We start from the raw sequence: 54,872 nt of genomic DNA on the forward strand, positions 1-54,872 counted from the left end.
GTGCGCGTCTCGGCCGAAGCCCGCGTCAGCCAGCCCAAGGAGGGCCTTTTCCGGCTGGCGTCAGGGCAGACGGTGCGCGACTTCACCGAGGAGGACAAGGCGATCGAAGCGGCGCAAGCCGATGTGCGGGCGCTCGCCGCCGATCGCGCCAAGGACGCGGGCACCGACAGCGCCGAGATCCACGTTTCCACCGAGTTCAAGGTCTCGACCATCGAGGGCCAGCGCATGTTCATCGAGGCGCATGTGGTGGCCGTGGCGTCGGGGCGGCCGCGGATTGCGGTGTGAGCGCCTTTTCCTTCTCTCCTTGTGGGAGAAGGTGGATCGGCGCGATAGCGCCGAGACGGATGAGGGGTGTTCCAGCGGAGTGAGACGCTGGTTTTCCCTGGAGCACCCCTCATCCGTCGCCTTCGGCGACACCTTCTCCCACAAGGGGAGAAGGGAAAGGCTGCGCCCCTACACCCTAAGCTGAATTGACCCCGCAACCCCAAACATGCCAAACGCCCGGCAAGCCACCTATCTGGAGACGAGCAGATGACCGACCGCATCGAGATCGCCGGGTTGCAGATTGCCCGGGAGCTCCATGATTTCGTCGCCGAGGAGGCGGTAGTCGGCACCGGCATCGACCCGGAAAAATTCTGGACCGGCTTTTCAGCGATCGTCCACGACCTCGCGCCGAAGAACCGCGCGCTGCTCGCCAAGCGCGACGCCATGCAGGAAAAGCTCGACTTCTGGTATCGCGCCAATGGCGCGCCGATCGACATGGAGGCCTACAAGCATTTCCTCAAGGAGATCGGCTATCTGGTGCCGGAAGGGCCGGACTTCAGCGTCAGCACGGAACATGTCGATCCCGAGATCGCGGTCGTTGCCGGGCCGCAGTTGGTCGTGCCGGTGATGAATGCACGCTATGCGCTCAACGCCGCCAATGCACGCTGGGGCTCGCTCTATGACGCGCTCTACGGCACCGACGCCATTGCCGAAACCGGCGGCGCCGAGAAGGGCAAGGGCTTCAATCCCACGCGCGGCGCCAAGGTGATCGCCTGGGCGAAAGATTTTCTCGACCAGTCGGTGCCGCTGACCACCGGCAAATGGGCCGGCGTCAACGGGCTCTCGGTCGCCAATGGCGCGCTGAAAGCAGGCGAGGGCGCCGGCGCCACGACGCTCGCCGATCCAAGGCAGTTCGTCGGCTATCGCGGCGATGCCGCCACGCCGGAAGCGGTGCTTCTGGTCAAGAACGGACTGCATATCGAAATCGTGATCGACCGCGCCAACCAGATCGGCCGGACCGATCCGGCCGGCATCGCCGACGTCCTCCTCGAAGCCGCGTTGACCACCATCCAGGATTGCGAGGATTCGGTCGCCGCCGTCGATGCCGAGGACAAGGTCGTCGTCTATCGCAACTGGCTCGGCCTGATGAAGGGCGACCTCGCGGAAGAGATCGCCAAGGGCGGCAAGACTTTCGTCCGCAAGCTCAACCCGGACCGCACCTACACCTCGCGCGGCGGCGGCACGCTTACGCTGCCCGGCCGCTCGCTGATGCTGGTGCGCAATGTCGGCCACCTGATGACCAATCCGGCGATTCTGGATCGCGACGGCCACGAGGTGCCGGAGGGCATCATGGATGCGGCGCTCACCGCGCTGATCGCTCTGCATGACGTCGGCCCGAGCGGGCGGCGGATGAATTCCCGCGCCGGCTCGATGTATGTGGTGAAGCCGAAGATGCACGGGCCGGAAGAGGTCGCCTTCGCCGTCGAGATTTTCGACCGTGTCGAGGCGCTGCTCGGCATGGCGAAGAACACCATCAAGATGGGCATCATGGACGAGGAGCGGCGCACCACCGTCAACCTCAAGGAAGCGATCCGCGCCGCAAGAGAGCGCGTGGTGTTCATCAACACCGGCTTCCTCGACCGCACCGGCGACGAGATCCACACCTCGATGGAAGCCGGCCCGATGATCCGCAAGGGCGACATGAAGCAGGCCGCCTGGATTTCCGCCTATGAGGCCTGGAATGTCGACACCGGCCTGGAATGCGGGCTCGCCGGCCGCGCCCAGATCGGCAAAGGCATGTGGGCGATGCCGGATCTGATGGCGGCGATGCTGGTTGAGAAGATCGCCCATCCCAAGGCCGGCGCCAACACCGCCTGGGTGCCGTCGCCCACGGCCGCGACCCTGCATGCCACGCACTACCACAAGGTCGACGTGCACGCCGTGCAGGCGGCGCTGAAGAACCGGCCGAAGGCGAAGCTCGACGATATCCTGTCGGTGCCGGTCGCAAGCCGGCCGAACTGGACGCCGGACGAGATCCAGCGCGAGCTCGACAACAATGCGCAGGGCATTTTGGGCTATGTCGTGCGCTGGATCGACCAGGGCGTCGGCTGCTCGAAAGTGCCCGATATCAACGATGTCGGTCTGATGGAGGACCGCGCCACGCTGCGCATCTCCTCGCAGCACATCGCCAACTGGCTGCGCCACAAGGTGTGCTCGGAAATCCAGGTGAGAGACTCGCTGCAGCGCATGGCGGCGATCGTCGACCGCCAGAATGTTGGCGACCCGCTCTACCGCCCGATGGCGCCGGATTTCGACAATTCCATCGCCTTCCAGGCCGCCTGCGACTTGGTGTTCAAGGGGGCGGTGCAGCCGAACGGCTATACCGAGCCGGTGCTGCATAAGCGGCGGCTGGAGCTGAAGGCGCGCGAGCAGTAGCGCGGCGCAAGCGGACGCCGATCACGTAAACGAGATATCGAGGTGATCGGCGACCGGCCTGCAAGGCATTGACGATTTTCAGTCTACCTACTAGTTGGTAGGCAATTGAGTGAAAGGAACCGTCATGCCTGCACGAATGAACCATGCCCAGTCCTCAAACGGCTGGCTCAAAAGCTACTATTTTCTGCGGTTTGCCGTGTCGGCGGCCTGGGTCGCGGTAGCCTTCACCGTCGCGAAGTCGGTTCCGCCGCTCGCCGCCGTAATGCTGGTGGCCTACCCCGCCTGGGACGCGCTCGCGAACTATGTCGACGCGCAGCGCAGTGGCGGCTTGGGCCGCAACAAGTCGCAGCTCCTCAATTTCGCCGTCAGCATCGTCACCGCAATCGCGGTCGCTATCGCGCTTGGCCGCAGCATGAACGCGGTGCTCGCGGTCTATGGGGTCTGGGCGGTCGTCTCCGGCGCGTTTCAGCTTCTCACCGCGGCGCGTCGCTGGAAGAGTAACGGCGCCCAATGGGCGATGATCCTGAGTGGCGCGCAATCAGCGCTGGCCGGCCTCTTTTTTGTCAAGATGGCGGGCGGCGCCGAGGCCATCGGCATCGCCAATGTCGCGCCCTATGCAGCTTTCGGTGCCTTCTACTTCCTCGTGTCCGCCGTGTGGCTGTCGGTCAGCGATATCCTTCGCAAGTCGCCGCAGGCCGTGCGTTGAGATTTCCTCCGCCGGAGGTTAGGCATGTCCATGGACAAGCCCTCGAACACCGCCGATGACATACTGGCCGCCGCGCGAAGCTTCATCGTCGCCGGCGGCTATAACGGGTTCAGCTACGCCGATATCGCCGACGTGGTCGGTATCCGCAAAGCCAGCATCCATCATCATTTCCCGAGCAAGGTCGACCTGGTGCAAAGCCTGGTCAGGCGCTACCTCGAGGATGCCGTGACGGGCATGACGGAGCTAGAGCGCAGTGTGCCTGCGCCGCCTCAGTTGCTGCGCACCTATGCCGACTTCTGGGCGCAGTGCATCGAGGATGCGAGCAGGCCGATCTGCGTCTGCGCGCTGCTTGCCAGCGAGCTTCCGGCCCTTCCGCCTGAGGTGGCCGCGGAGGTCCGGGCCTATTTCCGGTTTCTCTCGGGGTGGCTGACCGGCGTTATCGAGCGCGGCGCCGCGCAAGGCACATTGACGATCGCCGCCGCGCCAAGCGTCGAAGCCGAGACCTTCATGGCGACCGTGCACGGGGCGATGATTTCCGCGCGGGCCTATGGCGATGGATCGAGCTTCGCCATGATTCTGGCACCGACGCTGCAGAAGCTGATCCCGGCGCAAGATTGAAGAGGGATGAAAGCCCGATACGCCCGCTTCACGCCGCCTGCGCCATGCGCTCCGCGCTCATGCGATAGGAGATCGCCTCGGCGAGATGGATGCGGCCGACGGTTTCGCTGGCGTCGAGGTCGGCCAGCGTGCGCGCCACCTTCAGCACGCGGTGATAGGCCCGCGCCGAGAAGCCGAGCTTTTCGCTGGCGTCCTTGAGCAGCGTCAGCCCGGCGCTATCGGGCTTGGCGATCTCCTCGATGATCGAGGGCGGGCAGTGCGCGTTGGTGGTGGCGCCCGCGCCCAGTCTTTCCAGCCTTTCGCGCTGCATGGCGCGCGCACGCGCGACGCGCTGCGCCACCGAAGCACTCGTCTCGGCCTTGTCCGGCCGGATGAGGTCGCTTGCCGAGACCGCCGGCACCTCGATCCTGAGGTCGATGCGGTCGAGCAGGGGGCCGGAAATGCGCGCCTGGTACTCGGTGCGGCAGCGGTCGCCGCGCAGGCAGCGATAGCCGGGCTCGCCCGACATGCCGCAGCGGCACGGATTCATCGCCGCCACCAGCTGGATGCGCGCCGGATAGGTGACGCGGTGGTTGGCGCGCGCGATCATGCAGTCGCCGGTTTCCAGCGGCTGGCGCAGCGCATCCAAGGTCTGCGGCGTGAATTCCGGCAACTCGTCGAGGAACAACACGCCGTGATGGGCGAGCGAGACCTCGCCCGGACGTGCGCGCAGCCCGCCGCCCACCATCGCCGCCATCGAGGCCGAATGATGCGGGGCGCGGAACGGCCGCCGATCGGTCAGCTTGCCTTCGCCGAGCTCGCCGGCGACGGAAGCGATCATCGACACTTCGAGCAGCTCCTTCGGCGCCAGCGGCGGCAGGATCGAGGGCAGGCGCTGCGCCAGCATCGACTTGCCCGAGCCCGGCGGCCCGACCATGAGAAGGTTGTGGCCGCCGGCGGCAGCCACTTCGACCGCTCGCTTGGCGCTCTCCTGGCCCTTGATGTCGGCGAGATCCGGCAGGTCGCGGGCCGCAAGCTGGATGCCGGCCTCGGGCCGCGACAGCACCTGCGTGCCGCGAAAATGGTTGGCAACGGCAATCAGGCTGCGCGGCGCAAGGATGTCGAAATCCTTGCCTGCCCAGGCCGCCTCCGGGCCGCAGGCGAAGGGACAGATCAGGCCCTTGCCTTCGGCATTGGCGCCGATCGCCGCCGGCAGCGCGCCGGCAACGCCCGTGATCGTGCCGTCGAGCGACAATTCGCCAAGCACCACATAGCCGGCCAGCATATCGCCCGGGATGGCGCCCAGCGCCGCCATCAGGCCGAGCGCGATCGGCAGGTCGTAATGGCTGCCTTCCTTGGGAAGATCGGCCGGCGCGAGGTTCACCGTCACCTTCTTCGACGGCATCGACAGGCCCGAGGCATGCAGCGCCGCCTGCACGCGCTCGCGGCTTTCGGCCACCGCCTTGTCCGGCAGGCCGACGATCTGCATGCCGACCTTACCCGGCCCGACCATCACCTGGACATCGACCGGCAAAGCCTCGATGCCCTGGAAAGCCACCGTGCGAACCCGCGCCACCATTTATCCAAAACCCCCGGCCTCAACGCGCCCGTATCCACCATCGGGCCGTGAGCGCCTACAATGCAGACAACCATAGATTTTCGAAACAAGCAAGAACATTACAGGAACATCTATCCGTGAAGATGATGGATTTCGGCCAAGCTTCTTCTGGACTAAAAGGCCGAGGCGCGCCCGAGCAGCCGCTATCGCCGCGTGCTCTCGACCTGTTGAACAAGGCGAGCAGTCCCTCCGGCAATCGGGCTGTTGCCGTCTAGGCGGTGATGAAGGCATCGACCGTGCCTGAAAGCGATCGATCGATTGCGATGTGGGGTGGAAGCCACTCCATGACAGGATATCGGAAAGGCCAAGGCATGGCGAGCCGGCGCAAAGAGCCGCTTTGCAGAAAAATCTCATTTATAAGGTCTATGAACCGCCGGCGGTCTCGCTCAACTCGTTTCAAAGTTTGCGAACGAATATAAGCCCGGGGGATTCGTCGCTCCTTCAGCGCTAAGACAGCCTCCGCGATGGATCGAGGGTCGGATGGAACTGTAAGCGAATATTCGTCATCGAGATAAAGGTCTCGACCACCATGGCTCGGGGTCGTGACAACGGGTAGCCCCGCGAGAAGATACTCTGTGCTGGCGAACATTGGTCCCTCTATTGCAGAGAGACAAATTCCCACGGCTGCACGATTTAGATGCATGTTCACATGAGCCGGCGCCAATCGAACAGGTTTGCCGGTGCTGTCAAACTCATTGATAAACACGTGACCCGGCGCGAGCTCCCTGTGCCGATTTATCCGCGCCCTTTCCGACTCCGTCGTGGATGACCCCACTGAATCACGATAAAAGACAAATGCACAACGCTCGATGCCAAGCGACAAGTCGTGGCGTTTCCACGAAGCCAGTTGCGCATTGTATATTGCATCAAATTCTACAGGGATGTCCTCGAGCGGCCTGAATATGTATTCGGAGGTTGTTGAAGTCTTGTTGTGCAGGACGGCGGCCTCACCGGACTGATTCAAGAGATCAGCCTCGGCTTGTGTGTTGGGTAGGAAGATTAGCGAGTGACGGGGGTTCCCAAGTCTATGCAGAACGGCATAGGTCCGGATCATTTTGACGCTGGAATTGTTTTCGATGGACCAGGTTGGCGAGATGAGAAACCAGGCACGGTGACTGCGTGGAAGGAGAGGCATGTGACTTGCCAATCCAAGGGGCGTACCGGACATTCCCGAATAGGATATGAACGGATCGTCCGACAGCAAACTTGCCTGAAGAGCAGGTTGCGACTTCGCGGAAGAGTACCACCCTTTCCGGAGATAGCGGCGATGACGCAACATTGCTCCGACAATCTCGGATACGGTAGGAGGCCGATATCCGTGCTGCAGAGTCAACATGCGGCAATTACGCGGCCGACTTCAGCCGCTTCCCCTCAACGCAATCCCAGAACAGGCTGGCGATATCCGCCCCGCCAAAGCGCTGCACTTCGCGCACGCCGGTCGGCGAGGTCACGTTGATCTCGGTCATGTAGTCGCCGATCACGTCGATGCCGACCAGGATGAAGCCGCGCTCCCTGAGCGCCGGTCCGATGCGGGCGCAGATCTCGCGCTCGCGCTCCGTCAGCTCGGTCTTCTCGGCGCGGCCGCCGACATGCATGTTGGAGCGCGAATCGTGCTCGGCCGGCACGCGGTTGATAGCGCCCACCGGCTCGCCGTCGATTAGGATGATGCGCTTGTCGCCCTTGCGCACGTCCTTGAGATAACGCTGCACGATATAGGGCTCGCGGAACAGTTGGCCGAACATTTCGAGCAGCGAGGCGAGATTGCGGTCGGCCTCGTGCAGATGAAAGATGCCGGCGCCGCCATTGCCGTAGAGCGGCTTGACGATGATGTCGCCGAACTCCTTGCGGAAGGCCGCCACTTCCTGGGGGTCCTTGGTGATCAGCGTTTCCGGCATCAGGTCCGGGAACTCGGTGACGAAGATCTTCTCCGGGCTGTTGCGCACCCAGGCTGGGTCGTTGACCACCAGCGTCTTCGGATGGATGCGCTCCAATATGTGCGTGGTGGTGATGTAATTCATGTCGAAGGGCGGGTCTTGCCTGAGCAGCACGACGTCCATCTCGGAGAGGTCGGTGCGCACCTTCTCGCCCAGCGCGTAGTGGTTGCCCTTCTCGTCGCGCACCTGCATCTCCTCGATGCGCGCGAACACCTTGCCGCCCACCATCGACAGCCGGTCGGGCGTGTAGTGGAAAAGCTTGTGGCCGCGCCGCTGCGCCTCCAGCGACAGCGCGAAGGTCGTGTCGCCGGCGATCGACACGGTGGAGACATGGTCCATCTGGACGGCGATCTTCAGCGGCATTTGCGGTCTCCGGGGAACTCAGACGCCCGATATAAGGAAATCGGCGGCGCCTGCCAATCGTGCTCGCTTGGTGCAGAGGCTCAGCGGTCGAAGACCAGCCTGGAGTAGCCGAGGAAGGACAGCGCCATCGCGACAATCGAGGCAAAGGCCAGCGCCGCCAGCGGCGGCAGGGCGGGCAGCGCGAAGAGCAGAGCGCAGTAGACCAGGTAATTGACGATGCTGGTGGCGATGCCGACGCTGCCATAACGCACGCCTTCCTGCGCGATGCCCCGGCTCGACGGCGCGAAGGTCAGATGGCGGTTGATCTGCCAGGTGACGCAGAGCGCGAAGCCTATCGACAGCACGCGCGCCGCCATCGGGCCGAGCGGCGTGGCGGCAAGCAGCAGCCAGAGCGCCGCGGCGTCGGCGACGAAGCCGATGCCGCCGGCAAGGGCGAAGCGGACGAGGCGATCCACTATGCCGCCCGCGAGGCCTTGCCCGGTTCGCCCTTGGGCGAGGCCTGCCCGGATGTCCCACGCTCGGCGCGGCCGGAGGAAATCGACAGATAGAAGATGCGCTTCTGCTCGGCCCGGCCGCGCGAGACGGAATCGAGGATCAGCCCGGTCATCATCGACAGCATGGCCAGAAGCAGCATGCCGATCGACAGCACCCAGGTCGGCATGCGCGGCACCAGCCCCGTCTGCGCGAACTCGACCAGCACCGGGATCATCAGGCCGATGCTGGCCGCCAGGAAGAACAGCGCGAACGTGCCGAAGAAGCGCAGCGGCTGCGTCTCCTTCACCAGCATGGCGAACATCCACAGTATCCTGGCGCCGTCGCGGAAGGTCGACAGCTTCGACGACGAGCCTTCCGGGCGGCGGCCGTAATCGAGCGCCATCTCGCTCACCGGCAGCTTGAGCTGCGAGGCATGCACCGACATCTCGGTCTCGATCTCGAAGCCGCCGGAAACGGCCGGAAAGCTTTTGACGAAGCGGCGCGAAAAGACCCGGTAGCCGGAGAAGATATCGGTGAAGTCGGTCCCGAACAGGCCCTTGTAGAGGCGGTTGAAGAGGCGGTTGCCGAAAGCGTGGCCGTTGCGGCCGGCATCGTCGCTCACGCCGCGCCTGGTGCCTACCACCATGTCGGAGCGTTCGGTCTGCAGGACGTTGATCAGCTGCGGCGCATCCTCCGGCGCATAGGTGCCGTCGCCGTCGGCCATCACATAGATATCCGCGTCGATGTCGGCGAACATGCGCCGCACCACATTGCCCTTGCCCTGGCGCGGCTCGCGCACGACGACGGCGCCGGCGGCGCGGGCTTTCAGCGCCGTGAGGTCCTTGGAATTGTTGTCGTAAACATAGATCGCGGCCGAAGGCAGCGTCTCGCGGAAGCGCCGCACGACGTCGCCGATCGTCAGCTCCTCGTTGTAGCAAGGCAGGAGCACGGCGATGACCGGCTCGTGGCGGACTGCATGCGGCATGTCTGTCTCCGGACGCCCGATCCAGCCTCCGGCCGTGCTCATGCCGGCCCTGTCGAGCCGTTTTACTATTTATTGAAGCCGTTAAGGCTAGGTTTAAAACCGATCCTCTCCCTTCAAAGGCCACAGCAATGGGCACAGCCGAGACCGGCGCCGCCGCCTGGAAGTCCGATCTGGCGCTGGCGCTGCTTGCGGCCCTGCTCGCATTCGCCATCGATGCATGGGCCGGCTTTGGCCAACTGACCGATGCCGGCGGCGACAACGACAATCTGCTGCGCCTCGTCGAGGTCCGCGACCTGCTCGCCGGCCAGGGCTGGTTCGACCTGCACCAATACCGGATGGGGCTGGAAGGCGGCTTCGTCATGCACTGGTCGCGGCTGGTCGACGCGCCGATCGCCGCCATCGCATTTGCGGCCTCGGCGCTCACCGGCAGCAGGCCGCTCGGCGAGGACGTGGCGCAGGTGATGTGGCCGGCGCTGCTCTTCTGGTCGACCTTGTTCTTCACCGCCCGCGCAGCGCGCAGCTTCGGCGGTGGCGGCGCGGTGCTGCCCGCCATCCTGATCGGCGCCGCCGGCTATTATTTCATCGGCATCTATGATCCCGGCGCGCTCGATCACCACAACGCCCAGCTGATGCTGACCATGGCGAGCCTCGCTTTGCTGCTCGAGGCGCCCTCCCGACGCTGGGCCGCATTCTTGTCCGGCCTCTGCGCGGCGCTGACGCTCGCCGTCGGCATGGAAACCGTGCCCTATGTCGCCACTATCGGCGTGTGCGTGGCGCTGCTGTTCGTCGCCGATCCAGGCGGCGAACGGGCGATCGCCCGGAATTTCGGCCTTGGCTTTACCGGTGTCGCGGCGCTTGTCTTCGCCGTCACCGTTCCGCCTTCCGCATGGGGCGTGGCGCAGTGCGACGCCTTCTCGGTCGCGCAGTTCGTCGTCGCGGCCATTGCCGGGGTGGGGCTTGCCGCTATCGCCTTCATCGAGCCTGCCACCGGCAGCTGGCCGCGCAGGCTGGGGTCGCTTACCCTTCTGGGGGTCGTGCTCGGCGTGGTCGTGGCGGTGCTGTTCCCGCAATGCCTCTCCGCGCCTTATGCCTCCCTCGATCCGCGCCTCAAGGAACTGTGGCTCGACCACATCGACGAGGCCCAGTCGCTGCTCGCGCTGCTTGTCCGCGATCCGGCGCGCGTGGCGGCGCGTTACGCGACGCCGCTGGTCGCGATCGTCCTGATGGCACGGCACTTGCGCCGCGGCGGCTGGCGACGGCAGGACAGCCTCGTTGCGGCACTGCTCGTCGTCGCCTTCGCGGTCGGCGCGTGGCAGGTGCGCGGCACCACCTTCTCGATCGCCTTTGCCGTCGTTCCGTTGTCGACCTGGATCGCCAAATGGCGGGCGCGGGCCGAAGCCAGCTCCTCGCTCGGCGTGGCGCTGCGCCTTGCGGCCGTCTGGCTGGTCTCGATCAACCCGGTCTGGACGGGCGTCGCCGCGGCCGCCTCGGTGGCGTTCGAGAAGGGCAAACCCATTGCCGACGACGGCGCCATGGACAAGACTTGCCAGAAGAAGGCCAGTTTTGCGCCGCTCGGCGGCATGGCCGATACCACCGTGCTGACGATCTCCAATCTCGGAGCGCCGGTCCTCGCTTATAGCGGCCATCGCGTTTTCGCCGGCCCCTATCACCGCAACGTCGCCGGCAATCTCCTGGCGCTGGACGCCTTTCTCGGCTCGGCCGATGACGCACGGGCAATCGTCGAGGCGCATCGCGTCGGCCTCGTCGCCATCTGCCGCGGCAATGTCGAGACCCTGATCCTGACCCGGAAGGCGCCGCAGGGTTTCCTTGCCGGCCTGCTGCGCGGCTCCGTGCCGGACTGGCTCGAGCCGATCGGCGAGAAAGGCAGCCCGATCGAGCTCTATCGCCTAAAGGAAGCTGGCTAAAGCAATTCCTGAAGGTGCGAAACGGCGTTTGCTCCGCAATTGCATTCCAGAAGAGACCGTTCGCTACTTATATTAGCAATTATGCATAAACGAATATTGGAGGTTGGGCTGCCATTTCTTGTCCAAAGCTGAGCCGGCGACGTGCCAAGCAGCTCCTGGACGATGGAAAAATCGATTTTCCGATACTTTTCCTAAACGCTTTGCTGCCACTCTGGCCATAAATACCGACATCAGAACAGAGGCATGATGCAAACGACGTTTGGCACCGGCCAGCCAGGCAAGGAAAATACGGATCTGGCCTTCACGGATTCGTTGACCGGGCTCGGCAACCATCGTCGCTTCTTCGACAAGGTCGATCGCCTGATCGGCGACCGCGCCGACGATCCCGCGCCCTTTGCCGTCGGCATCCTCGACCTCGACGGCTTCAAGCCGATCAACGACCTGTTCGGCCACAAGGCCGGCGACGACATCCTGATCCAGGTGGCGATGCGGCTGCGCGCTTCGATGGACGGCTATTCCACGGTCTGCCGCATCGGCGCCGACGAGTTCGCCTACCTCTATCCGATGGTGTTCTCGGAGGAGCAGGCGGCCGAGACGTCGCGCATGCTGATCGAGATATTGTCGGCGCCCTATGATGTCGGCGAGCGCACCGCAAGGCTTTCGGCCTCGGTCGGCTGCTCGCTGTTCTATTCCGGCGACGAGACCACCGAGATCCTTCTCAACAAGGCCGAGACTGCGCTCTATCACGCCAAGCGTTCGGGCCGCGGCCGCGTCGTCGTCTACACCCGCGAGATGGAAGAGGCGGCCAAGCGCGTCACCCGCATCGAGCAGGCGCTGCGCCGCGCCGTCTCGGCCGGCGAGGTCGAACCGCATTTCCAGCCGATCGTCGATTTGAGCAGCCGCCGCACCATCGGCTTCGAGACGCTGGCGCGCTGGACCGACCGCGACCTCGGCGTCGTGCCGCCATCCGTCTTCATCCCGATCGCCGAGGAACGCGGCATCATCGGCCCGCTGTCGCAGCTGGTGCTGCGCAAGGCGGCGGAGGCGGCGCGCAGCTGGCCGAAGGAGCTGTTCTTGTCCTTCAACCTGTCGCCCTCGCAGCTCGTCGATCAGAACACCGGCCTGCATATCCTGGCCATCCTCGACCGCACCGGCTTCGATCCGCGCCGGCTGGAGATCGAGATTACCGAGACTGGCCTGATGAACGATCCGGCCTCGGCCGAGAAGATCGTCGAGGACCTGCGTCGCGTCGGCATCCGCGTCTCGCTCGACGATTTCGGCACCGGCCAGTCGTCGCTCGGCCGCCTGCGCGAGTTCCATTTCGACAAGCTCAAGATCGACCGCGCCTTCGTCTCCTCCATCCTCGACGACCGGCCGTCGGAGCACATCATCCGCGCCATCCTCGCAATGTGCGAAGGGCTCGGCATGGATGTTGTCGCCGAAGGCATCGAGGACGAAGCGCAGGCCGACCGCCTCGTCCAGTTCGGCTGCGCCGGCGGGCAGGGCTATCTGTTCGGCAAGCCGGCCGATGCCGACGCCACGCTCGGCTATCTGCGCGATTCCTATCGCGGAGCGCTGCACGCCAAGGCGATCTGACAAGATCTGCTGGTATTCAGGTGAGGCCGGTCTGCAAATGGCGGTCTCCTGCGCTTCCGGTGCTCACGTACCTTGAGCTGCTTCCGGGAGGCGGAGGTGCAGACCTCATTTGTCGGACATAAGCTACCGAAACCGCCATTTCGTCCTTGCTCCCGGGCCCGGCGTGGCTAGGATGCGCGCCGGCAAAACGGGAGAACAGATCATGATGCCATCGGCGCGTTTCGCCGACCTCGACGGCGCCTCGGTGCTGATCACCGGCGGCGGTTCCGGCATTGGTGCTGCGCTCACCGAAGGCTTTATGCGGCAGGGCGCCAAAGTCGCTTTCATCGACATCGCCGACAAGCCAAGCACCGCCCTTGCCGACCGGCTGGAGAAGGAGCTCGGCCGCCGCCCGCTCTACCTCAGCGCCGACCTGCGCGACGTCGACGCGCTGCGCGCCGCCGCCGCGAAGGCGGCCAAGGCGCATGGCGACGTCACGGTGCTGGTCAACAATGCCGCGCTCGACGAGCGTCACGCAGTGGAAGACGTCACCGTCGAATTCTGGGACAACAACCTTGCGATCAACCTGCGCCCGCATTTCTTCACCGCCCAGGCCGTGGCGCCCGGCATGAAGCGCGCCGGCGGCGGCTCGATCATCAACTTCACCTCCACCTCCTATCTGATCAACCACCCCGATATGCCGGCCTACACCGCGGCCAAGGCGGGCATCCTCGGCCTGACCAAGGGCCTCGCCGGCAAGCTCGGCGCCGACCGAATCCGCGTCAACGCGGTGGCGCCAGGCTGGGTCATCACCGAACGGCAACGCAAGCTCTGGGTCACTGACGAGGCGCTCGCCGCCCATGTCGCCAAGCAGTGCATCAAGGATGTCATGCAGCCCGACGACATGGTCGGCACGGTGCTGTTCCTGGCGTCGGACGCCTCGCGCATGCTGACAGCCCAGATGCTGATCGTCGATGGAGGCTTCCTGTGAGCCCGGCACCAGCGGTCGCTGCGCTCGACTGGGGCACGACCAGGCTCAGGGCCTGGCTGCTCGACGGCTCGGGCAAGGTGCTTGCCGAGCGGCGCGGCGACGACGGGCTGATCACCGCCCGCGAAAAGGGCTTTTCGAACGTGTTGGAAGGCCATCTTGCCGCGATGGGCGCGCCGGACATGTTGCCGGTCATCATCTGCGGCATGGCCGGTTCGCGGCAGGGCTGGATCGAGGCGCCTTACGTCACCGTGCCGGCGCCGATCGGCGCGATCTTGCGCGGCGCGGCCCGCATCGAGGGCTCGGGCCGCGACATCCGCATCGTGCCCGGTCTCGCCCAGCGGCTGGCCGACGCGCCCGACGTGATGCGCGGCGAGGAAACCCAGCTTGCCGGCGCCGGTTTGCCGGCAAAGGGACGCCACCTCGTCTGCATGCCCGGCACGCATTCGAAATGGGTCGCGGTCGCGGACGGCGTGGTCACGGGCTTCGGCACCTGGCCCACCGGCGAATTGTTCTCCGTGCTGGCCACACACTCGATCCTGAAATATTCGCTCGGCGAGCATCCCGCTCCGGTTGCCGCGCGCAGCCCGTTCTTCCGTCAGTGGTGCGAGCGGGCTTTGGGCGAAGGCGGCGACGTCACCTCGAAACTGTTTGCCATCCGCGCCGCCGGGCTTCTGCAGGATCTGCAGCCCACTGACGCGGCGGCCTGCCTGTCCGGCCTTCTGATCGGCGGCGAGATCGCCTCGGCAAGGCGGCGCTACGGCGCCAGCGAAGCGCCGGTGGCGCTGATCGCCTCCGGCGCGCTGGCCGAGCTTTATGGCACAGCGCTCGACCTCGCCGGCCTTGCCTTTCGCAGCGTGGACGCCGATGAAGCGGTGCGCGCCGGCCTCGTCGAGGCCGCGCGCGAGAACGGCATGATTGGAGGCGCTTCATGAGCCAGACCGCACCCTTCCCGAAGCTGAAGCGCGGCCTTGTCGCCATCCTGCGCGGCCTGAAGCCTTCCGAGGCCGTGGCGATCGGCCGGGCGATCCACGACGCCGGCATCGAGGCGATCGAAGTGCCGCTCAATTCGCCGGAGCCGTTCGTCTCCATCGCCGATCTGGTCAAGGCGCTGCCGAAAAGCGCGCTGATCGGTGCCGGCACGGTGCTGACGGCGGCGGACGTCGACGCCTTGCACAAGGCCGGCGGCAAGTTGCTGGTCAGCCCCAATATCGATGCCGAGGTCATGAGCCGTGCCATGCAATACGGCATGGTGACGATGCCTGGCGTGTTCACGCCGACCGAAGCCTTCCAGGCGATCCACCTCGGCGCCTCGGCGCTGAAATTCTTCCCGGCAAGCGTGCTTGGATCGAGCGGCATCGCGGCGATCCGCGCCGTGCTGCCGGCAACGACGCTTGTCGGCGCCGTCGGCGGCGTTTCCGACAAGGATTTCGCCGGCTACAAAGCGGTCGGCGTCAGTGTCTTCGGGCTGGGATCGAGCCTCTACAAGCCGGGTGCGAGCGTCGAGGACGTGGCGCAGCGCGCCCGCGCCGCGGTCACCGCCTGGGATGAAGCTTTCGGAGTGGCGTGATGAATGGCGTTTCGGTTTTTTCCGACCATATCTGCGAGCTTGGCGAGGGCCCTAGCTACGATCCCGCCACCGACACCATGTTCTGGTTCGACATCGTCAACGGCAAGCTTCTGGAAAAGCCGCTCGCCGGCTCGCTGAAAATCCATGATCTCGGCACCATGGCCAGCGCCATCGCCGTCATCGACGACGAGCGCCAGCTGATCGCCACCGAGGTCGGCCTGCAGGTCAGGGACGTCAAGACCGGCAGGCTGACGCTGCACACGCCGATCGAGGCCGACAATCCGCTGACGCGCTCCAACGATTCGCGCGTCCACCCGTGCGGCGCGTTCTGGACCGGCACTATGGGCAAGGACGAGCAGAAGGGCGCCGGGTCGATCTACTGGTTCTTCAAGGGCGAATTGCGCCGGCTGTTTTCGGGCATCACAGTCTCGAATTCCATCTGCTTCTCGGAGGACGGCAAAATCGCCTACTACACCGACACCGCGACCGGGCTTCTGATGCGCGTTGCCTGCGATCCGGCGACCGGCCTGCCGGCCGGCGAAGTGAAAGTGTTCGTCGATCATCGCTCCTCGAAAGGCTATATCGACGGTTCGGTCGTCGACCGCGACGGCGTGCTGTGGAATGCCGTCTGGGGCGGCAAGGCGGTGAAGGCCTATGCGCCAGACGGCACGCTGCTGCGCGAGATCGCCATGCCGGTGACGCAGGCCTCCTGTCCGGCCTTTGTCGGCGCAAAGGCCGACCGGCTGGCGGTGACCTCCGCCTGGAAAGGCAAGGACGAGAAGCAGCGCGCTCTCGACCCGCAGGCCGGCATGACCTTCCTGCTCGACATTCCAGTCAAGGGGCGCTTCGAGCCGCGCGTGCTGATCGCATAATTCCTCGACACAGGGGTTTTGAAAGCGTCCTGGTTGTCGGCAGGCAAGGTTTTTACCGTTCATTCCATGAAATCAGCGCAAACCCTGGAGATTGGCCGAAGCCTCTCAAACTCGTCATTCCAGGGCGAAGCAGCCGCGAAGCGGCGTCGCGCAGACCCTGGAATCCATTCCGTGACCTGAGCTGTGGAGTGCAGCGGAGCAGAATTCTGCACCGTGAGCGGCGCTTCGACGTAACGGAATGGATCCTCGGGTCTGCGCGCGTCGCTTCGCTCCTTGCTCGCCCGTGGATGACGATCGTGATGGGGGTTTCGGCTAATCTCCAAGGCCGCTCCCTAAGGCAAACATAGCCCGCGGTCGAATCCGTGCTGGGGTATTGGGAGCATCAAGACAAGAGATGCGGCGGCCGGCTTACTGTCGCGCAATCGCCTCGGTTCGGTCGGTTTCCCGCAAGCCGGCCACTTCGGGCATGCGATGGTACGCGCCTGATCTCCCGGAGCTTTCGATGCCGCAGCCGACCTTGATCCTTGTCTACGAACCGGAAAAACCCTGTTTTGACCGGCTGGTCGCCCAGGGCTATCCAGCGGAGCGCGCCATCGAGATCTCGTCCTATCTGGCGCAGTCGACCGACCTTGCGCCGGAATTCAACCAGCTTGCCGAGGCTTGCGAAAGGCGCGGCCTCGCCTTCAGGCCTGTCGAACTCGACAACGCGGCGCCGGTTCTGGCGGGGGCCGATCCGGCAACGACGCTGGTCTGGACGCTTACTGACGGTATCGCCTACTTCCGTGGCGGCGCAGCACCGGCGCTGGCGCGGCTAAAGGGGCTGCGCACCGTCGGCGCCGACGATTCGCTGTTCGCGCTCTGCCAGCACAAGCTGCGTTCCGGCGCCGTGCTCGGCGCGCTCGGCCTGCCGGCGCCGCAGGCCGGCCTGGCGCGCAACGGCGAATGGCTGGTCGAGCCGCCGGCCTCGCCCAAGGGCTGGTTCGTGAAACCCAACCGGCTCGGCGCCAAGATCGGCATCTGGCCGGATTCGCGCACCGCCGATCTCGGCCATGCGCTGGAGCTTAGCCGGCGTATTTTTTCGCATTACCGCGACGATGTCGTCGTCCAGCCCTATGTCGCTGGCCGCAACGTGCGGGCGAGCTTTCTTGGGCTCAGACGGGAAACCGGCATGGAAGCGCTCGGCATCGTTTTCGTCGATTCCGGCGGCGATTTCCAGACCATGGCCGATTCGATGGCGCTCTATGGCGGGACCGGCCAGGCGGCGAAGGATGCCGGCACCTATGCCGAGCCGGAGCTCGAGGCCGTGGGCGCGAGTCAGCCGGAGGCGGACCGAAAAATCCGCGCCATCGCGCAGAAACTGATAAGCGGTCTCGGCCTGAAAGATGTCTTTTCCGTCGATTTCAGGGTCGAGGCCGACGACACCGTCCATCTCATCGAGTTCGAAGTCTGCCCCGGCCTGCCTTGCTTCGATTTCCGCGACTATTGCCGCAAGCAGTGGGGCCTGAGCCTCGCTGACGCCATGGCGGAGACGGCTGGCAACAGATTGACGTGACTTTCGTCATTGGCCGAGATCCAACAACTTCGTCATTCCAGGGCGGAGCAAGGAGCGAAGCGACGCGTGCAGACCCTGGAATCCATGCCGTTACCTTGGCCACGGAGTGCAGCGGAGCAGAATTCTGGATCGTAGCGGCGCCTCGAAGTCACGGAATGGATCCTCGGGTCTGCGCGCGTCGCTTCGCTCCTTGCTCCGCCCGTGGATGACGACAGCTGGGCGTTTTCGGCATCTCCAATGTAAGCCGCGCAGCAACAGCCGATCTGCCTGCTTCGCCGAACCTAGACGCCCTCGACCAGCACGATCTCGCCATCGGCCACTTTCTGGCGGATGGCGGCGGCGCGCTGGTATTCCGGCGAGTGGTAGCAGTCATGCGCCACGGCCAGCGATTCGAACTCGATGATGACGTTGCGGGCGCGCCCCGGCCCCTCGGCCATTTCGTGCTCGCCGCCGCGCGCCAGGAACTTCGCGCCGAAGCGGTCGAAGGCGAGCTTCGCGGCGGCGACATAGTCCTTGTAGCCTTCGGCGTCGCGCACATCGACACGGGCGATCCAATATCCCTTCGGCATTCTTTTTCTCCTGTTTGTTTTTCGCGAAAGAGGGCCGGTCCTCAGGCGGATTGCATTTCGGCGAGGATCGCCTCGGCCGCAGCGCGGCGGTCCGGCGCGGCGACGATCGGCCGGCCGACGACAAGGTGACTGGAGCCGTTGCGGATCGCCTGCGCCGGCGTCACAACGCGTTTCTGGTCGCCATGGGCGCTGCCGGCCGGCCGGATGCCCGGCGTCACCACCGCCAGGTCGGGTCCGACGATCCGGCGCACCGCCTCGGCCTCCTCAGCCGAGCAGACGATGCCGCCCATGCCGGCATGCAGCGCCTGTTCGGAGCGCCTGAGCACCAGCGTGTGCGGGTCGTATTCATAGCCGGCGTCGATCACGTCCTGCTCGTCCATCGAGGTCAGCACCGTCACGCCAAGCAGGCAGAGCTCGCTGCCCCTGGCCGCCTCGACAGCCGCTCTCATGGTTTTTGGATAGGCATGCAGCGTCAGCATCGTCATGCCCATCTTGACGATGTTCTCGATGCCCTTGGCGACCGTGTTGTCGATATCGAGCAGCTTCATGTCGAGAAACACCTTCGTGCCGCCGCTGGCGAGCTCCCGCGCGAAGTCCAATCCGCCGGCGAAGGCGAGCTGGTAGCCGATCTTGTAGAAGGAAACGGCGCCTTCGAGCTCGCGCACCGCCTTCTCGGCCTCTTTCAGCGTCGGCAGGTCCAGCCCAACGATCAGCCTGTCCCGCATAGTGTCGGCCTCCGCGAAATTGATCACGCCTCGATCCGGGTGGACAGCATGCGCGAGGTTTCGATCAGTGTACGGCATAGGCGCTCCATCGATTGCTGTAGTCTGGCGTCCCTGAATTGTCCGTCCTCGGCGAAGGCTTCGCCGGCCTCGGAGACGGAGCATTCGGGCGTGATCACCTCCATCTGGCAGCGCACCAGCACCGCGCGCAGATGGTTGATGCAACGTATGCCGGCGAACTTGCCCCCGGAGGACGAACAGAGCCCGACCGGCTTGCCGGCAAGCGGCCTGAACGTATGGCTGCCCTCGCGCCGTACCCGGCTCACCCAGTCGATCGAGTTCTTGAGCAATGGCGGGATCGAGCCGTTATATTCGGGCGTCGCGATCAGCAGCCCGTCATGCGCGGCGATCTGCCGGCCGAGCTTGATGGCGTTTTCGGGGATGCCTTTTTCCTTTTCCAGGTCCTCATCCATGATCGGCAGCGGATAGTCGCCTAGCGAGATGCGCGTCACCTCCGCGCCCTGCATGGCGAGTTCCTTCTGCGCCACGTCGGCGGTCCGGCCGCTGAAGGCGCCGGTCCGGACCGAGCCGGCGAAGACGAGGATTCTTGGGATCACTGGCATTGCTTCGCAAAAGGCAGTGGGGAATAGGCATTAGGAGTGGGGAATAGGCATTAGGAGAGTGGTTTCCTGACTATTCCCTACTGCCTACTGCCTTATCCCTCCCTTCGGTAGATCCACAGCTGCGTCGGCGGGATGTTGCGGAAGATGAAATCGAAATGCTCGACCGTGTAGTCGCCGCGCCCGGCTGGGATCGGCGACAGCGGGCCATAGGTCAGCTGCACGATCGGCCGTCCGGCCGGAATGCGGTCGAGCAGGCTTTCGATATAGGCGATGCGCTGGGCGACCGGGAAATTGAGCAGCGGCACGCCGGAGACGACCGAGTCGAACACCATGTCGCGCTTGTCGCCGAGCGTGGCATTGAGATTGAAGGCGTCGCCCTCGATCACGTTGACGCCGGGATAGAGCCCGCGCAGATGGCGCACGAAGTCGGTCGAATATTCGACCGCGTAGAGGTTTTCGGGCTTCACGCCCTGGGCCAGGATGGCGCGGGTGATGACGCCGGTGCCGGGCCCGACCTCGAGCACCGGCAGGCCCGATCCCGGGTTGACGATCGACGCCATCTTGCGGGCGGTGACGGAACTGGTGGGAACGATCGAGCCGACCGTTTTCGGCTTGTCGATCCAGCCTTTGAAGAACTTCAGCTCGTCGTCGAATTTTTCGGCCAGCGCTTTGCGCAACCCGGGACTACGTGCCATCACGAGCTCTCCTCAATGCTCAGCCTCCCGCTCCGCTACTTAGCAGGTGGGTGGGACAAGGCAAGGCGTCAAGCTGGCATAAGGTGTTGATGACGCTTGGGCACCGGATCGCCCCCGACGCCGTGCGAAATGCGCGCCTGCGGCAATCAGTTTTCGCCGAACGACTCGAAGAAGTCCTTCATGCGCGCGAAAAAGCCGCTCGACTGGGGCGAGTTGTCCTTCGAGGAGATCTGCTCGAACTCTTCCAGCAGTTCGCGCTGGCGGCGCGTCAGGTTCTGCGGCGTCTCGACCGCCGTCTGGATGTAGAGGTCGCCGACATTGGGCTGGCGCAGCACCGGCATGCCCTTGCCCTTCAAGCGGAACTGGCGGCCGTTCTGCGTGCCTTCCGTCACCTTGACCTTGGTCTGGGTGCCATCGAGCGTGGTGACCTCGAAGGAGCCGCCAAGGGCTGCCGTCGTCATCGAGATCGGCACCTTGCAATAGAGATCGGCGCCGTCACGCTGGAAGAATTCGTGCGGCTTGACCGCCAGGAAGATGTAGAGGTCGCCGGGCGGTCCGCCGCGCAGGCCGGCCTCGCCCTCATTGGCCAGCCGGATGCGGGTGCCGTCCTCGATGCCGGCCGGGATGTTGACCGACAGCGAGCGTTCCTCGGTGACGCGGCCCTGGCCGGCGCATTTCGGGCAGGGGTCCTTGATCGTCTGGCCGCGACCCTGGCATTGCGGGCAGGTGCGCTCGATCGAGAAGAAGCCTTGCGTGGCGCGCACCTTGCCGTGGCCGTGGCACATCGAGCAGGTCACCGGCTGCGTGCCGGGCTTGGCGCCGCTGCCGGAGCATTCCGAGCAGGAGATCGAGGCCGGCACGCGGATCTGCGCCGTCTTGCCGGAAAAGGCTTCTTCCAGCGTGATTTCCATGTTGTAGCGCAGGTCGGCGCCGCGCTCGCGGCCGCCCGACGAACGGCGTTGGCGGCCGCCCATCATGTCGCCGAAAATATCCTCGAAGATGTCGGCGAAGCCGCCGGCGCCGAAACCGTGCGCGGCGCCGTTCATGCCGCCCTCGAAGGCGGCGTGGCCGAAACGGTCATAGGCGGCGCGCTTCTGCGGGTCCTTCAGCGTCTCGTAGGCTTCGTTGATCTCCTTGAACTTGTGCTCGCAGGCGTGGTCGCCGGGGTTGCGGTCGGGATGGAACTGCATGGCGAGCTTGCGGAAAGCGCTCTTGAGTTCCTTGTCGTCGGCGCCTTTTTGCACGCCCAGCGTTTCGTAGAAATCAGCTTTCATTTTTTCCCGCTGTCCGGATGCTCAATGTCTTCAAGCATTGTTGGCGACGTTTGCCGGCACGTTCTTGGATTTAGGAGCGATGTTTCCCGGATGCTAGTACTAAGCCGGGCCGCTCCGGGCTTTTCTGTCACTTTTTCGACTGGGGTTGCAAAAAAGCCCGGCCTTCCGCCGGGCTTTTCGCATGATCCGCCGTCGGCCGGCTCAGGCCGACTTCTTCTTCTCGTCGTCTTCGTCGATTTCCTCGAAGTCGGCATCGACCACGTCCGAATCCTTGGCCGCGTCCGCCTTGGCGTCGGCTTCGGCCGCTTCCTTCTGCGAGGCCTCGTACATGGCCTGGCCGAGCTTCATCGATACTTCGGCGAGCGACTGCGACTTGGCCTCGATGTCGGCCGGGTCGTCGCCTTCGGCTGCGGTCTTCAGCGCGGCGATCGCATCCGAGATTGCGGTGCGGTCAGCCTCCGAGACCTTGTCGCCATAGTCCTTCAGCGACTTCTCGGACGAATGCACCAGCGCTTCGGCCTGATTGCGGGCCTCGACGAGGGCTCGGCGCTTCTTGTCCGCGTCGGCATTGGCCTCGGCGTCCTTCACCATCTTCTCGATGTCGGCGTCGGACAGACCGCCCGAAGCCTGGATGCGGATCTGGTGCTCCTTGCCGGTGCCCTTGTCCTTGGCCGAGACATTGACGATGCCGTTGGCGTCGATGTCGAACGTTACCTCGATCTGCGGCACGCCGCGCGGGGCCGGCGGAATGCCGACGAGGTCGAACTGACCGAGCATCTTGTTGTCGGCCGCCATCTCGCGCTCGCCCTGGAAGACGCGGATCGTCACCGCCGACTGCGAATCCTCGGCGGTCGAGAAAGTCTGGCTCTTCTTGGTCGGGATCGTGGTGTTGCGCTCGATCAGCCTGGTGAACACGCCACCCAGCGTCTCGATGCCCAGCGACAGCGGCGTCACGTCGAGCAGCAGCACGTCCTTGACGTCGCCCTGCAGCACGCCGGCCTGGATGGCGGCGCCAAGCGCCACTACCTCATCCGGGTTGACGCCCTTGTGCGGCTCCTTGCCGAAGAACTGCTTCACGATCTCCTGGATCTTGGGCATGCGGGTCATGCCGCCGACCAGGACCACCTCGTCGATCTCGCCCGCCTTCAGGCCGGCATCCTTGAGCGCCGCCTTGCAGGGATCGATGGTGCGCTGCACGAGATCCTCGACCAGGCTTTCGAACTTCGCCCGGGTGAGCTTCATCGTCAGGTGCTTCGGGCCGCTGGCATCGGCGGTGATGAAGGGCAGGTTGATCTCGGTCTGCGTCGTCGACGACAGCTCGATCTTGGCCTTTTCCGCGGCCTCCTTGAGCCGCTGCAGCGCGAGCTTGTCGGCCTTGAGGTCGATGCCCTGTTCCTTCTTGAACTCGGCCGCCAGATACTCGACGAGGCGCATGTCGAAGTCCTCGCCGCCGAGGAAGGTGTCGCCATTGGTCGACTTCACCTCGAAGACGCCGTCGCCGATTTCAAGCACGGAAATATCGAAGGTGCCGCCGCCAAGGTCATAGACGGCGATGGTCTTGCCGTCCTTCTTCTCCAGGCCATAGGCAAGTGCGGCGGCCGTCGGCTCGTTGATGATGCGCAGCACCTCGAGGCCGGCGATCCTGCCGGCGTCCTTGGTCGCCTGGCGCTGGGCGTCGTTGAAATAGGCCGGAACGGTGATGACCGCCTTCTCGACCTTCTCGCCGAGATAGGCTTCCGCCGTCTCCTTCATCTTCTGCAGGATCATGGCCGAGATCTGGCTGGGCGACTGCTTCTTGCCGCCGGCCTCGACCCAGGCGTCGCCATTGTCGCCCTTGACGATCTTGTAGGGGACGAGCTTCTTGTCCTTCTCCGTCACAGGGTCGTCATAGCGGCGGCCGATCAGGCGCTTGACCGCGAAGATGGTGTTTTCCGGATTGGTGACCGCCTGGCGCTTGGCAGGCTGGCCGACGAGACGTTCGCCGTCGCTCGAAATGGCGACGATGGAAGGCGTCGTGCGCGCGCCTTCAGCATTCTCGATCACCTTGGGGTCCTTGCCATCCATGATGGCGATACACGAGTTGGTGGTGCCGAGATCGATACCGATAACTTTTGCCATTGTTCTAATCTCTCCTCTAAGCAGGCTCTCTGGACCCTTCAAAAGGCGTTCCGACGAAAGCCCCTGTTCACAAGAAATCCCGTCATGGTCCCCGCTTTTTAGGGCTGGACGGCTGGCGCGTATATAAGAACAGGCGACACAAGGCGCAAGCATCCTGCGTAAGCTGTCCATCGTCTCGGCAGCGAGCCGGAAGACACCCGCCGCGCTCTGCGCCTGAGCCAGTCTGAGGTCGATCTATCTCACTGTCCCAGCTTGGTTTTTTTGAAACGGCGCCGCTTAGGGCACACAGATCTGCCGACCGCGAAGGTCAGGACTTGCTGTTTCGGGCGTGACTTTCGGTCGCGAAAGAGCGGAAAACCAGCATTGCGGCGACGCTTCGCGCATCCGGCGGCAAGCTGTGGGGAGCGCCTGGCGCTCGGGCAAAGCCCTGCCGGGCGCGTGGCCCGGCAGGGGTTGCGGACTTCAAGCAATTCCACGAAAAGCCGCAGCGGTTTTCCGTTCGGAATTGCGTCAAACAGAATCTAGAGCCCGTTGTCCTTCAGGATCTTGGCAGCGTTGTCCTTGGTGATCTTTTCCGTCGGCAGGGTGATGGTCTTCTCGACCTTCTCCCCTTTCAGGAACTTGATCGCCTGGCGCAGGCCCTCGGCGCCCGGCGTGACATAGGTGAAGGTCGCGGTCAGCTCGCCCTTGTTCACCATCTGCACGCCTTCATTGGGCAGGCCGTCGATGCCGATGAACTTGATGTCCTTCTCGCGCCCGACATCCTTGGCCGCGAGATAGGCGCCATAGGCCATCGGATCATTGTGGCCGTAGACGAGATCGATCTTCTCGTTGGTCTTCAGCGCGTTGGCCATGATGTTATAGGCCTGGTCCTGCTTCCAGTCGCCCGACTGCTGGTCGAGCAGGTACTTGATGCCCGGCTCCTTGTCGGTGAATTCATGGAAGCCGTCATGGCGGTCATGCGCCGGCTGCGTGCCCATGCCGCCCCAGATCTCGACGACGTTGCCGGCCGCCTTGCCCTTGCCGCCCAGGAGCTCGACGGCATATTCGCCAGCCGCCCGGCCAATCAGCTTGTTGTCGCCGCCGACGAACTGCGTGTAGTCCTTGGTTTCGACATTGCGGTCGAGCACGAAGACCGGGATCTTGGCGTCGATCGCCTGCTGCACCACGCCGGTCAGGCCGGCCGATTCCTTCGGCGAGACCAGCAGCGCGTCGACCTCCTGGCGGATCAGGTTCTCGACGTCGGCGACCTGCTTTTCGGTCTTGTCCTCGCCGTCGGTGATGATCAGCTCGACCTCCGGGTGCTTGGCGGCTTCCGCGATGATGTCCTTGTTGAACTGGGCGCGCCAGGGTTCGATGGTCGTCACCTGCGAGAAGCCGATCTTCCACTTCTTGTCCTGGGCAAAGGCATGGTTGCCGGAAAAGAGCCCGGTGGTCGTCACAAGCGCCGCCGCGAAGGTGGCGAGCTTCAGCATTTCACGTCGTTTCATGGTCCTGTTTCCTCCGGATTATAGAGACGAGGTCTCCTGTGACGGCCGCTTGGCTGCGGCCGTTTCCTTTTGCGCCGTCCGTCCGCCGGGCAGGCGCAGATAGCTGAGAAGATCGCCGGCGTTGCGCTCCTGCACGAGCACGGTGCCGATGATGATCGCCCCCTTCAGAACCAGCTGAAGGTTCGAATTGATGTTGTGCAGCTGCAAGATGTTTGACAGCAGGCCGAAGATCAGCACGCCACAGAAGGTGCCGACTAGGCTGCCGCGCCCGCCCATCAGGCTGGTGCCGCCGATGACCACGGCGGCGATGGCGTCGAGCTCCAGCCCGGCGCCGGCATCGGGCTTGCCTTGGCGGTATTGCGCCACGTAGAGCACCGCCGCGATGCCGGCGAGCAGGCCCGACACCGCATAGGTGGCTATCTTGACGCGCCCGGCGGCGATGCCGGAAAGCCGCGCCGCCTCCTCATTGCCGCCGATGGCGTAGACATAGCGGCCGAACGGCGTGAAGCGCAGCACCGCGCCGTAGATCACGACCGCGCCGAGGAAGAACAGGCCCGGCATCGGCACGATGCCGAACACCAGCGAGCGCAGGATCTCGAAATCGGCGGTGGCGTTCGAGCCGGTATAGACCGGCAGCACCGCGTTGTTCTGGCCGGCGGTGAGCCTGGCGATGCCGAGCGCCGTCACCATCATCGCAAGTGTCACGATGAAGGGCTGCAGCCGGCCGGCGACGATAATGAAGCCGTTGATGGTGCCGAACAGAAGGCCGACGCAAGGCGCCACCAGCAGCACGCCGAGCACGCCGAACTTGGTCTCGACCTGCGGCAGCAGGTACCACAGCGAAAGGCAGCACAGGATCACGCCGACGACGCCCGGAATGACCAGCCCGCGCGCCTTGTCCAGCCGCGCGTCGCGCCCGGCTTCCGCCCCGGCGCGGGATTTCTCGATGTTGAGCAAAATGAAGCGGGTGGCCAGCACGCCGAGGCAAAGCGCCGCCAGCGCGGTCGTCGGCACGCCGAGCGCCGCCGACGGCGTGACGCCCGGCACGGTGAGCAGCATGGCGCAGACGACCGAGCAGATCGCCATCAGCGAGCCGACGGAAAGATCGATGCCGCCGGTCAGGATCACCGCCGTCATGCCGGTGGCGATGAGGCCGGTGGTCGACACCTGGCGCAGCACGTCGAGCAGATTGCCGTAGGACAGGAAGATGTTGTTGCCCTTGGAGCTGATCGGCGAGCCGAACACGCCGATCAGGAAGATGGCGATCAGCCCCCAGTACAGCTTGGTGCGGGAAACAAGGCTGATAAGGTTCATGCGGCTGGTCTCGCTGCCCGTCTTGGTGTGGCAAGTCTTGGCGCGGCAAGCCGCATGATCGCCTCCTCGCTGGCCTCGGCGCGGGACAGGATCCCGCGCTGGCGGCCCTCGGCCATGACCAGGATGCGGTCGGCCAGATGCAGAAGCTCGGGCAGTTCGGAGCTGATCACGGCAATCGCCAGCCCGTCGCCGGCCAGCTTGAAGACGAGGTCGTAGATTTCGCGCTTGGCGCCGACATCGATGCCGCGCGTCGGCTCGTCGAGCAGAAGCACGCGCGGCCGGGTCGCCAGCCACTTGCCGATCACCACCTTCTGCTGGTTGCCGCCGGACAGCGTGCCGGCGGCCTGCTCGATGCTTTCGCAGCGTATGCCGAGCGCGCCGACCGCGTCGCGTGCCAGGCCGCGCTCGCCGGAGCGCGAGCGCAGGCCGAAGCGCGCCAGCGCGCCGACCAGAGGCAGCGCGACATTGTCGGTGATCGAGGCTTGGAGATGCAGGCCTTGCGTCTTGCGGTCCTCGGTCACCAAAGCAATGCCGAGCCGGCGGGCCTCGCGCGGCGAGCCGATCTCGACCGGCACGCCGTCGAGCCGAATCTCGCCGCCGGTGCGGCCGTCGCTGGAGCCGAAGATCGCCTCCAGGATCTCGGTGCGGCCGGAACCCAGCAGCCCGCCGATGCCGAGGATCTCGCCGGCCGCGAGGTCGAAGCTGACGCCGTCGATCATCGTGCGCCAGCCATGCCGTTCGGGCTTCGACAGCGACAGGTCCCTGACCGAGAGCACCGCTTCGCCGCCAGGGGCGCGCTCATGATCGGAGGAAGCGAGAAGGTCGCGCCCGACCATGGCCGTGATGATGGCGTCTTCGTCCAGCTTTGCCATGTCCCGCGTCAGCACGTGGCGTCCGTCGCGCAGCACCGTCACCCGGCTGGCCAGATGCATGACCTCGTCGATGCGATGCGAGATGTAGACGATCGCAACGCCGCTTGCCGCGAGCTGGCCGATGATGCGGAATAGTCTCTGGCACTCGGCCGGCGACAGCGCCGAGGTCGGCTCGTCCATGATCAGGATGCGCGCCGACTTCGACAGCGCCTTGGCGATTTCCACCAGTTGCTGCTCGCCAACCCTGAGCGTGCCGACACGTGCCTCGGGATCGAGCTCGATGCCGAGACGCTGCAGCAACGCGCTGGCAGTGCGGCTGCTCGCCTTGCGGTCGACGACCAGCCCGGCGATCAGCTTTTCGCGGCCGAGGAAGATGTTGTCGGCGACGCTGAGCTCGGGGACGAGGTTGAGCTCCTGGTGGATGATGGCGATGCCGGCGTCCTCGGCGTCGCGGACGCCGGTGAAGCGGACTGCCTGACCGTCGATCGCCACGGCGCCTTCGTAGTCGGTATAGACGCCCGACAGGATCTTCATCAGCGTCGACTTGCCGGCGCCGTTCTCGCCCATCAGCGCGTGCACCTCGCCGGGCCTGAGGTCCAGGCTCACATCGGACAGCGCGGCGATGCCGCCGAACCGCTTGGAAATGCCGGTCGCGCTGAGGACGACGGTTGGACCGTCGGCGGCCGCATTGCCAGTCGTGGTGGAATCAACGCGCTGCATGGCAAAGGACGGCCTCCCTCCGTCGTCTTCGATTGTTTGAACGCTAATCTAAACGTTTCGAATGTGTCAAGCGCATATCTGGTTGCTGAGGATTGATGCATTTCAATTCTTGCGAAAAAAGCCGGGTTTGCGTAGGTTTGGCCAAATAGGGGCGGTTAAACGTTTCGAAAATGACGGTGTCAGGGCGGAAAAAACAGCGGAAATCCACGGCACCGACCATGCTGCATGTGGCTGAGGCGGCGCGTGTGTCCGTGGCCACCGTGTCGGCAGTGCTCAACGGCACCGCCACCGTCAGTCCGGAGCTTACCCAGCGCATCGAGCAGGCGATCCGCGACATCGGCTACAAGCGCAACGCCATTGCCCGCAGCCTCAAGATGGGCACCACGCGGACCATCGGCCTGACCGTGCCGCATATCACCAATCCGTTCTTCACCGATGTCGTTTCGGTCATCCAGCAGGCGTTCGACCGCGCCGGCTATGCCGTCATGCTGTGCTGCACGGACGAGGACCTGAACACGCAGGACGACCAGATCCGGCTGCTGCTCGACCGCATGGTCGACGGGCTGATCGTGGCGCGCGTCGGCGACGGCGGCATTCTGAAGGGCATCGTCGGGGACGCCAACGTGCCGGTGGTGCTGCTCGACCGCCTCTGCGAAGGCGTCGACACCGATGCGGTGGTCCTGGACAACCAGCGCGCGGTGTTCGACGCCGTCACCTATCTGATCCATCTCGGCCATCGCCGCATCGGCTATATCACCGGCGCCTCCGACATATCCCCCATGCATGACCGCATGATCGGCTACCGCGAGGCGCTGCAGGCCGCCGGCCTGCCCGTGGCGGAGGAGCTCATACGCTCCGGCAATTTCCACGAGATCGACGGCTATAACGCCACAATGCAGCTGCTTTCGCTGCACGACCGGCCAAGCGCGATCTTCTCGGCCAACAATCCGATGGTGATCGGCACCATGAAGGCGATCCGCGACATCGGTCTCAGCTGCCCCGAAGACATTTCGGTCGCCTGTTTCGATGATTTTCCCTGGTCGGACGTGTTCGTGCCGCAGCTGACCACCGTGGCGCAGCCGGTGCAGGCGATCGGCGAGCAGGCGGCGAACCTCCTGCTTGACCGGCTTGCCGGCAACAGGGAGGCGCCGCCGCGCAAGCTCGTACTGAAGGGCCGGCTGATGATCCGCAATTCCTGCCGGCCGCTGGGCGCGCTCGCGCAGAGCGTCAGCGCGTAAATCCGAAGGAGCTCTCGCCTAGCAGCTGCAGCCTCGGAAAGATGCCCCGGCCGCCGGCGACCACACGGGTGCCTTTGCCGATCACCGTCTTGGGGTCCGCTTTCAGCACCGTGCCGCCGGCCTCCTCGACCAGCAGCATGCCGGCCAGGCAATCCCAGGCGTTCATGTGCTCCTCGAGATAGCCGAGCAGCCGGCCGGCCGCCGCATAGGCAAGCATGAGCGCTCCGGAAGCATTGCGGTAGAAGACGCCGCCCTCGCCCATGATCAGGCCGATGAGAATGACGACATTCGTGGTCGAGGCGCGGTTGGAGAGCCCGGTGCCGACGGCGCCGTCGGAAAGCGACGCCGCATTGCTGGCCTTGATCGGCTTACCGTTAAGGAAGGCGCCGCCGCCGCGGCGGGCGTAGAACGTTTCGTCGGTCGAGGCTTCGTGGATAACGCCGAGGATTGTCTCGCCATCCCTGGCGCAGGCGATCACCACGCACCAGGCGGGAATGCCGCGCACGAAATTGGCGGTGCCGTCGATCGGGTCGATCACCCACATGACCGGTTGTTCCGGTCACCGCCGCGTGCTCCTCGCCGACGATGCCGTCTTGCGGATAGGCCTCGGCGATCGCGGCGCGGATGAACAGCTCGACCTCGCGGTCGGCCTCGGAAACCAAGTCCTGGTGGCCCTTGCTCTCGACGGCCAGGTTGTCGAGGTCGCGAAAATATTTCAGCCCCAGCTCGCCGGCGCGCCGCGCCAGGTCGATGGCAAAATGCATGCGGTCGTCGAGATCATGGGTCATGTGCAGGCTCGCGCGTTGGCGGGGAGCCTGCCCTTAACAGATGGGTATGTCAGAAGCCATGGCGCCGTCAGGCCGCCTTCGACATCGATTTGTGCACGTCAGCGAGGATCTCGAAGGAGCGCACGCGCGCCGCATGGTCGAAGCACTGCGCCGTCACCATCAATTCATCGGCGCCGGTGCGGCTTATGAAGGTGTCGATGCCTTGGCGCACCGTCTCCGGCGAGCCGACGACGGCGCAGGACAGCGCCTGGGCAAGCATGGTTTTCGCCGCAGGATCGAGGTCGCGGTCGTAATTCTCGACCGGCGGCGGCAATTGGCCGGGCCGGCCGCTGCGCAGATTGACGAAGGCCTGCTGCAGCGAGCTGAACAGAAGCTTCGCCTCGGCGTCCGACGGCGCGGCGAAGACATTGAGGCCGAGCATGACATAAGGCTTGTCGAGTTGCGCCGATGGCTGGAAGCGCGTGCGATAGACCTCCAGCGCATGATCGAGCTCGGCCGGGGCGAAATGCGAGGCGAAGGCGTAAGGCAGGCCGAGAAGGGCTGCGAGCTGCGCGCCATAGAGGCTGGAGCCGAGGATCCAGACCGGCACGCTCTGGCCCTCGCCGGGCACGGCGCGGATGCGCTGGCCTTCCTCGGCCGGCTGGAAATAGCCCATCAGCTCGACGACGTCCTGCGGGAAATTGTCGGCGCTTTCGAGATTCCGCCGCAGCGCCCGCGCGGTCAGCATGTCGGTGCCCGGCGCGCGGCCGAGGCCGAGATCGATGCGGCCGGGGAAAAGTGCGGCCAGCGTGCCGAACTGCTCGGCGATCACCAGCGGCGCATGGTTGGGCAGCATGATGCCGCCGGCGCCGACGCGGATCGACTTCGTCCCGCCGGCGACATGCGCGATCACGACGGACGTCGCCGCGCTCGCAATGCCCGGCATGTTGTGGTGCTCGGCCAGCCAGTAGCGCCGGTAGCCCAGCCGCTCGGCATGGCGGGCAAGGTCGAGCGAATTGGCAAGCGACTGCGAGGCGGTGCTGCCTTGCGTGATCGGCGACAGGTCGAGAACCGAAAGGGCCGTCATTGGTCAGGTCTCCACGATGCGTTTTTCCCGCAGTCTCGCCTCGAAGGCGGCGCGGTCGGGAATGACGATGGCGAGCTGGCTCTCCAGCACGCCGGCGAGCTCAGCGGCCGTCGCGATCTCGCGCTGCTCGCTGCGGCCGCCGGCATGATGTGTCGACAGCCGGTTGTTGCGCAGCGCATAGCGCCGGTCGGGCAAGGCGAGCGCGGCCACCAGCGTGGTCAGGAAATGCGAGCTCGGATGGGTCGACAGGAAATGGCTGCCGACCAGGTAGTCGACCTCATGGGCCTGGCTCATGTCGAAGCGGTAGAGCGTGCGCCAATCGCCGCCAATGCCTGCTTGCAGGCGAAGATCGTCGCCGGTCTCGACAATGCGGAAGGCCTCGTGCGGTGTCTGCTGCACCAGCCCGGGCTCAAGCAGCAGCGGCGCCGTCAGCGTCAGGCCGCCGAAGCCGACATCGGCAATGTAGGTGCGGCCGCCGAGCTCGACGCGCAGCAGCATATGGCTGCGCGCGGTGACGGCATCATCAGGCTGGCCCCACAACACGCGCGCCGCCAGCCCGCTGGTCGTGAAGCCGAGCGCCTTCAGCGCATGCATGAAGATGAGATTGTGCTCGAAGCAATAGCCGCCGCGGCCCTGGCCAAGAATCTTGTCCTGCAGCGAGGCGATGTCGAGCCCGACGGAAACGCCCATCAAGGCGTCGATGTTCTCGAACGGGATCGCCTGCGGGTGAGTTGCGTGCAGCGCCTGCAGCGTGGCGAGCGAAACGTCGGTCGGCCCGTCATAGCCGATGCGGGCGAAATAGCCATCGAGATCGAAGTCGCTCATTCAGGGGCAGGTCCGGCTTGACCGGCCCGATATAGGCACTGCCCGCCAACGCTGCAAATAACGGCCACGCTTTGCGATTGGGCCACATGCCAATGCATGTCGCCCGGAAGTGCGGAGCGGTTCTCGGACTTTTCAGCGCGACGTGCTTCAGGCCGGTTTGTGATTGTTTTCGGCCGGCTCTTCCTCGATGGCCATGGACTGCTGCGCCGCCAGGAAGTTGCCGACATGGCTCAGGCCCTCGAAATGGTCGCAGAAGACCTTGATGACGACCAGCAACGGCACCGCCATCAGCGCGCCGACGAAGCCCCACAGCCAGGACCAGAAGGCGATGGCGATGAAGATCGCCACCGCATTGATCTCGAGGCGCCGCCCGACCACCGTCGGCGTCACGAACTGGCCTTCGATGATGTCGCACAGCACCACGAAGGCCGGCGCCAAGAGCGCATAGGCGATCGTGTCGAAGCTGATCAGCGCGATGACGGCGACAATCACGACCGTCATCAGCGCGCCGACATAGGGCAAGAAATTCAGCAATGCCGCCATCGCCCCCCAGACGAGCGGGTTGGGCATGCCGAGCCCCCACAAGCCCAGCCCGATCACCGTCCCGAGACTTACATTGATGATGGAGACCGTGAGCAGATAGTGCGAAATCTCGCGCTCAACGTCATAGACGATGCGCAGCGCCCGCTTCTTCTGCGTCATGCTGGCGAAGGATTGGACGATCTTCTCGTAGAACAGCGTGCCGGAGGCGAGCAGGAACAGCGACAGCACGAAGACGATGGTGATCGCCGTGCCTGCTTCCAGGATGTTGCTGGCCGCCGTGGACAGGATGCCGGAAGGTGCTACCGCGACCTGCTGAAGGCCGGGTTCCTGAGACGTCTCCGTCAGCGCCTCCAACTGATGTGCGAGGTCCATCATTCTTTCGAGCGGCCGCTTGAACGGCGCCAGCCGCTCGGTGAGCTGCTGGCCGATCGAATAGCTGTTGTTGATGAGGTCGATGACCGGACCGCTGAGCAGATAGCCTGCGGCGGCGAAGACGAAGATCGAAAGCAGCACCAGCAGCGTCGCCGAGACAACCTCAGGGATGCCGTGCTTGCGCAGCAAACGCACGATGGGCGTCAGCGTCAGCGCCAGCAGGAAGGCGAGTATCACCGGCATGAAGAAGGCGCGCGCGAAGTACAGCGCCGCCGCCGTCATCAGAATGAAGATCCCGATCACCAGCGACCGCATCAGGCGGATATCGGCGCGCGCACCGGCGCGCGCGTCATGGCTTTCGGCAGCGCTCGCGTCCGAAGCGATCGGCTCGGTTTTCATCCGTTCCCTCAGGAGCACCGCAACCGGTGCAATCGCCGGGAAAACGTGCCCGCCACGCCAAGGTTCCCCTAGCAGGTCCTTGGGCGGCCGCTGTTCAGGCTACCGGCGCCGCGACGGTGGGCGCGGTTTTGACCGCCTCCTTGCGCACGATCGGCGCCACCTTGGTACCGTAAAGCTCGATTGCCTTCATGATCTTGGCGTGCGGCATGGTGCCGATTGCCATCTGCAGCAGGAAGCGGTCGTTGCCGAAGATCTTGTGCTGGGCGACGATCTTTTCCGCCACGGCCTCAGGATTACCGACGAAGAGGGCCCCACTGGGACCCCGCGCGTGATCGAAATGCGCGCGCGAGGTCGGGCCCCAGCCGCGCTCGCGGCCGATGCGGTTCATCACCTCGGCCTGCGGTCCGTAGAAATCGTCGGCCGCCTGTTCGGTCGTCTCGGCGATGAAGCCGTGCACGTTGATGCTCGTGGCGAGCCTGGCCGGATCGTTGCCGCCGCGCCGCGCCGCCTCGCGATATATATCGAACAACGGCGCGAAACGCGCCGGCTCGCCGCCGATGATGGCCAGCGCCAGCGGCAGGCCGAGCACGCCGGCGCGCGCGGCGGATTGCGGCGTGCCGCCGATGGCGATCCAGACCGGCAGCTTTTCCTGCAATGGACGCGGATAGACGCCGCGGCCGTTGATCGGCGCGCGCAGCTTGCCCTGCCACGTCACTGTCACCTGGTCACGGATAGCGAGCAACAGGTCGAGCTTCTCGGCGAACAGCTCGTCATAGTCCTCGAGATTGTAGCCGAACAGCGGGAAGGATTCGATGAAGGAGCCGCGCCCGGCCATGATCTCGGCGCGGCCGCCGGACAGAAGATCGAGCGTCGCGAATTGCTGGAAGACGCGCACCGGGTCGTCGGAGGAAAGCACCGTGACCGCGCTGGTCAGGCGGATGCGCTTCGTGCGCTCGGCCGCCGCGGCCAGCGCCACCACCGGCGCCGAGGCGGCATAATCTGGACGGTGATGCTCGCCCAGGCCGAACACGTCGAGGCCGACCTGGTCGGCCAGCTCGATTTCCTCGACGAGGTTGCGCAGCCGCTCATGCGGGCCGATCGCGCCGGGGCCCGGCTCCGGGCTGACATCGGCGAAAGTGTAGAGACCGAGTTCCATCTGGTTGCGTCCTCAATGTTCATGTCGGCATTTGTTGTCGGCGCTAGAGGTAACCATCCGCCGTTCTGCCCGCCAGACGCGCGATCTGTGAACAGTGCATCGCGCTGCCGGGCCGTATCCCTGCGGCAACAAGCCCGGATTTTTCATGGCTGCCATACCGTTTTGGCGCTTGAACTTAGCGCTTTCACGCGTATGTAAGCGTCGCGAATAGACTGCAGGGAAGTACACTTGGCTATCTACAGGGAAAAAGACATTTTCGAGCGGCGCAATGCCGCGAACGAGGCAAAGAAGGCGCTGCTCGAGCGCTTCAAGGCAAAACCGGCGGCGGATGATCCGACAGTGCTGGCTCGCCAGGCCGAACGCAAGGCTATCCTTGAGGCCCGCGCCATCCGCGAGGCGGAAAAGGCAAGGCTGAAGCAGGAAAAGCTGGCGCGCGAAGCGGCCGAGAAGGCCGAGCGCGAGGCGATTGCCGAAGCGGCGCGTCTTGCCGCGGAAGCGGCGGCGGCCGAAGAGGCCAAGCGCCGCGAGGCCGAGGAATCCGAGCGCATCGCTCTCGAGCTTGCCGATGAGGCCGCGCGCAAGGCCAAGCGTGACGCACGCTACGCCGCCCGCAAGTCTCGCGTCGGCCGCACGCCTCCGGGCTTCTCCGCCCGCTAGAGCAATTCCAGGAAAATGGTTCAGGGTCGCCGAAAGCGGCCCTGAACGCGTTTGTGCTACGTATACCGAGCTAGGCGACCAGTTTCAGTCCGACGATGCCGCAGACGATCAGGCCGATACAGGCAAGCCGGACGATCGTCGCCGGCTCGCCGAGCAGCCAGATGCCGAGCAGCGCCGTGCCGACGGTGCCGATGCCGGTCCACACCGCATAGGCCGTGCCGACAGGCAGCGTCTTCAGCGCCAGCCCGAGCAGGCCGAGGCTTACGATCATCGAGGCGATGGTGAGAAGGGTCGGCAGCGGCTTGGAGAAGCCGGCGGTATATTTGAGGCCGATGGCCCAGCCGATCTCGAACAGGCCGGCGAAGAAAAGAAAAATCCAGGACATCGAAGACACTCCGTCATTCCAGCATCGCCTGAGATGCTTGGCGGCGGGTCGTCCCGGCCGGTTTTTGGGAAGCGAGGTCGTCCTCGCCCTTTGATATGGGGTGGCCTCGATCAACAAAACACCGGCAGCATTGTCATGCCGCCGGTTCAAAGTCAGCACTGAGCCGGATCGACCGAATTCGGCCGCTTACTTTTCCTTGATACGCAACGCCTTGACCGGCGGCGCCTTCGGAGCCGGGGCCGCGGCGGGCTTCTTGGCGTCCTTCTTCGGCTTGCGGGCTTCCTTGCCCGCCTTCATCGCACCTTTAGCCATGATTCGCTCCTCCGATTGTGGACGTGCGAGTGAAACAAGAGAAATGCCCGGCTGCAAGAGGCTGTGCCGCTTTGCGAAGCCGGTCGACCGGCTGTCAACCGATTTCCGGGCACAGCGCGGTTCGAAACCTCGCAGGGGCTGGTGCATTGTCTGTGAGGCGGGCCGCTAGGCTCGGGCGCGGGGCAGCTCGGAGATTGGATGGCAGGACATAGCGGGTCGAGACGGGTGATCTACGCCGCGCTCGCCGGCAATTTGGCGATCGCGGCGACCAAATTCGCGGCGGCGGCCCTCACCGGTTCGTCCGCCATGCTGTCGGAAGGCGTGCATTCGCTGGTCGACACCGGCAACGGCGCGCTGCTCCTCCACGGCATGCGCCGCGCCGCCCGGCCGCCCGACCGCACCCATCCGCTCGGCCACGGACGCGAGCTCTATTTCTGGAGCTTTATCGTGGCGCTTCTGGTGTTCGCGCTCGGCGCCGGCGTCTCATTCTATGAAGGCGTCATCCACATCATGGCGCCCGAGCCGTTCGTCGACGCCAAGGTCAACTACATCGTGCTTGCCCTTTCCTTCGTCTTCGAAGGCAGCTCATGGCTGTTAGCGCTGAAGGAGTTCCGGCAGCAGAAGGGCAAGCAGGGCTGGCTGCAGGCCGTGCAATCGAGCAAGGATCCCAGCGTCTATACGGTACTGTTCGAGGACAGCGCCGCGCTGCTCGGGCTGGCAGTCGCTTTCGCCGGCATCCTGTCGGCCCAGCTTCTGGAAATCCCCGAGCTCGACGGCCTCGGCTCGATCGGCATCGCCATCATCCTCGGCGCGACCGCCATCTTCCTGGCGCGCGAGAGCAAAGGGCTGCTGCTGGGCGAACCTGCCTCATCCGAAGTGCAGAAGAAGGTGCTGGCGATCGTCCAGGACGATCCGGCGGTGCAGCGCGCGAACGGAATCCTGAGCGTCCATATCGGGCCGGAGGAAATCGTCGCGGGCTTGAGCATCGAATTCGAGGATCATCTCAGCGCGCCCGATATCGAGGCCTGCGTCGAGCGCCTGGAAGCCAGGCTCAAGAAGGAAATGCCGCAAATATCGAGGCTCTTCGTCAAGCCGCAGGCAACTGGCACATGGGAGCGGCGGCGCAAGGCCATGGCCGAGGCCTCGGAGGAGGGATAGATTTTGACAGCGCGAACTTGTCAGGAGGAAGGCCTATGAAGATCGACGGCGGATGCCATTGCGGCGCGATCGCCTATGAGGCGGAGGTCGATCCGGAAAAGACCTCGATCTGCCACTGCACCGACTGCCAGCAGCTGACCGGCACAGCCTTTCGCGTGACCGTCGGCGCGCCGGAAGAGCATTACCGGATTACCAAGGGCACACCGAAAGTCTATATCAAGACCGGATCCAGCGGGGCCAAGCGCGCGCAGGGGTTTTGCGGCGAATGCGGATCGCATCTTTATGCGACGTCGGTTGGCGATGGACCGAAAATCTATGGCATTAGGGTGGGCACGGCGCGCCAGCGCGACCAACTGGTGCCGAGAAGACAAGTCTGGCACCGCTCGGCGTTGCATTGGCTGCCGGAGTTTGAAGGCATGGCGACCATCGAGGAGCAGTAGCACTGTCGGATCGGCCCGTTGACGGAAGCCTCGGCGATTGGCTGAATCTTTCGCGCCTTCGTCATCCTCGGGCATGACCCGAAGATCCATGCCGTGACCGATATGAGGGGCTCGGCGGAGCAAAATTCTTAGCCGTCTCAATGCGTTAGCCTCATGGCATGCAAGTGATCGGCGTTCCAGACAATCTCCAAGGGATGCGACCTCGCCAGCGAAGGAAGAATCGGTCGTTCCAACGTTGGCGTCGAGCGACTACTCGTCGCCCTCGACGACGCGCAGCCTGAGCTGACCCGTCTTGGAGTCTGCTACCCGCGAACCGCCTTCGGCCTTTGGCGCGGCACCTCGTGCGGCCTCGGTCTCGCCTTCCGCGAATTCCAGCGCCTCGATCTTCTGGCCGCGCTTGGTCACCTTCGACGTCGACACCAGGATGTCGTCGATGTCGCGCGCCGCCTGGCCGAAATGTGTCTGCAGCCGACGTACCCGCTCGTCGACCCGCGCCACATCCTCCATCAGGCGGATGACCTCGCCCTGGATCAGATGCGCCTGCTCGCGCATGCGGGCGTCCTTGAGGATCGCCTGGATCACCTGGATCGACAGCATCAGCAGCGAGGGCGAGACGATGACGACGCGGGCGCGATGCGCCTTCTGCACCACCGCCTCGAAATTCTCGTGGATCTCGGCAAACACCGATTCCGACGGCACGAACATGAAGGCGGTGTCCTGTGTCTCGCTCTGGATCAGGTATTTTTCGGCGATATCGCGGATATGCACCTCGATGTCGCGCCGGAAAGCCTGCGCCGCCGCCTTCTGCATGGCCTCGCCCTCGGCGGCGCGGATGGCGTTCCACGCCTCCAGCGGAAACTTGGCGTCGATGGCGAGAGACGGCGCGCCGTTGGGCATCCGCACCAGGCAATCGGGCCGGCTGCCGTTGGAGAGGCTGGCCTGGAACTCGTAGGCGCCGTGCGGCAGGCCGTCGGCGACGATCGCCTCCATCCGCGACTGGCCGAAGGCGCCGCGCGTCTGCTTGTTGGAGAGGATCGCCTGCAGCTGCACGACCTGGCCGGCCAAGGACTGGATGTTGCCTTGCGCGGTGTCGATCACCGCCAGCCGCTCCTGCAGCTTGGCCAGGCTCTCATGCGTCGACTTGGTCTGCTCGGCCATGGTCTGGCCGAGACGCCCGGTCATGGCGTCGAGCCGTTGTCCGAGCGACTGGGTGAGCTCGGCCTGCCGCGCCCCGAACACCTCGGCGATCGCCCCCATGCGCCCCTGCATCTCGGCCTGCGCTTGCATGATTTCGGCCATCCTCGCCTCAGCATCGCGGGCATGGTCGGCGGCTTCGGCGGCCGCCGCCGCGCGTGCCCCGGCCGCGCGCCACAAGGCGACGACGAGCGCCACGGACAGCGCAAGCAGAAGGATCGCGCCGAAAGCCAGCGCCTGGCCAAGCGTCACGGTCGTGGCGCCAAGCCGCGCGATGGGCTCGGAAAGGACGGAGGTCATGTCGTTCATTTGGGCAGCATAACCGATTCGGCCTCCTGGCACAGATCAAAACGTGAACAGGTCAAAGATGCCCCGGTTGACGCTTTTCAAGCGAGGTCTTAGGTGAGACGCCATGTCGATCAAGCCGCTCATCATCCTTCCCGATCCCGTCCTGCGCCAGGTTTCCAAGCCGGTCGAGCGCGTCGATGCCGATTTGCGCAAGCTCGCCGACGACATGCTGGAGACCATGTATGACGCGCCGGGCATCGGCCTCGCGGCGATCCAGGTCGGCGAGCCGCGGCGGCTGCTGGTCATAGACCTTGCCAAGGAAGGCGAGGAGCCTCAGCCGCATGTCTTCATCAATCCGGAAGTGCTGGAAAGTTCCGACCAGCGGTCCGTCTATGAGGAAGGCTGCCTGTCGATCCCCGACTATTACGCCGAGGTCGAGCGCCCGGCTTCGGTGCGGGTGAAGTATCTCGACCGCGACGGCAAGCTGCAGGAGATGCAGGCGGAAGGTCTGATGGCCACCTGCCTGCAGCACGAGATAGATCATCTCAACGGCGTTTTGTTCATCGACCACATCTCGAAGCTCAAGCGCGACATGGTGGTGCGGAAGTTCAAGAAGCTCGCCAAGGACAAGGCGCCGGGTAAGATGGTGGGATAGAGGGGCATGCCCCTTCGCGTCATCTTCATGGGCACGCCGGATTTTTCCGTGCCGACCTTGCGCGCCATCGCCGAGGCCGGCCACGAGATCGCGGCCGTCTACACCCAGCCGCCGCGCGCCGCCGGCCGGCGCGGGCTGGAGCTGACGCCCTCGCCGGTGCAGCGCGAGGCGGAGCGGCTGGCGCTCGACGTTCGGACGCCGACGTCGCTGAAAAGCGAGGCCGAGCAGCAGGCTTTTGCCGCCTTGCAGGCCGATGTCGCGGTGGTCGTCGCCTACGGCCTGCTGCTGCCGAAAGCCGTTCTGGACGCGCCAAGGCTGGGCTGCCTCAACGGCCATGCCTCGCTTTTGCCACGCTGGCGTGGTGCTGCTCCCATCCAGCGCGCCATCATGGCCGGCGATAGCGAGACCGGCATGATGGTCATGAAGATGGAAGAGGGTCTGGACACCGGGCCGGTGGCAATGGTTGAAAAAGTCGCCATCGCGCCCGACATGACAGCCGGCGAATTGCATGACCGACTGATGATTCAAGGCGCCTCGCTGATGGTTGAGGCGCTCGCGCAGTTGGGGATAAATTGTCTGACATTTACCCAACAGGCAACGGCAGGGGTGACCCACGCCCGAAAGATCGATAAATCGGAGACACGCGTAGACTGGACGCGGCCTTCTGGCGAAGTCCACAATCACATTCGCGGCCTCTCGCCCTTTCCGGGCGCGTGGTGCGAGGTCGACATTGGCGGCCGCATGGAGCGGCTGAAACTGCTTCGTTCGACGCTCTCGGATGGCGTCGGCGAGTCGGGAGGAATTCTCGATGACCGGCTGACGGTCGCCTGCGGGACAGGCGCGGTCAGGCTGGTCGAAGTTCAACGGGCGGGCGGAAAGCCTGCCACTGCGCAGGAGTTTTTGCGCGGAGCCAAGATCGAAAAAGGAACGAAACTCACATGAGCATGATGTCGATACGCGCGGCGACGCCGCGGGATCGCGAGGCGATCCGCCTCGTCGAAGAACATGCCTTTGGCCAGCAGGCGGAAGCCGGCCTGGTCGACGCGCTTGTCACCGGCGGCGATGCTGTCGTCGAGCTGGTTGCAGAGGAAGACGGGCAGATCGTCGGCCATATTCTTTTCTCGCGACTGTTCGTTCAGAACGGCACCAAGCAGTTCGCCGCCGTCGCGCTGGCGCCGCTGGCGGTCGAGCCGTCGTTCCACGGCACCGGCATCGGCGGCGCGCTGATCCGCGAGGCGCATGTCCGCCTCAAGGAAGCCGGCGAGATGCTGGCCGTGGTGCTGGGCGATCCGGCCTATTATGGCCGCTTCGGCTACAGCCATGCCCGTGCCGAGAAGTTCGAGAGCGAGTACCAGGGCGAGGCGCTGCAGGCGCTGGCCTGGGGCGACGCGCCCGAGACCGGCAGGCTGGTCTACGCTTCCGCCTTCACCGCGTTAGCCGCCTAGGCGAGCGGTAAGCGCCGCAGCATGCCGCGTTTTCGGCTCGATATCGAATATGACGGCAGCCAATTCGCCGGCTGGCAGCACCAGGCCGACCAGCCCTCGGTGCAGCAGGCGATCGAGCAGGCGATCGAGAAGTTCTGCGGCGAAGAGGTAAGAATACGTGCCGCCGGCCGCACTGATGCCGGCGTGCACGCCACCGCGCAGGTCGCCCATGTCGACCTGGCCAAAGCGTGGTCGGGCGACAAGGTGCGCGACGCCGTCAACGCGCATCTGCATGCGGCCGGCACGCGTGTCGCCATTCTGAAGGCTGCCGTCGTCGCCGACGGTTTCGACGCGCGGTTTTCCGCCACCGGCCGGCATTATCTTTATCGCATCCTCAACCGCCGGGCGCCGGCGGCGCTGGAAAAGGGCAAGGTCTGGTGGGTGCCGAAGCGGCTCGACGCCGAGGCCATGCATGAGGCGGCCAAGGTGCTGCTCGGAAAGCATGACTTCACCACCTTCCGCTCAACCCAGTGCCAGGCCGAAAGCCCGGTCCGCACGCTTGATCGCCTCGACGTCAGCCGCGATGGAGACTTCATCGAGCTGCGCAGCTCGGCGCGCTCTTTTCTGCACAACCAGGTTCGCTCGATGGTCGGCTCGCTGAAGCGCGTCGGCGACGGCTCCTGGAGCGCCGCCGATCTCAAGGCGGCGCTCGAAGCGCGCGACCGCGCCGCCTGCGGCCAGGTAGCCCCGCCGGACGGGCTGTTTCTTGTCGGGGTGGATTATCCGGAGACAGAGACGGCCAAGTGAAAGCCTCTCATTCTGCCAATGACGCGAGGCAATTGTTTCAGCTTCGAACTTGTGCTGGAGACGGGAATTGTCGGCGTCGGCGCTGCCCCTCATCGCCCTGCCGGGCACTTCTCCCCGTATAGTGACGGGGAGAAGGGGCTGGCCGCAGCGCCGGCTTCCTTCCTGCACCGTTAGCAATTGGCGAAGCCGCGGATGACAGCGCCCCTCTCCCCGTCACTATACGGGGAGGATGCCGGCAGGCAGGTGAGGGGCAGCGCTGACTTTGAATGGTGAAAAACGAGGGTGGATTCAAATCCGAAGCGACTGTTCTGGAAACAGCCGCCCCCGCTGCAACGTCAACCCGTCGTGCCGTCCGGTATGTCGATGCCGAGCAGCGCCTGCAGGCCGAACAGGACCAGCAGCGAGGCAACGAACATGCCGATGAACACGGCCGTGCCCACCGCGGCGCCTTTGCCGATGGTTGTACTGGTCATGCGCCAGGTCAGCACCATCGACAGGGCGAACAGCGCCAGCGATACCAGGCTGCTGACCTCGCTGGCGGAAGGCAGGAGCAGCCTGAGCAGCGCCGAGGGCAGCATCAGCCAGGCGATGATCGCCGACGCCCAGTTGGACGCGACGACATAGTGGACGAAGCGGCCGCCAATGCCGGCGCGGGGCGCCACCAGCGCAAGCGCCACCAGCGGTAGCACCCAGGAGCCGATATCGACGGTCGCCAGCCTTACCAGCATGCCGAGGCGCCCGGCGAAGGCATCGGGGTCGCCGACCTCATTGGCTATCCCGACCCAGCCGACGATCAGCGCCGGCGCCGCCACGACGATGGCAAAGAAGGAATTCCAGAAACCGTCGGCCGAAAGGTCGAGCAGGCGCAGGCCATCAGCCTTGCCGAACATCAGCCGCCAGGCGCCGGCCAGCGAAGCATAGGTTTCGTCTGCCGAAAGCATGGTCACGAAAGGCCTTGTCCGAACCAGTCTTCGATAAAGCGTTCGTAGATTTGCGTCAGCGTCTCGAGGTCGGCAAGCGCGACGCGCTCGTCCACCATATGCATGGTCTTGCCGACCAGCCCGAACTCGACCACCGGGCAATAATCCTTGATGAAGCGCGCGTCCGACGTGCCGCCGGAGGTGGAGAGCGCCGGCCTCTTGCCGACCACCGCCTTGACCGAACCGCTCAGCGTATCGATCAGCTTGTCATCGCGGGTGAGGAAGACATGGCTCGGCCGGTCGCGCCAGACAAGCTCGTAGTCGACTGGCGCCTTCTTGCCCGGCCGGTATTTCTTGCGCCCGGCGGCCTGGTCGAGCCGGTTGTGGATCTCGGCCTGGACCGATTCGGCGTCCCAGGTGTCGTTGAAGCGGATGTTGAAAATGGCCGTCGCCTTCGCCGGGATGACGTTGGTCGCCGCATTGCCGACATCGATCGACGTCACTTCGAGGTTGGTCGGCTGGAAATCCTTTGTGCCCTTGTCGAACACCGGATGGAGCAGCGCGTCGACAAGGCTGATCAGGCCACGCACCGGATTGTCGGCAAGCTGCGGATAGGCGGCATGGCCCTGGCGTCCGTTGACGGTGACGCTGCCCGACAGCGAACCGCGCCGGCCGATCTTGATCATGTCGCCGAGGGCGTCGGGATTGGTCGGCTCGCCGACGATCGAGGCGTCCCACTTCTCGCCCTTGGCCGCTGCCCAGTCGAGCAGCTTGGTGGTGCCGTTGATGGCCGGACCTTCCTCATCGCCGGTGATCAGCAGCGACACCGAGCCTTTCGGGCCGCCATTCTGCGCGACATGGCGCGCAACCGCGGCGACGAAGCAGGCGATGCCGCCCTTCATGTCGACGGCGCCGCGGCCGTACATCTCGCCATTGGCGATTTCGGCGGCGAAGGGCGGATGCGTCCAGGCCGCCTCGTCGCCCACCGGCACCACATCGGTATGGCCGGCAAACATCAGATGCGGGCCGTTGCCTGAGCGCCGCGCATAGAGATTTTCGATGTCCGGCGTGCCGTCTTCCGAGAAGATTGGACGCTCGACCGAAAAGCCGAGCGGCTTCAGCATATCTTGCAGCGCGGCAAGCGCGCCACCCTCGGCGGGCGTCACGGACGGGCAGCGGATCAGGGCGGCAAGATTCGCGGCGGGATCGGTAGGCAATGTCATGGGCAAAGCGATAGTCGAAAGCGTTTGTCGTGTCACGGTGGCAGATGATCGCCGCTCATGTCGCCGACAATATGGTTTTCATGACGGGTAAATGCATGTCGCCCGCAAGTGTGCAGCGGTTCTGGGAGAGCGACATGCATAATAGTAAGATGCCGGCCACGCGAGGACGAGCGCATGGCCCGTGAAACGAAGACGATCGCAATAGCCGGCGCCGGCAGCATCGGCTGCTATGTCGGCGGCTGCCTGGCGCTCGCCGGACGCAAGGTCGTCTTCCTCGGCCGCGGCCGTGTCGTCGAGGCCATGCGCGAAAGCGGGCTGCGCGTCAGCGATCTTGACGGCCGTGAACGCCGCATCGAAGCGCAAGCGATTTCGGCCACCGACGATCCGGCGGCAGCGCTCCCCGATGCGGATGTCATCCTGGTGACGGTGAAGAGCGGCGCGACCGGGGAGATGGCCGGGCTGATCGCCGCCCACGGACGCGCAGATGCCGTGGTGGTCAGCCTGCAGAACGGCGTCGACAACACGGACAGGTTGCGCGCCGCGCTTCCTGGACGGCGGGTGCTGACCGGCATGGTGATGTTCAACGTCGTCCTGTCGCCCGATGGCGAGGCGCCGTTGCGTGCGCATCGCGTCAGCCAGGGCGAGGTGATGATCGACCACGGCGTCGACGGCCTTGTCGATCTGCTCGACGTCGATGGGCTTGCCGTCGAAGCGCGCGCCGACATGAAGGCGGTGCAGTGGGGCAAATTGCTGATGAACCTCAACAATGCCCTCGTCGCGCTTTCCGACCTGCCGCTGGCGAAGCAATTGGCCGACCGAAGCTGGCGCGTCATCCTGGCCGGCCAGATCGATGAGGCGCTCGCCGCGATGCGAGCGGCGAGCATAGCGCCTGCGCGCATCACCGGCCTGCCGCCGTCGCTGCTGCCGAAAGTGCTGCGGCTGCCCGACTGGCTGTTCGGGTTTCTGGCGCGTCGCATGCTGGCGATCGACCCTCAGGCGCGCTCGTCGATGTGGGACGACCTGAAACGCGGCCGCCCGACCGAGATCGACGAATTGCAGGGCGCCGTCATTCGCGTGGCCAGGCAAACGGGCATTCCGACGCCGATCAACGAACGCGTCAGCGCGCTGGTGCGTCAGGCGGAAGCGGAAAAGCGCGGTCCGCCCGGCCTCGGGCCGGAAGCGGTCGGCGGCGGTCCTCGATGAGCGTGATCTTCTGCCAGATCTTGCGCGACAGGTTGGAGCTAAGATTCTCGATATCGTTGACGGCGTTGACGACGACATCGTCATTGACCGATTGCGCGAACAGTGCCGCGACCTTGCCGGCGATCGACAGCATTTCGGAGCAATAGTCGAGATAGCGCGCCAGGTCGGCCGCATCGGTGATGCGGGCGGGCGAGTGCGAGGTTGGCTTGAAATCGGCCGACAAGGTCGCCGGATCCTTGGTCAATTGATGCATGTCGATGACATGGATCAGCGAGCGCAGCCCGTGCAGCTGCCGGAAACCTTCTTGCGCTTGATCCGCTCCTCGGTGCGGATCAGTGCCAGCAGCCCGAGCGCCGCGAGTATGACCGTGTTGATCGTCGCCTCGATCCCTTGCATCGACTGCACGGCATCGTCGGCGCCTGAAATGCGGTCGAGCGGCAGGATGGTGCCGACGAACAGGAACATCGCCACGCCGACGACGAAGGCCGCGACGATAACGCCGCGCAGCCACCAGATCGGCGCTTCCAGTTCCTTGGCGGCCTTGGCGAGGTCGCGCGACAGCGACACCAGTTCGCCGGCAACGGCGCGCAGGCCCCTTTCCGGGAAACGCTCCGCGACGCGCTCCTCGAGCCTCTGGGCAGTCTCGATGATCCGCGCCGGGTCGAGCGTGCGATAGCGCATGCGACCTCAGCTATCGCCCGGCGCGTTGGTGCGCCTGCCGTAGCGGTTCGGTCCGGGATCGCTGTGGAAACAGGCCAGGATTATGAGCAGGATGGGACCGATGATGAGCGAGATCAGCGCAAAATAGGTCGGCTTGCCGAAATCATGGAAGCGCTTCGCCGTCACCGCGAACGTGGCCCAGGCCGAGATCAGCAGCACGCCCCAGCATATCATGGCCCAGTTCTGGCTGGCGGTCGTGTTCAGCTCCACCCGCGCGAACTGGTAGAACGGGAAAAACTGGACAAGGACCAGCAAAATCCCGGCCAGCGCATAGGCGACCGGGCTCAGCCGCCCCGAAAGGCTGAAGAACAGCCAGAGGAATTGCGATCGTTCAGCCAATGGCGTCCGCTCCGTCGTGGAGGATCAATCGCGCAGCAATTCGTTGATCGAGGTCTTGGAACGGGTCTTGGCGTCGACGCGCTTGACGATGACGGCGCAGTAGAGGCTCGGGCCCGGCTCGCCATTGGGCAGCGGCTTTCCGGGCAGCGATCCGGCGACGACGACCGAGTTCGGCGGCACCTCGCCGTAAAAGACCTCGCCGGTGGCACGGTCGACGATCTTGGTCGACTGGCCGATGAACACGCCCATGCCGAGCACCGAGCCTTCGCGAACGATGCAGCCTTCGACCACTTCGGAGCGCGCGCCGATAAAGCAATTGTCCTCGATGATGGTCGGGCCGGCCTGCATCGGCTCCAGCACGCCGCCGATGCCGACGCCGCCGGAAAGATGCACGTTCTTGCCGATCTGGGCGCAGGAGCCGACCGAAGCCCAGGTGTCGACCATCGTGCCGGTGTCGACATAGGCCCCGACATTGACGAAGGACGGCATCAGCACGGCGCCCGGCGCGACATAGGCCGACCGGCGCACGATCGAGGACGGCACGGCGCGGAAGCCTGCCTTCTCGAAATCGACGGCGCTCCAGCCGTCGAACTTGGACGGCACCTTGTCCCACCACACGGCCTGGCCGGGACCGCCCTTGATGATCTCCATCGGGTTCAGCCGGAAGGAGAGCAGCACCGCCTTCTTCAGCCACTGGTTGACGTGCCACTTGCCGTCGTCCTGCCGTTCGGCGACGCGGGCGACACCGCGGTCGAGCAGGTCGAGCGCCGACTGGATGGCGTCGCGCGTCTCGCCGCGCGTCGCGGTCGAAATCGTGTCGCGCTCCTCGAAGGCCTTCTCGATGGTCCTTTCGAGGCTCGCCAGATCGGGCTTCGACATGATTTCGCTCCATTACCAAGCTGTTAAGGGGCCACGCCTTAACCTGTTTAAAAGTCGCGCGGACCCTATGTTAAGGCTCAATGGGGGTCAATCGCGCCTGCGGCACGGGACGGCGCAAGTGAAGGAATTGGACGGGTGGATTCGATGACTCCCATGGAAAAGGCAGGGTGGACGCCGCTGCCGCATTCGGACGAGGATCTGGAGCGCTCGAAAGGCGTGCCGGATACGCCGCAAACACGTGCCGAGACCTACCGGCTGGCCTGGAACGATCCCGAGTTCATGACGCGTCGCGAATTGCGCGCCGTGCGGCTGCAGCTCGAGCTCCTGAAGCCGGAAATGATCCTGGCCGAACGCGGCATTCATTCGACCGTCATCCTGTTCGGCGGCGCCCGCCTGCCGGAACCCGGCGGCGAGGCCTGGGCGGCCAAGAACGAGACGCAGAAGAAGAACCTCGAGGCGAACAGCAAATATTACGAAGAAGCGCGCAGATTCGCGCGTCTGTGCTCGCAGCAGTCGGCCACCTCCTATTATCGTGAATATGTCGTCGTCACCGGCGGCGGGCCCGGCGTCATGGAAGCGGGCAACCGCGGCGCCGACGATGTCGGCGCGCCGTCGATCGGCTTGAACATCGTATTGCCGCACGAGCAGGCGCCCAACGCCTATGTCACGCCGGAGCTGTGCTTCAACTTCCACTACTTCGCCGTCCGCAAGATGCATTTCGTCATGCGCGCCAAGGCGGTCGCGGTGTTTCCGGGCGGCTTCGGCACGATGGACGAGTTCTTCGAGACGCTGACGCTGATCCAGACGGGACGCATGGAGCGCGTCCCGGTCATCCTGTTCGGCAAGGCGTTCTGGCAAAGGGCGATCGATCTCGATTTCCTCGCCGAGCAGGGCACGATCTCGCCCGGCGACCAGGACATCATCGATTTCGTCGACACGGCCGAAGAGGCCTGGGAGATCATCCGCCGCTTCTACAAGCTTTAAGGGCGGGAAGACAAACCTGCCCGGTCTGCCTACGCCGGCAGCTCGACCAGCCAGCCATTCGAGTGCGCGAAACGCACGATGGCCGCCCGTGAGTGCAGCGCGAGCTTCTCGGTTGCCCTGGTGCGGTAGGTCTCGATCGTCTTTATGCTGAGGTTGAGCCGGGACGAGATTTCCTTGTTGCTGTAGCCGAGCGCCACCAGCTGGATGACCGACCGTTCCCGCTCGCTGAGATTGCCGGGATCGCGCTGGGTGGCGCCGCGCGGGCTCAATATGCGCGCGGCGAGCGCCGGATCGACATAGTTGTCGCCGGCCAATACGCAGCGGATGGCCTGCAGCAGGTCCGTCGCCGTCGACCGCTTGACCACGAAGCCGCGGCCGCCGGCCGCAAGCACCTGGCGCAGGCAGCCTGGGTCCTCATGCGCCGTCAGCGCTATGCAGCTGACCTCGGGAAAGCGTTCGCCAAGCCGTTCGATCAGCGTGACCCCGTTGACGCCGGGAAGCGATATGTCGACCACGGCGACATCGGGTAACGTCTTGCCGATCCCTTCAAGTGCATCCTCGGCATTTCCGGCCAGTCCGACGATCGTCAGATCGTCCTGGCTGTCGATCATCGCGCCGACCCCCGACAGGATGATCGGATGGTCATCGACCACGAATATGCGCCTGCAGCACACCTTAACCTCCATCAGTCTGCCAAAGGCCCTGTCACGCGGAAAGGGTCCTCTTGTCCTTGATGGTCTAGGCAACTGGCCCGCCTGGCGCGGGACGCCCGTCTGTTCTGGCGGCCTGAACGGCCGCAACGGGTAAGCCATCCCCCGCCTAACCCAATGAAGCCGGACTGTAAGCCACCGCTAATGTCCGGGATGTGCAGCGCTTCACGTAACCCCACCTGACACCGAAGATGCCGTTTCAGACCTGTTCGCGTCTTGTCGGCCGGACCGTCGATCAGCCGGCCAGAGGCACATCGGCGTAAATGGTGGTCCCCTTGCCCCTGGCGGTTTCAACCGACAATTTGCCACCGACCAGCGCCAGCCGCTCCCTCATTCCGGCAAGGCCCAAATGGCCCGGACCGGGTTCGGCGTTGGCGTCGAAGCCGCGGCCGTCATCCTCGATCGTCAGGCGTATCCGATCGTCCTGGATGTGCGCCGTGACGCTTACGCGGCCCGGCGCGGCATGCTTGCCGATATTGGTGAGCGCTTCCTGCGCAATGCGGTACAAAGTGAGCGCGATCTCGACAGGCGGCGGGCTCGACAGGGCTTCGAGATCCATCTCGCATGCAATGCCAAGTTGACCGCAAAGCATGGTAGCCAGGTCCTCGACCGAAGCTCTGAGGCCTTGGTGATCGAGGTCCGCGGGTCGCAGGCTCCAGGCGGCGTCATGCACCCTGGCACTCAGCTGGTCGATAAGCATCGCGGCGCGCTCGAGGCGGACGTCCATCTCCGGCGAGCCGGCGCGAACGATGTGCAATTCGAGCGCGACGCTGGCGAGCAGCTGGCCAAGATCGTCATGCAGCTCGCGCGACAGGCGCAGGCGCTGCTCTTCCTGCACGGCAACCAGATGCCGCGCCAGACCACGGCGCTTTCCCGAGCTTTCACCTTTGCCGGTGTCGATGCCACCCTCCACCGTCAACGCCGCGCCCGCGAGAAGAGGCACAAGGGTTGATGCTGCGCGCAATATACACCCGGCATACGCCTTTATGCCTGTCAGTTTTTTCCTGATTGCTTCAACTTTTCCTGACACGGGGTCAGCAGAAAAACCGGCGGCACCTGCCGATCAGCCCGAATTCATGGGCGCTATTTCCGCGTGCATCCTTAGGGCGTCCTCCCGGTCACCTTGAACTGGCCGGGAAGCTCAACACCAACCAAGGAGAACGTCATGAGAAAGATCATCCTGGCCGCGGCCGTGCTGTCGGCTCTGACCGGTTCGGCATCCGCATTTTCGGTCGGTAGCGGCAACGGCAACGGCAACGGCAATGTCGGCGTCGGCAACGGCAATGGCAACGGCAACGCCAACACCGGCGCCTTCAACGGTAACTTCAACGGCAATGGCAATTTCGGCGTCGGCAACGGCAATGGGAACGGCAACGCCAATATGGGCGCCTTCAACGGCAACTATAACGGCAACCTCAATGCCGGCGCCGCCAACGGCAACGGCAACGGCAACGGCAATTTCGGCCTCGGCAACGGCAACCTGAACGGCAACGGGAACTGGGGCATCGGAAACGGAAGCGCCAACGGCAACGGCAACGCCGGTGTCGGCAACGGCAACGGCAACGGCAACGGGAACCACTAGTCCCGCCCAACCGCCGGCGTCGCCAAGCTTCAGTTTGGAAAGACGCTGATGGCTCTGGGACCGTCGAGCCAAGCGCCAGTCCCCCGCGCAAGGCTACCGCGACATGTCGCCGGCGGTCCCAGTCCTTTTCGCCCAATCCTTTTTGCAACAGATCCCAATTTCAAAAGCTAAGCCATGGAAGGAGCTCGCAGATGAAACGCTACGTCATACCGGCGCTATGCCTGGGGTTGTTGAGCGCAACCGCGGCGAAGGCTGACACCACGACGGGCAGCCAGGCCTTCGGCATGTCGGCCGTCCAGGGAGCGGTCGGCAAATACGGCCAATCCATCGGCGCGAACGTCAGGGGCATGAACCCGCTCGGCAATTTCGGCGGCAATGTCGGCTACAAGAACAGCGGTACGGGCAATGTCGGCGCCTTCAACAGCGGCACCGGCAATGTCGGCGCTTTCAACGGCAACAACAACACCTCGCCGACAAGCGGCAACGGCAACATTGGCGCCTTCAACGGCAACTCCAACACCGGCCAATACAACGGCAACAGCAACATCGGTGCCGGCAATGGCAACTTCAACGGCGGCAGCTTCAACGGAAACGGCAATGTCGGCGCCTTCAACGGCAACTCCAACGGCCGGGGAAACCGCTGATGACCGGCTTGAGCTCATCCACCCGGCCTCGCAGGCGCCGGGTGGCGGCGAGGCTGCTTGACGGCAACGGCCTCGCGCTCGGCACGCTGCTTGCCGCGTTCCTGGCCGCCGACGCCTCGACCCTTGTCAGGATTGCCGACCTTCCAATCGGGGCCGGTGTCGCCAACGGTCGTGGCAATACCGGAAATTTCAACGGCAACGGAAATTCCGGCAACTTCAACGGCAATGGCAACAGCGGCAATTTCAACGGCAACGGCAATGCCGGAAGTTTCAGCGGCAACTTCAATGGCGGCAGCTTCAACGGCAACGCCAATTGCGGCAACGGCCATGGCAATGGCTATGCGTCGGACGGCAATGGCAACGGTACGAGAGCAGCAGGCAATCCGGACCTGTGCCGGTTTTTGAAGGAGCTGAACGGCCGACTGGGACTGCCGCCCGGCACGATTCCGGATTTCGATTAGAGCAATTCCAGGAAAGTGCGCAGCGGTCTTCCGCCCGGAATTGCGTTTCGCCGTTTCCGTGAAACGGCCTTAGGTCTTCGATACAAGGTCGCAGGCCTAGGCCAGATATTCACCGCCCATTTCCGAAATCAGCGCAAACGCCGGCGATTGGCTGAAGTCGCCCGAACCTCGTCATTCCAGGGCGGAGCAGCCGCGAAGCGGCGTCGCGGAGACCCTGGAATCCATTCCGTGACCCTGATCAAAGAGTGCAGCGGAGCAGAATTCTGCACCGCGGCAGCGCTCATACGTCACGGAATGGATCCTCGGGTCTGCGCGCGTCGCTTCGCTCCTTGCTCCGCCCGTGGATGACGATCGCGATGGGCGTTTCGGCCAATCGCCAAGGCATGCCTATGCAAACACCGTTCAAGCCACGACGTCGACGATCGCGGTCAGGAAACCGGCGAGGTCGTCGGTGACGAAATCGACGTCGTCCTCGTTTGCGGGGTCGCGTTCCCAGATCTCCGAGAAGGTCGGCTCGAAATTGCGCGGCACCACCAGCACGGTCGTCATGCCGAGCGTTTTCGGCACGGCCAGATTGCGCGCCAGATCCTCGAACATCACCGCATTGTGCCCGGTCACCGAGTGCAATTCGGCAAAACGCTCATAGGTCTGGCGCTCCGGCTTGGGGCTCAGCCCCGCCGCGACGATGTCGAAGATGGCGTCGAAATGTTCCAGTATGCCGAGCTGGCGCGCGGTGCGTTCGGCGTGCCTGCGGTCGCCATTGGTGAAGATGAATTTGCGCCCGGGAAGCTGGCGGATCGCCGCGCCCAGCACCGGATCCGGCACCAGCCGCGAATAGTCGATGTCGTGCACCTTCTCGAGGAAATCGTCGGGATCGATGCCGTGCCGCTTCATCAGCCCGTTCAGCGTCGTGCCGTATTCCAGGTAGAGCTCCTTCTGCAGCTTGCGCGCGTCGTCGCGCGAAAGCGTCAGCAGCTCCCCGACATAGGCGGTCATCTTCACGTCGATCTGCGCGAACAGGTTCGAGTGATGCGGATAGAGCGTGTTGTCGAGGTCGAATACCCAGTCCGTGACATGGGCGAAGCGGGCGGGATCGGGTGTCGTTGTCATGGGTTTCTTATGGCATGCCGACGCTGGATTTATCCACAACTTATGCGCGTCACGAAATGTGAAAATGGCGCCTCGCTTCAAATTTTAAAAGTCCTGGAAAGGTCGCCTTTAACGCTTGCTGGCACACAAGCTGACCCTTGGGAGCAAGTGATGAGTCGCATAATTTTGAGGGCCGCTGCCGTGGCGTTCGCTTCGGTCGCTGCCTCGCTGTTGTTGACGCTGATTGTGATGCCGGCGATGGGCTTTCCGATGAGCCGCACGGTCTGGCTGGCGTCGACGGTTTGTCCGCTCGTGCTCGCCTGGGCCGCCAGCGCCAGCAGCTTCTGGCAGAGCGATCGGTTGCAGAATGCTCATCGCGAGCTTGCCCGGGCTCACGCGCAGCTCGCGGCGGCGCACAGGCGCCTGTCGGAAAAGGCAAGCCGGGACGACATGACCGGCATGCTCAACCGCGAGACCTTTTTCGCCGCGCTCGACGGTTCGCGGCGCAAGAGCGATCGCGGCGCGCTCCTCATCATCGACGCCGATCACTTCAAGAGGATCAATGACAGTTATGGTCATCTGACCGGAGACGAAGCGCTGCTTTTGATCGCCGGCGCCATCGAACGCGGCATTCGCAGCGGCGATCTGCTCGGCCGCATCGGCGGCGAGGAATTCGCGGCTTTCCTGGTTGGGGCCAGCGAACCGGAAGCCAAGCATATCGCCGAACGCATCCGCCGCGAGGTCGAGCTGATCCGTTTCCGCCCGGTCGACGAGCGGACCGTGCCGCTCACGGTTTCGATCGGCGGGGTCTGCTGCGGCGAGAGCGCGACCATTTCGGATTTGATGCGCGCCGCCGACCGCAGGCTTTACGAAGCCAAGAACCGCGGCCGCAATCTTTCGATCCTCGACCGCGAATTGCCCGAGGCGGCATGAAGCCTCGCCGCAGGCGTTAGGAATGCCCTAACCATGTCCATATTCAACCGCGCTAAAACTTCCTGGTGTAACGCCGTTTTCACCTGGGTCTGGCACGGAATTGGGCTCCCAGGCGGCATATGTGCCGTTGAGGAACGGCATGCGTGGATCGAGGCCCCTGTCGAGAGACGTGTCATGAGCAGGTTCATGAGAAAAATGTCGCGCCGCGCGATCGTGCAGGCGCTGATCGCGCTTCCTGCCCTGTCGCTGTTCCGCAGCCAGCAACCCGTGGTCGATGCCGATGAGATCGTCGAGATCAATGGCTGGATCCTGCGGCGAAGCGACCTCACATGATCTTCGACAGCTACGAGGCCTACAAGCAGGCCGTCTTCAGACCCAAGGCCTGCATTCTCGGCTCCGGCCCGGCCGGCACGACGATCGCCAGGAAGCTCGGCGCAGCCGGCATCCCGGTCGTCGTGCTGGAGGCGGGTTCGCGCGAATTCAGCGAGGAGTCGCAGGATTTCTACCGCGGCAAGACGGTCGGCGATTTCTATTTCGACCTCGACATCACCAGGCTGCGCTTCATGGGCGGCTCGTCCAACCACTGGGCCGGCTGGTGCCGCGTGCTCGACAAACAGGACTTCGAGCCCAAGGCATGGGCGCCGGACACCGGCTGGCCGATCGGCCGCGCCGACATCGAGCCCTATCTTGGCGAAGTTCATGACATTCTCGAGCTTCCGGCGTTCCGTCCGGACGTCCCGGTTTCGGACGACATCCGCTGGGTGCAGTTGATCAAGAGCCCGGCGGTTCGCTTCGGCGAGAAGTTCGCCGACGAGCTCGACAAGAGCAGGAACATCGCCGTCGTGCTCAATACCTACGCGACCGAGCTCACCGGCGACGGCAAGCGCGTCACCGGTGCGAAGCTCTGGTCGAACGGCCAGGATGCCGGCACCTTCGCGGCGGACTATTTCGTCACCTGCACCGGCGGGCTGGAGAACTCGCGGCTGCTGTTGTGGTCGAATGAGCGCTCGAATGGCGGCGTGGTGCCGAACGCGGCGGCGCTCGGCCGCTACTGGATGGAGCATCCGACCTTCCAGGGCGGCAATGCCATCCTCGCCGATTATTCGGAGTTCGAGGTCGACGCCTCGAAAGAAGCCTTCTTCTCGCCGACGCTTGCCGCGATGGAGCGGCTGCAGATCATGAATTTCGGTATCCGCCTGATCGAGAGCCCCTATCCCAATGT

At 64.6% G+C, this 54,872-nt stretch carries 56 protein-coding genes and 2 pseudogenes (2 of these 58 only partly in view); 27 read left to right on the forward strand and 31 right to left on the reverse strand.

Annotated features, from left to right (window positions below; translation table 11 throughout):
* From LB535_RS23245 to LB535_RS23260, 4 genes are all read left to right on the forward strand, one after another.
* Positions 1-285, forward strand: partial view of a hydantoinase/oxoprolinase family protein gene (locus LB535_RS23245; protein ID WP_224633864.1) — the 3' portion only. The gene continues 1,737 nt to the left of window position 1, outside the view; only the last 285 of its 2,022 coding nucleotides appear in the window; its start codon lies beyond the left edge, outside the window; its stop codon occupies positions 283-285.
* Between the two features lie 246 nt (positions 286-531).
* Positions 532-2,700: a malate synthase G gene (locus LB535_RS23250; protein WP_224633865.1), complete on the forward strand. Its 2,169-nt coding sequence runs from the start codon at positions 532-534 to the stop codon at positions 2,698-2,700.
* Positions 2,701-2,824: 124 nt separating this feature from the next.
* Complete coding sequence (locus LB535_RS23255; protein ID WP_224633866.1) at positions 2,825-3,406, forward strand: DUF308 domain-containing protein; 582 nt, start codon at positions 2,825-2,827, stop codon at positions 3,404-3,406.
* A 30-nt stretch (positions 3,407-3,436) separates the two neighbouring features.
* Positions 3,437-4,024, forward strand: a complete 588-nt coding sequence (locus LB535_RS23260) for a TetR/AcrR family transcriptional regulator (RefSeq protein WP_224633917.1) — start codon at positions 3,437-3,439, stop codon at positions 4,022-4,024.
* Between the two features lie 28 nt (positions 4,025-4,052).
* On the opposite strand, the gene LB535_RS23265 is transcribed toward LB535_RS23260, so the two are convergent.
* From LB535_RS23265 to LB535_RS23285, 5 genes are all read right to left on the reverse strand, one after another.
* A complete protein-coding gene (locus LB535_RS23265; RefSeq protein ID WP_224633867.1) occupies positions 4,053-5,582 on the reverse strand; it encodes a YifB family Mg chelatase-like AAA ATPase in 1,530 nt (509 codons plus the stop codon).
* A gap of 250 nt (positions 5,583-5,832) precedes the next feature.
* Entirely contained in the window at positions 5,833-6,585 is a 753-nt protein-coding gene (locus LB535_RS23270; protein ID WP_224633868.1) for a glycosyltransferase, read from the reverse strand.
* Positions 6,586-6,964: 379 nt separating this feature from the next.
* Entirely contained in the window at positions 6,965-7,918 is a 954-nt protein-coding gene (gshB, locus tag LB535_RS23275) for a glutathione synthase (protein ID WP_095769440.1), read from the reverse strand.
* Positions 7,919-7,998: 80 nt separating this feature from the next.
* The gene (locus LB535_RS23280) at positions 7,999-8,373 is read right to left on the reverse strand and encodes a GtrA family protein (RefSeq protein ID WP_224633869.1); all 375 of its coding nucleotides are present in this window, start codon (positions 8,371-8,373) and stop codon (positions 7,999-8,001) included.
* A complete protein-coding gene (locus LB535_RS23285; RefSeq protein ID WP_224633870.1) occupies positions 8,373-9,377 on the reverse strand; it encodes a glycosyltransferase in 1,005 nt (334 codons plus the stop codon). Before LB535_RS23285 ends, LB535_RS23280 begins: the two co-directional genes overlap by 1 nt.
* Before the next feature lie 128 nt (positions 9,378-9,505).
* On the opposite strand from LB535_RS23285, the gene LB535_RS23290 reads away from it, so the two are divergent.
* From LB535_RS23290 to LB535_RS23320, 7 genes are all read left to right on the forward strand, one after another.
* Entirely contained in the window at positions 9,506-11,302 is a 1,797-nt protein-coding gene (locus LB535_RS23290; RefSeq protein ID WP_224633871.1) for a GtrA family protein, read from the forward strand.
* 246 nt (positions 11,303-11,548) lie between these two features.
* Positions 11,549-12,898 carry a putative bifunctional diguanylate cyclase/phosphodiesterase gene (locus LB535_RS23295; protein WP_224633918.1) on the forward strand — a complete coding sequence of 450 codons (1,350 nt, stop codon included), beginning with the start codon at positions 11,549-11,551 and terminating at the stop codon, positions 12,896-12,898.
* A 202-nt stretch (positions 12,899-13,100) separates the two neighbouring features.
* Positions 13,101-13,868 carry an SDR family NAD(P)-dependent oxidoreductase gene (locus tag LB535_RS23300; protein WP_140845298.1) on the forward strand — a complete coding sequence of 256 codons (768 nt, stop codon included), beginning with the start codon at positions 13,101-13,103 and terminating at the stop codon, positions 13,866-13,868.
* Positions 13,865-14,800, forward strand: coding sequence for a 2-dehydro-3-deoxygalactonokinase (locus LB535_RS23305; RefSeq protein WP_224633872.1), 936 nt, complete (start codon positions 13,865-13,867; stop codon positions 14,798-14,800). The genes LB535_RS23300 and LB535_RS23305 overlap by 4 nt, the downstream gene beginning before the upstream one ends.
* On the forward strand, positions 14,797-15,435 hold the full coding sequence (locus LB535_RS23310; RefSeq protein ID WP_224633873.1) for a 2-dehydro-3-deoxy-6-phosphogalactonate aldolase: 639 nt from the start codon (positions 14,797-14,799) through the stop codon (positions 15,433-15,435). The genes LB535_RS23305 and LB535_RS23310 overlap by 4 nt, the downstream gene beginning before the upstream one ends.
* Complete coding sequence (locus tag LB535_RS23315) at positions 15,435-16,307, forward strand: SMP-30/gluconolactonase/LRE family protein (protein ID WP_224633874.1); 873 nt, start codon at positions 15,435-15,437, stop codon at positions 16,305-16,307. Before LB535_RS23310 ends, LB535_RS23315 begins: the two co-directional genes overlap by 1 nt.
* 502 nt (positions 16,308-16,809) lie before the next feature.
* Positions 16,810-17,859: a D-alanine:D-lactate ligase-like protein gene (locus LB535_RS23320; protein WP_224633875.1), complete on the forward strand. Its 1,050-nt coding sequence runs from the start codon at positions 16,810-16,812 to the stop codon at positions 17,857-17,859.
* 281 nt (positions 17,860-18,140) lie between these two features.
* Here LB535_RS23320 and LB535_RS23325 read toward each other — a convergent pair whose 3' ends face one another.
* The 9 genes from LB535_RS23325 to LB535_RS23365 form a co-directional block, all read right to left on the reverse strand.
* Positions 18,141-18,428, reverse strand: a complete 288-nt coding sequence (locus tag LB535_RS23325) for a DUF1330 domain-containing protein (RefSeq protein WP_224633876.1) — start codon at positions 18,426-18,428, stop codon at positions 18,141-18,143.
* Between the two features lie 41 nt (positions 18,429-18,469).
* On the reverse strand, positions 18,470-19,153 hold the full coding sequence (gene pyrF, locus LB535_RS23330; RefSeq protein ID WP_224633919.1) for an orotidine-5'-phosphate decarboxylase: 684 nt from the start codon (positions 19,151-19,153) through the stop codon (positions 18,470-18,472).
* A 23-nt stretch (positions 19,154-19,176) separates the two neighbouring features.
* Positions 19,177-19,773: an NADPH-dependent FMN reductase gene (locus LB535_RS23335; RefSeq protein WP_224548876.1), complete on the reverse strand. Its 597-nt coding sequence runs from the start codon at positions 19,771-19,773 to the stop codon at positions 19,177-19,179.
* Positions 19,774-19,865: 92 nt separating this feature from the next.
* Complete coding sequence (gene pmtA / locus LB535_RS23340; protein ID WP_224548874.1) at positions 19,866-20,468, reverse strand: phospholipid N-methyltransferase PmtA; 603 nt, start codon at positions 20,466-20,468, stop codon at positions 19,866-19,868.
* Between the two features lie 146 nt (positions 20,469-20,614).
* Positions 20,615-21,742, reverse strand: a complete 1,128-nt coding sequence (gene dnaJ / locus LB535_RS23345) for a molecular chaperone DnaJ (protein WP_095769451.1) — start codon at positions 21,740-21,742, stop codon at positions 20,615-20,617.
* Positions 21,743-21,943: 201 nt separating this feature from the next.
* Entirely contained in the window at positions 21,944-23,860 is a 1,917-nt protein-coding gene (dnaK, locus tag LB535_RS23350; RefSeq protein WP_140845306.1) for a molecular chaperone DnaK, read from the reverse strand.
* A gap of 521 nt (positions 23,861-24,381) precedes the next feature.
* Positions 24,382-25,350, reverse strand: a complete 969-nt coding sequence (locus LB535_RS23355) for a substrate-binding domain-containing protein (RefSeq protein ID WP_224633877.1) — start codon at positions 25,348-25,350, stop codon at positions 24,382-24,384.
* A gap of 18 nt (positions 25,351-25,368) precedes the next feature.
* Entirely contained in the window at positions 25,369-26,664 is a 1,296-nt protein-coding gene (locus LB535_RS23360) for an ABC transporter permease (protein WP_224633878.1), read from the reverse strand.
* On the reverse strand, positions 26,661-28,256 hold the full coding sequence (locus tag LB535_RS23365; protein WP_224633879.1) for a sugar ABC transporter ATP-binding protein: 1,596 nt from the start codon (positions 28,254-28,256) through the stop codon (positions 26,661-26,663). Before LB535_RS23365 ends, LB535_RS23360 begins: the two co-directional genes overlap by 4 nt.
* Positions 28,257-28,474: 218 nt before the next feature.
* Here LB535_RS23365 and LB535_RS23370 point away from each other — a divergent pair, with 218 nt between their 5' ends.
* Positions 28,475-29,494: a LacI family DNA-binding transcriptional regulator gene (locus LB535_RS23370; RefSeq protein ID WP_095769456.1), complete on the forward strand. Its 1,020-nt coding sequence runs from the start codon at positions 28,475-28,477 to the stop codon at positions 29,492-29,494.
* On the opposite strand, the gene LB535_RS23375 is transcribed toward LB535_RS23370, so the two are convergent.
* From LB535_RS23375 to LB535_RS23395, 6 genes and pseudogenes are all read right to left on the reverse strand, one after another.
* Positions 29,484-30,038, reverse strand: coding sequence for an inositol monophosphatase family protein (locus LB535_RS23375; protein WP_411969602.1), 555 nt, complete (start codon positions 30,036-30,038; stop codon positions 29,484-29,486). The two genes, LB535_RS23370 and LB535_RS23375, sit on opposite strands and share 11 nt — an antisense overlap.
* A gap of 70 nt (positions 30,039-30,108) precedes the next feature.
* Positions 30,109-30,282, reverse strand: a pseudogene (locus LB535_RS29115) (inositol monophosphatase family protein); the annotation flags it as partial.
* Between the two features lie 67 nt (positions 30,283-30,349).
* Positions 30,350-31,348, reverse strand: coding sequence for an LLM class flavin-dependent oxidoreductase (locus tag LB535_RS23380; protein WP_224633880.1), 999 nt, complete (start codon positions 31,346-31,348; stop codon positions 30,350-30,352).
* A 3-nt stretch (positions 31,349-31,351) separates the two neighbouring features.
* Positions 31,352-32,173, reverse strand: a complete 822-nt coding sequence (locus LB535_RS23385) for an arylamine N-acetyltransferase family protein (RefSeq protein WP_224633881.1) — start codon at positions 32,171-32,173, stop codon at positions 31,352-31,354.
* A 147-nt stretch (positions 32,174-32,320) separates the two neighbouring features.
* A complete protein-coding gene (locus LB535_RS23390; RefSeq protein ID WP_224633882.1) occupies positions 32,321-33,487 on the reverse strand; it encodes an AI-2E family transporter in 1,167 nt (388 codons plus the stop codon).
* A 94-nt stretch (positions 33,488-33,581) separates the two neighbouring features.
* Complete coding sequence (locus tag LB535_RS23395; RefSeq protein WP_224633883.1) at positions 33,582-34,643, reverse strand: LLM class flavin-dependent oxidoreductase; 1,062 nt, start codon at positions 34,641-34,643, stop codon at positions 33,582-33,584.
* A 228-nt stretch (positions 34,644-34,871) separates the two neighbouring features.
* On the opposite strand from LB535_RS23395, the gene LB535_RS23400 reads away from it, so the two are divergent.
* Positions 34,872-35,300 (forward strand): DUF6481 family protein, encoded by a 429-nt coding sequence (locus tag LB535_RS23400; protein WP_224609058.1) that lies wholly within the window; start codon positions 34,872-34,874, stop codon positions 35,298-35,300.
* A gap of 70 nt (positions 35,301-35,370) precedes the next feature.
* On the opposite strand, the gene sugE is transcribed toward LB535_RS23400, so the two are convergent.
* Together sugE and LB535_RS28895 are read right to left on the reverse strand one after the other, a co-directional pair.
* Entirely contained in the window at positions 35,371-35,685 is a 315-nt protein-coding gene (sugE, locus tag LB535_RS23405) for a quaternary ammonium compound efflux SMR transporter SugE (protein ID WP_095769469.1), read from the reverse strand.
* Between the two features lie 186 nt (positions 35,686-35,871).
* Positions 35,872-35,997 (reverse strand): hypothetical protein, encoded by a 126-nt coding sequence (locus LB535_RS28895; RefSeq protein ID WP_095769470.1) that lies wholly within the window; start codon positions 35,995-35,997, stop codon positions 35,872-35,874.
* Between the two features lie 198 nt (positions 35,998-36,195).
* Here LB535_RS28895 and LB535_RS23410 point away from each other — a divergent pair, with 198 nt between their 5' ends.
* On the forward strand, positions 36,196-37,155 hold the full coding sequence (locus LB535_RS23410) for a cation diffusion facilitator family transporter (protein WP_095769471.1): 960 nt from the start codon (positions 36,196-36,198) through the stop codon (positions 37,153-37,155).
* 35 nt (positions 37,156-37,190) lie between these two features.
* Positions 37,191-37,595, forward strand: coding sequence for a GFA family protein (locus LB535_RS23415; protein ID WP_140845317.1), 405 nt, complete (start codon positions 37,191-37,193; stop codon positions 37,593-37,595).
* Positions 37,596-37,844: 249 nt separating this feature from the next.
* Here LB535_RS23415 and LB535_RS23420 read toward each other — a convergent pair whose 3' ends face one another.
* Entirely contained in the window at positions 37,845-39,098 is a 1,254-nt protein-coding gene (locus LB535_RS23420; protein WP_224633884.1) for a DNA recombination protein RmuC, read from the reverse strand.
* A 103-nt stretch (positions 39,099-39,201) separates the two neighbouring features.
* On the opposite strand from LB535_RS23420, the gene def reads away from it, so the two are divergent.
* From def to truA, 4 genes are read left to right on the forward strand one after another with little or no spacing between them, the layout of a single operon-like run.
* Positions 39,202-39,732: a peptide deformylase gene (gene def, locus LB535_RS23425; RefSeq protein WP_040984875.1), complete on the forward strand. Its 531-nt coding sequence runs from the start codon at positions 39,202-39,204 to the stop codon at positions 39,730-39,732.
* A 6-nt stretch (positions 39,733-39,738) separates the two neighbouring features.
* Positions 39,739-40,674, forward strand: coding sequence for a methionyl-tRNA formyltransferase (gene fmt, locus LB535_RS23430; protein WP_224633885.1), 936 nt, complete (start codon positions 39,739-39,741; stop codon positions 40,672-40,674).
* A complete protein-coding gene (locus tag LB535_RS23435) occupies positions 40,671-41,177 on the forward strand; it encodes a GNAT family N-acetyltransferase (RefSeq protein ID WP_224633886.1) in 507 nt (168 codons plus the stop codon). The genes fmt and LB535_RS23435 overlap by 4 nt, the downstream gene beginning before the upstream one ends.
* 21 nt (positions 41,178-41,198) lie before the next feature.
* Positions 41,199-41,963 carry a tRNA pseudouridine(38-40) synthase TruA gene (gene truA / locus LB535_RS23440; RefSeq protein WP_224606666.1) on the forward strand — a complete coding sequence of 255 codons (765 nt, stop codon included), beginning with the start codon at positions 41,199-41,201 and terminating at the stop codon, positions 41,961-41,963.
* 335 nt (positions 41,964-42,298) lie between these two features.
* Here truA and LB535_RS23445 read toward each other — a convergent pair whose 3' ends face one another.
* Both LB535_RS23445 and dapE read right to left on the reverse strand, forming a co-directional pair.
* A complete protein-coding gene (locus LB535_RS23445; protein WP_224633920.1) occupies positions 42,299-42,904 on the reverse strand; it encodes a transporter in 606 nt (201 codons plus the stop codon).
* Positions 42,905-42,906: 2 nt separating this feature from the next.
* Positions 42,907-44,106 (reverse strand): succinyl-diaminopimelate desuccinylase, encoded by a 1,200-nt coding sequence (dapE, locus tag LB535_RS23450; protein ID WP_224633887.1) that lies wholly within the window; start codon positions 44,104-44,106, stop codon positions 42,907-42,909.
* Positions 44,107-44,280: 174 nt separating this feature from the next.
* Between dapE and LB535_RS23455 the strand changes: the two genes are divergently transcribed.
* The gene (locus LB535_RS23455; protein WP_224633888.1) at positions 44,281-45,309 is read left to right on the forward strand and encodes a 2-dehydropantoate 2-reductase; all 1,029 of its coding nucleotides are present in this window, start codon (positions 44,281-44,283) and stop codon (positions 45,307-45,309) included.
* On the opposite strand, the pseudogene LB535_RS23460 reads toward LB535_RS23455, so the two are convergent.
* The 3 genes and pseudogenes from LB535_RS23460 to dapD form a co-directional block, all read right to left on the reverse strand.
* A pseudogene (locus LB535_RS23460) lies at positions 45,224-45,990 on the reverse strand (hypothetical protein). The gene LB535_RS23455 and the pseudogene LB535_RS23460 overlap by 86 nt on opposite strands.
* A 6-nt stretch (positions 45,991-45,996) precedes the next feature.
* The gene (locus LB535_RS23465) at positions 45,997-46,368 is read right to left on the reverse strand and encodes a DUF805 domain-containing protein (RefSeq protein WP_224633889.1); all 372 of its coding nucleotides are present in this window, start codon (positions 46,366-46,368) and stop codon (positions 45,997-45,999) included.
* 24 nt (positions 46,369-46,392) lie between these two features.
* Positions 46,393-47,247, reverse strand: coding sequence for a 2,3,4,5-tetrahydropyridine-2,6-dicarboxylate N-succinyltransferase (dapD, locus tag LB535_RS23470; RefSeq protein WP_095769483.1), 855 nt, complete (start codon positions 47,245-47,247; stop codon positions 46,393-46,395).
* A gap of 144 nt (positions 47,248-47,391) precedes the next feature.
* Between dapD and LB535_RS23475 the strand changes: the two genes are divergently transcribed.
* Positions 47,392-48,231 carry an LOG family protein gene (locus LB535_RS23475; RefSeq protein ID WP_095769522.1) on the forward strand — a complete coding sequence of 280 codons (840 nt, stop codon included), beginning with the start codon at positions 47,392-47,394 and terminating at the stop codon, positions 48,229-48,231.
* A 29-nt stretch (positions 48,232-48,260) separates the two neighbouring features.
* Here LB535_RS23475 and LB535_RS23480 read toward each other — a convergent pair whose 3' ends face one another.
* Both LB535_RS23480 and LB535_RS23485 read right to left on the reverse strand, forming a co-directional pair.
* The gene (locus LB535_RS23480) at positions 48,261-48,884 is read right to left on the reverse strand and encodes a response regulator transcription factor (RefSeq protein WP_318012334.1); all 624 of its coding nucleotides are present in this window, start codon (positions 48,882-48,884) and stop codon (positions 48,261-48,263) included.
* Positions 48,885-49,176: 292 nt separating this feature from the next.
* Positions 49,177-49,884: a sensor histidine kinase gene (locus LB535_RS23485; RefSeq protein WP_224633891.1), complete on the reverse strand. Its 708-nt coding sequence runs from the start codon at positions 49,882-49,884 to the stop codon at positions 49,177-49,179.
* Positions 49,885-50,106: 222 nt separating this feature from the next.
* Between LB535_RS23485 and LB535_RS23490 the strand changes: the two genes are divergently transcribed.
* From LB535_RS23490 to LB535_RS23500, 3 genes are all read left to right on the forward strand, one after another.
* Positions 50,107-50,523 carry a hypothetical protein gene (locus LB535_RS23490; RefSeq protein WP_224633892.1) on the forward strand — a complete coding sequence of 139 codons (417 nt, stop codon included), beginning with the start codon at positions 50,107-50,109 and terminating at the stop codon, positions 50,521-50,523.
* Between the two features lie 191 nt (positions 50,524-50,714).
* On the forward strand, positions 50,715-51,167 hold the full coding sequence (locus tag LB535_RS23495; protein WP_224633893.1) for a hypothetical protein: 453 nt from the start codon (positions 50,715-50,717) through the stop codon (positions 51,165-51,167).
* Positions 51,167-51,628 (forward strand): hypothetical protein, encoded by a 462-nt coding sequence (locus LB535_RS23500; RefSeq protein ID WP_224633894.1) that lies wholly within the window; start codon positions 51,167-51,169, stop codon positions 51,626-51,628. Before LB535_RS23495 ends, LB535_RS23500 begins: the two co-directional genes overlap by 1 nt.
* A 402-nt stretch (positions 51,629-52,030) precedes the next feature.
* Here the strand turns inward: LB535_RS23500 and LB535_RS23505 are convergent, their stop codons facing one another.
* Positions 52,031-52,738, reverse strand: coding sequence for a pyrimidine 5'-nucleotidase (locus tag LB535_RS23505; protein WP_095769490.1), 708 nt, complete (start codon positions 52,736-52,738; stop codon positions 52,031-52,033).
* Between the two features lie 150 nt (positions 52,739-52,888).
* Between LB535_RS23505 and LB535_RS23510 the strand changes: the two genes are divergently transcribed.
* From LB535_RS23510 to LB535_RS23520, 3 genes are all read left to right on the forward strand, one after another.
* Complete coding sequence (locus LB535_RS23510; protein WP_224633921.1) at positions 52,889-53,650, forward strand: GGDEF domain-containing protein; 762 nt, start codon at positions 52,889-52,891, stop codon at positions 53,648-53,650.
* 174 nt (positions 53,651-53,824) lie between these two features.
* Positions 53,825-53,983, forward strand: a complete 159-nt coding sequence (locus LB535_RS23515; RefSeq protein ID WP_176477158.1) for a hypothetical protein — start codon at positions 53,825-53,827, stop codon at positions 53,981-53,983.
* Positions 53,980-54,872, forward strand: the 5' portion of a protein-coding gene (locus LB535_RS23520) for a GMC oxidoreductase (protein ID WP_224633895.1). The gene runs 547 nt beyond the window's last position; only the first 893 of its 1,440 coding nucleotides appear in the window; the start codon lies at positions 53,980-53,982; the stop codon falls past the right edge of the window. Before LB535_RS23515 ends, LB535_RS23520 begins: the two co-directional genes overlap by 4 nt.

Source organism: Mesorhizobium sp. CA10 (assembly GCF_020165285.1).
Taxonomy (GTDB): Bacteria; Pseudomonadota; Alphaproteobacteria; order Rhizobiales; family Rhizobiaceae; genus Mesorhizobium.

What these genes read in the sequence shown, in the direction of transcription:
- LB535_RS23365 (WP_224633879.1), bottom strand. Translation starts at nt 28,256, where the DNA reads ATGCAGCGCGTTGATTCCACCACGACTGGCAATGCGGCCGCCGACGGT.
- LB535_RS23390 (WP_224633882.1), bottom strand. Translation starts at nt 33,487, where the DNA reads ATGAAAACCGAGCCGATCGCTTCGGACGCGAGCGCTGCCGAAAGCCAT.
- fmt (WP_224633885.1), top strand. Translation starts at nt 39,739, where the DNA reads ATGCCCCTTCGCGTCATCTTCATGGGCACGCCGGATTTTTCCGTGCCG.
- LB535_RS23370 (WP_095769456.1), top strand. Translation starts at nt 28,475, where the DNA reads ATGCTGCATGTGGCTGAGGCGGCGCGTGTGTCCGTGGCCACCGTGTCG.
- sugE (WP_095769469.1), bottom strand. Translation starts at nt 35,685, where the DNA reads ATGTCCTGGATTTTTCTTTTCTTCGCCGGCCTGTTCGAGATCGGCTGG.
- def (WP_040984875.1), top strand. Translation starts at nt 39,202, where the DNA reads ATGTCGATCAAGCCGCTCATCATCCTTCCCGATCCCGTCCTGCGCCAG.
- LB535_RS23260 (WP_224633917.1), top strand. Translation starts at nt 3,437, where the DNA reads ATGGACAAGCCCTCGAACACCGCCGATGACATACTGGCCGCCGCGCGA.
- LB535_RS23295 (WP_224633918.1), top strand. Translation starts at nt 11,549, where the DNA reads ATGCAAACGACGTTTGGCACCGGCCAGCCAGGCAAGGAAAATACGGAT.
- LB535_RS23250 (WP_224633865.1), top strand. Translation starts at nt 532, where the DNA reads ATGACCGACCGCATCGAGATCGCCGGGTTGCAGATTGCCCGGGAGCTC.
- dnaK (WP_140845306.1), bottom strand. Translation starts at nt 23,860, where the DNA reads ATGGCAAAAGTTATCGGTATCGATCTCGGCACCACCAACTCGTGTATC.
- LB535_RS23335 (WP_224548876.1), bottom strand. Translation starts at nt 19,773, where the DNA reads ATGCCAGTGATCCCAAGAATCCTCGTCTTCGCCGGCTCGGTCCGGACC.
- LB535_RS23495 (WP_224633893.1), top strand. Translation starts at nt 50,715, where the DNA reads ATGAAACGCTACGTCATACCGGCGCTATGCCTGGGGTTGTTGAGCGCA.
- LB535_RS23455 (WP_224633888.1), top strand. Translation starts at nt 44,281, where the DNA reads ATGGCCCGTGAAACGAAGACGATCGCAATAGCCGGCGCCGGCAGCATC.
- LB535_RS23285 (WP_224633870.1), bottom strand. Translation starts at nt 9,377, where the DNA reads ATGCCGCATGCAGTCCGCCACGAGCCGGTCATCGCCGTGCTCCTGCCT.
- dnaJ (WP_095769451.1), bottom strand. Translation starts at nt 21,742, where the DNA reads ATGAAAGCTGATTTCTACGAAACGCTGGGCGTGCAAAAAGGCGCCGAC.
- LB535_RS23415 (WP_140845317.1), top strand. Translation starts at nt 37,191, where the DNA reads ATGAAGATCGACGGCGGATGCCATTGCGGCGCGATCGCCTATGAGGCG.
- LB535_RS23385 (WP_224633881.1), bottom strand. Translation starts at nt 32,173, where the DNA reads ATGAGCGACTTCGATCTCGATGGCTATTTCGCCCGCATCGGCTATGAC.
- LB535_RS23320 (WP_224633875.1), top strand. Translation starts at nt 16,810, where the DNA reads ATGCCGCAGCCGACCTTGATCCTTGTCTACGAACCGGAAAAACCCTGT.
- LB535_RS23490 (WP_224633892.1), top strand. Translation starts at nt 50,107, where the DNA reads ATGAGAAAGATCATCCTGGCCGCGGCCGTGCTGTCGGCTCTGACCGGT.
- LB535_RS23475 (WP_095769522.1), top strand. Translation starts at nt 47,392, where the DNA reads ATGACTCCCATGGAAAAGGCAGGGTGGACGCCGCTGCCGCATTCGGAC.
- LB535_RS23325 (WP_224633876.1), bottom strand. Translation starts at nt 18,428, where the DNA reads ATGCCGAAGGGATATTGGATCGCCCGTGTCGATGTGCGCGACGCCGAA.
- LB535_RS23315 (WP_224633874.1), top strand. Translation starts at nt 15,435, where the DNA reads ATGAATGGCGTTTCGGTTTTTTCCGACCATATCTGCGAGCTTGGCGAG.
- LB535_RS23375 (WP_411969602.1), bottom strand. Translation starts at nt 30,038, where the DNA reads ATGTGGGTGATCGACCCGATCGACGGCACCGCCAATTTCGTGCGCGGC.
- LB535_RS23500 (WP_224633894.1), top strand. Translation starts at nt 51,167, where the DNA reads ATGACCGGCTTGAGCTCATCCACCCGGCCTCGCAGGCGCCGGGTGGCG.
- LB535_RS23380 (WP_224633880.1), bottom strand. Translation starts at nt 31,348, where the DNA reads ATGACGGCCCTTTCGGTTCTCGACCTGTCGCCGATCACGCAAGGCAGC.
- LB535_RS23300 (WP_140845298.1), top strand. Translation starts at nt 13,101, where the DNA reads ATGATGCCATCGGCGCGTTTCGCCGACCTCGACGGCGCCTCGGTGCTG.
- LB535_RS23445 (WP_224633920.1), bottom strand. Translation starts at nt 42,904, where the DNA reads ATGCTTTCGGCAGACGAAACCTATGCTTCGCTGGCCGGCGCCTGGCGG.
- gshB (WP_095769440.1), bottom strand. Translation starts at nt 7,918, where the DNA reads ATGCCGCTGAAGATCGCCGTCCAGATGGACCATGTCTCCACCGTGTCG.
- LB535_RS23290 (WP_224633871.1), top strand. Translation starts at nt 9,506, where the DNA reads ATGGGCACAGCCGAGACCGGCGCCGCCGCCTGGAAGTCCGATCTGGCG.
- LB535_RS23420 (WP_224633884.1), bottom strand. Translation starts at nt 39,098, where the DNA reads ATGAACGACATGACCTCCGTCCTTTCCGAGCCCATCGCGCGGCTTGGC.
- LB535_RS23355 (WP_224633877.1), bottom strand. Translation starts at nt 25,350, where the DNA reads ATGAAACGACGTGAAATGCTGAAGCTCGCCACCTTCGCGGCGGCGCTT.
- LB535_RS23410 (WP_095769471.1), top strand. Translation starts at nt 36,196, where the DNA reads ATGGCAGGACATAGCGGGTCGAGACGGGTGATCTACGCCGCGCTCGCC.
- dapD (WP_095769483.1), bottom strand. Translation starts at nt 47,247, where the DNA reads ATGTCGAAGCCCGATCTGGCGAGCCTCGAAAGGACCATCGAGAAGGCC.
- LB535_RS23395 (WP_224633883.1), bottom strand. Translation starts at nt 34,643, where the DNA reads ATGGAACTCGGTCTCTACACTTTCGCCGATGTCAGCCCGGAGCCGGGC.
- pyrF (WP_224633919.1), bottom strand. Translation starts at nt 19,153, where the DNA reads ATGCGGGACAGGCTGATCGTTGGGCTGGACCTGCCGACGCTGAAAGAG.
- LB535_RS23360 (WP_224633878.1), bottom strand. Translation starts at nt 26,664, where the DNA reads ATGAACCTTATCAGCCTTGTTTCCCGCACCAAGCTGTACTGGGGGCTG.
- LB535_RS23505 (WP_095769490.1), bottom strand. Translation starts at nt 52,738, where the DNA reads ATGACAACGACACCCGATCCCGCCCGCTTCGCCCATGTCACGGACTGG.
- LB535_RS28895 (WP_095769470.1), bottom strand. Translation starts at nt 35,997, where the DNA reads ATGGCTAAAGGTGCGATGAAGGCGGGCAAGGAAGCCCGCAAGCCGAAG.
- LB535_RS23255 (WP_224633866.1), top strand. Translation starts at nt 2,825, where the DNA reads ATGCCTGCACGAATGAACCATGCCCAGTCCTCAAACGGCTGGCTCAAA.
- LB535_RS23510 (WP_224633921.1), top strand. Translation starts at nt 52,889, where the DNA reads ATGAGTCGCATAATTTTGAGGGCCGCTGCCGTGGCGTTCGCTTCGGTC.
- LB535_RS23515 (WP_176477158.1), top strand. Translation starts at nt 53,825, where the DNA reads ATGAGCAGGTTCATGAGAAAAATGTCGCGCCGCGCGATCGTGCAGGCG.
- LB535_RS23265 (WP_224633867.1), bottom strand. Translation starts at nt 5,582, where the DNA reads ATGGTGGCGCGGGTTCGCACGGTGGCTTTCCAGGGCATCGAGGCTTTG.
- LB535_RS23310 (WP_224633873.1), top strand. Translation starts at nt 14,797, where the DNA reads ATGAGCCAGACCGCACCCTTCCCGAAGCTGAAGCGCGGCCTTGTCGCC.
- pmtA (WP_224548874.1), bottom strand. Translation starts at nt 20,468, where the DNA reads ATGGCACGTAGTCCCGGGTTGCGCAAAGCGCTGGCCGAAAAATTCGAC.
- LB535_RS23435 (WP_224633886.1), top strand. Translation starts at nt 40,671, where the DNA reads ATGAGCATGATGTCGATACGCGCGGCGACGCCGCGGGATCGCGAGGCG.
- truA (WP_224606666.1), top strand. Translation starts at nt 41,199, where the DNA reads ATGCCGCGTTTTCGGCTCGATATCGAATATGACGGCAGCCAATTCGCC.
- dapE (WP_224633887.1), bottom strand. Translation starts at nt 44,106, where the DNA reads ATGACATTGCCTACCGATCCCGCCGCGAATCTTGCCGCCCTGATCCGC.